A 44,788-nucleotide genomic window follows, 5' to 3' on the forward strand; every position below is an offset into this window, starting at 1 on the left:
CGGAGCGGCGACACGCTCTCGGACTATGAGACGGCGCTCCACTCCAGCTGGGTCGCGGACGAGCTCAAGATGGTCCGCAACGTCGAGCCGATGGTGTCCAAGTTCGGGGCCGCGGCGGGCACTGTGCTCGCGGCGGTCGACATGTGGATGCGCTATCTGAAGATCGGCCTGCCGTTCACGATGCGCCACCACCCGGACAATGAGAGCCTGTACCGCAAGGATCTCGTCCCGCCGATCGACTATCCCAAGCCCGACGGGGTGATCAGCTTCGACCGCCTCTCCTCGGTGTTCATCTCGAACACCAACCATGAGGAGGACCAGCCGATCCACCTCACCCTCAAGGACCCGGCAATCCCGACCGAGGTGAACCTTCCGCAATTCGCGGGCCCCGAGCAGCGTTACTGCCCCGCCGGCGTCTACGAATTCGTCGAGGAGAACGGCCGCGAGCGGCTTCAGATCAACGCGCAGAATTGCGTCCACTGCAAGACGTGCGACATCAAAGACCCAACCCAGAACATCAACTGGGTCGTCCCCGAAGGCGGCGGAGGCCCCAATTACCCGAACATGTAGGTTTCTCGCGCTCGCTCTGGCCGGCGCCGCGCTCCCGTCCATGGCCCAAGCCAGCGTCGGCGACACCGGCGCGCTTGCCGCCTATGTCCGCGCCCGCGTCGCCGAAACCGGCGGCAGCCCGAGCGATGTCGCGCAGCGTTACGCAGCGGCCCTGACGCTGGCGGAGGGGAACGAGGTGGTCGCCGGCCGTGCCCTCGACCAGGCGATTGCCGCCGGCGACGAGGCGCTCGCGCTCCGTGCCGAGGCCGCTCTCGAGAAGACCGGGACGGTGCCCGTCGAAGGCCGGCTGCTGCGCTACCAGGACGCGCTCAAGGCTAGGCGCTGGGACAGTGCCAACGGCGCTGCCGATGCGCTGGCGAAGGATGACGTCTTCTCGTTCCTGCCGCCTCTGCTCCATGCCTGGACCGCGCAGGCTTCGGGCAAGGGCGATCCGTTCGCCTCCCTGACGGACCCGAAGCTCGCTCCCGCCGCGGCCTACGTCGCCGAGCAGCGCCCCTTGCTCCTCGCCGCCGCTGGGCGCCGCGCCGAAGCGGTCGAGGCGGTGAAGCAGGTCCCGGCCGTCGCCGATGGGCGAGCGGAGCGGCTGCGCATCGCAGTCGCCGCCTTGCTCGCGCGCCAGGGTGGCAAGGTCGAGGCGCTGCAGGTGCTGGAGGGCGGCTCGCCGGTGCTCAACGCGGCGCGGGCCGAGGTCGAGGCGGGGCGGAAGCTCGCCGCCGCCGATACGCCCGCCGCCGCCGGGGTCGCCACCCTGTTCCTCGCCATCTCCCGCGACCTCAACGCGCAGGAGGTGCGCGGCCCCGCGCTCGCCTTCGCCCGCCTCGCCACCTTCGTCGCGCCGCAGCCGAGCGATGCCTGGATGGCCAGTGCCGAACTCCTCGCGGCGCGCGGCGAGACCGAGGGGGCGATGGCCGCGCTCGACCATGTCGGCAGGGACGATCCCTTCGCTCGCGAGGCCGCCTCCCGCCGCCTCGCCCTCCTGCTCAAGGCAGGCCGCAAGGACGAGGCGCTCGCCGCGGCGCGCGCCGCCGCCGAACGATTGCCGAGGGATGTCGAGGCGTGGACCAGCCTCGCCGATCTCCAGACCCAGGCCGGTGCCTATCGCGAGGCCGCCGCAGCACTCGACAAGGCGGTGGCGCTGGCGGCGAGCGGCGACACCAATCGGCCGGAATGGGCGCTGCAGGTGATGCGCGGCAACGCCCTGGTACAGGCCGGAGACTGGCCGGCGGCGCGGGCGGCGCTGCAGCGTGCCAACACCTTGGCTCCCAACCAGCCGGTGGTGATGAACTTCCTCGGTTACTCGCAGCTCGAGCGGCGCGAGAATATGGGCGAGGCGACGCGGCTGATCGAGCAGGCGAGCGCGCTTCAGCCGGACGATTCCGCGATCACCGACAGCCTCGGCTGGGCCTATTATGTGCGGGGCGAGGTGCCGAAGGCGATTCCCCTCCTCGAAAAAGCGGCGCAGGGCCAGCCGGCCGACGCGGCGATCAACGAGCATCTCGGCGACGCTTATTACGCCGCGGGGCGCCGCTTCGACGCCCGCTACGCTTGGCGCGCCGCGCTCATCTACGCCGACGCCAAGGCTGCCCAGCGGCTCCGGGCGAAGATCGACACCGGCCTGTCGCCGGCGCTAACCGCCCCCTGATGGAGGAGATTGCAAGCGCCAAAATCAACCTCGCGCTGCACGTGCGGGGGCGGGAGGCGGACGGCTATCATCGCATCGAAACCCTCTTCGCCTTTTGCGAGGGCGGCGACCGGCTCCGCGGGGAGCCGGCGGAGACGCTGAGCCTGCGGGTCGAGGGGCCGTTCGCGGCAGGTCTGGCGGGGGAAGGGGACAATCTCGTCCTCCGCGCCGCGCGCCTCCTTGCCGAGCGCACCGGCGTGACGACCGGCGCCGCGCTGACGCTCGGAAAGAACCTGCCCGTCGCCGCGGGAATCGGCGGCGGTTCGTCCGATGCCGCCGCGGGGCTGCGCCTGCTCAACCGGCTATGGCGCCTCGGCCTCGCCGAAGCCGACCTGCTTCCCATCGCCGCCGAACTGGGCGCAGACGTCCCCGCCTGCCTCCTCTCCCGCACGACGCGGGGCGAGGGGAGGGGGGATGTCCTTACCGAAACCGACGTCCCCGGCCTCCGCGGCGCGCCGGTCCTGCTCGTGAACCCCGGCGTTGCAGTGTCGACCGCTGAAATCTTCCGCCGATGGAGCGGCACGGACGGCGGCCCGCTTCCGTCCGATCCCCGGCACGGACGCAACGACCTCGAAGCGCCGGCGCGAGAGGTGGCGCCGGTGATCGGCGCGGTGCTCGAAGCGCTTGCCGATGCCAGGCTGGCGCGGATGTCCGGATCGGGCGCCACCTGCTTCGCACTCTATGCCGACGCCGCCGAGCGCGACGGCGCCGCCGCCCGCATCGCCGCCGCGCACCCCGGCTGGTGGACCATGCTGTCCCGTTTTCGCTGACCCACCTGTCCCGTCCCGGCACGCCGCCGCGGCCGTTAACCACTGTAACCGGCTCGCCACCGTCATGGCACGCTCCTTGCTGCCGGATCGGCGACGGGTCGAAGCCTGCCGCGTCAAGCGCCGGCCGACATCCGCCTCATGGTCCCTTCATGCGCGAGAGCGGGGGAGGCGCCGTGGCGTAAAAGTTGGGGCCGGCCGTCGCTCGTGGACGGCCGGCCCTTTTTTCGCCATCACGCCCACCATGTTCGAACTGACCTTCGAGGGCGAAGTCGCGCGCCTGCGGCTGGCACGGCCGGAGTCGCGCAACGCCATCCCCCTCGCGGGTTGGCAGGACTTGGCGCGGCGGGTCGCCGAAGCCGGGGAGGGAGGCGCCCGGCTCCTCCTCATCTCCGGCGACGAGAAGGCGTTTTCCGCCGGCGCCGACATCACCGAGTTTCCCGCCCTGCCCGACGATCCCGCCGCCCGCACCGCCTTCCGCCGCGCGATGCGCGCGGGGATCGAGGCCGTCGCCGAGGCGCCGATGCCGACCGCGGCGCTGATCGAGGGGCCTTGCTACGGCGCCGCCGTCGCCCTCGTCATGGCCTGTGACCTGCGCGTCGCCGGCCCCCGCGCCGCCTTCGCCATCACGCCGGCCAAATTCGGCATTTCCTACCCGCAGGAGGACGTGCACCGCCTCGTCGCCTTTGTAGGGCAGGGGCAGGCCGCGCGCCTGCTCCTCACCGCCCGCACCATCGATGCGGCGGAGGCGGCACGGATCGGCCTCGTCGACATCCTCGCCGAGGACGTCGCCGCCGAAGCCGAGGCGGTGGCGGAGGCGATCGTCGCCGGCAGCGCCACCAGCCAGGCCGCGCTGCGCCGCGCCATCCGCCTCGCCGCAGCCGGTGTGCGCAGCGATGCGGAGCAGGACCGCCGGTTCGAGGCCCTGTTCGGTTCGGAGGAGCTGGCGGCGCGCCTGCCGCGGCGCTGACGCTTGCGCCTCGAAGGGGGATGGACCAGAAGTCGCGGGCATGAAGGCCCTCTTGCTCCTCCCGCTCCTCCTCCTCGCCGCCTGCGGGAGCGAAAAGCACACCAATAGCGGCGCCGGGAACCAAGCGTCCGATCAGCTCATCCCCGCCCCCGCAGCGTCTGCCGATGCGTCCGCCGACGCGCGCGACGACCGCATCGACTGCGCCATCGCCGGCGGCCCCTTCGCGCACGCCTGCACCGTCGAGCGCACCGCCGGCAAGGACGGCCTCACCCTCACCGTCCGCGCCCCGTCGGGCAGCTTCCGCCGCCTCGAAGTGACCGGCGACGGCCGCGGCGTCGCGGCTGCCGACGGCGCCGAGCCCGCGAAGGTCACCGTCATCGGCCCCGGTCGCATCGAAGTCGCGATCGGCGGCGATCGCTACCGGCTCCCCGCCACCGTCCGGCAATGAAGCCGATCCTGACGGCCGCCGCGATGCGCGTCGCCGAGGCGCGCGCCGTTGCCGCCGGCACCTCGGTCGAGACGCTGATGGACCGCGCCGGCACCGCCGCGGCCGAGGCGATCCGCCTTCATTCCGGACTCGGCGCCGTCCTCGTCCTCTGCGGCCCCGGCAACAATGGCGGCGACGGCTACGTCATCGCCCGGCGGCTGCGCGAAGCCGGTCTCTCCGTCCGCGTCGCCGCTTTGGGAGCGCCGAAGGAAGGCGCAGCGGCGCTGGCGCGGCAGGCGTGGGGCGATGCCACCGAAGAGCTCGCTTCCGCCGCCCCTGCGTCCGTGCTGGTGGACGCCTTGTTCGGCACCGGCCTCACCCGCGGCCTCGACGCCGTCGTCGCCGCGGACTTGAACCGCCTCGCCGCCGGTGCGCGGGTCAGGGTGGCGGTGGACCTGCCGAGCGGCGTCGCCACGGACGACGGAGCCTTGCTCTCGCCGGTGCCCGACTTCGACCTCACCATCACCTTCGCGACGCTCAAGCCCGCCCATCGCCTCCAGCCCGCCGCGCGACACATGGGCCGAGTCGTGGTCGCCGACATCGGCATCGAGGCGGAGAGCGACCTCACCGCCATCGGGCGGCCGCACCTCCCGGCGCCCGGCCCGGACGATTACAAATACAGCCGCGGCTATGCGGCGATATTGGCCGGCGAGATGCCGGGCGCCAGCGCTCTCGCCGCCTCGGCGGCGGCGCGCGGCGGGGCGGGCTACGTCCGCCTCATCGCCCACGCGCCCGTGCACGGCATCCCGCACGCCGTGGTCCAGGCCGAGGGAGAGGCGCGCGCGCTCCTCGCCGAGGAGCGCATCGATGCGCTGGCGGTCGGCCCCGGCCTTGGCCGCACGCCCCGCGCCGAAGCGCTGCTCGACCGGGGGCTGGCGGCCGGGCACCGTCTGGTGCTCGACGCCGACGCGCTCGTCCTGCTGGCCCGGCGTGGGCCCGACGCGCTTGCGACGCTGGAGCATCTGCCGATCCTCACTCCGCATGCAGGCGAGTTCGGCCGCCTCCATCCGGATGGCGCGGGCAGCAAGCTGGACCGCGCCCGTGACGCCGCGGCGGACTGGGGCGCGGTCATCGTCTTCAAGGGCGCCGACACTGTGGTCGCCGCTCCGGACGGCCGCGCCGCCATCGCCGCGCTCGCTCCCGCGTGGCTCGCCAGCGCCGGCACCGGCGACGTCCTCACCGGCGTCACCGCCGCCATGCGGGCTCGCGGCCTCGGCGCCTTCGAAGCCGCCTGCGCCGCCGTCTGGCTCCACGCTCGCGCCGCGGAGATCGTCGGCCCGGCCCTCATCGCCGACGATCTCCTCGCCGCGCTGCCGATCGCGCTCGCCGAATGCCTGTAGAGCCGATCCTCCGCCTCGCAGCCCGCGGCGACGGCGTCACCGCAAGCGGCCGCTACTTCCCGCTCACCGCGACCGGCGACAGCGTCGACGAGGCCGGCACGGTCACGCCCGGCGCGCACCGCCAAGTTCCGCCCTGCCGGCACTTCCCCGAATGCGGCGGCTGCCAGCTCCAGCAGGTCGACGACATTGCCTATGCGGACTATCTCGCCGGCCGCATCGCCCACGCCCTCGATGCGCAGGGCCTGAACGCACAGATTCGTCCGGCGCACATCTCGCCCCCCAACAGCCGCCGCCGCGCCGCGCTGAAGGCGGAGCGGCGGGGCAAGACGGTCCTCCTCGGCTTCAACGCCGAAGCGAGCCACCGCATCATCGACATGCGCGAATGCCATATCCTGAGGCCGGAGCTGTTCGCGCTCGTCGCACCGGTTCGCGCCCTGCTCGGCACCCTCCTCGGCCCGCGCGCCAACGGCGCGGTGTCGATGACGCTCGCCGACCAGGGCGTCGACCTGCTGCTCGACCGGATCGACGCCGACAGCCTCGAAGCCGCCGAGGCGCTCTCCGCCTTCGCCGCCGAGCACAGGCTCGCCCGCTTGGGCCTCGATGACGGCTACGGCCCCCAGACCCGCTGGGAGCCGGAGCCGGTGACGATCACGCTCGGCGGGGTTCCCGTACCCCTCCCTGCGGGTGCCTTCCTGCAGGCGACTCGGGAGGGAGAGGCGGCGCTGGTCGCCGCGGTCCGCGAGGCGGTGGGGGAGGCGCGGATCGTCGCCGACCTGTTCGCCGGCCTCGGCACCTTCGCGCTCGCGCTGGAAGGCCGGGTGCTCGCCGCCGAAGCCGCCCGCGACGCGGCGCTGGCGCTCAAGGCCGGCGTCAATGCCGCGCAGCGCCAAGTCTTCGTCGACCATCGCGACCTGTTCCGCCGCCCGCTCACCACGTCCGAGCTCAGCCGCTTCGAAGCCGTGGTGCTCGATCCGCCCCGCGCTGGCGCCAGGGAGCAGATCGCCCAGCTCGCCGCCGCCTCGACGCCGCGCATCGCCTATGTCTCGTGCAACCCCGCCACCTTCGCCCGCGACGCGAAGACGCTGGCGGACGGCGGCTACCGCCTGGACTGGGTGCAACCGGTCGGCCAGTTCCGCTGGTCGACCCACGTCGAGCTGGCGGGTGCCTTCAGCCGTGCAGGTGAAAGCCGATAAGCGCCATACCGGCGTGAAGCGTCAGCGCCGCCAGCACCACCGATCCGCCGATGAACAGCAGGAACCGCCAGCGAACCACGTTGCTCGTCGCCTGGACGAGGCTGTGGGCGACGCGGAAGGCGACATAGGCCCAGCCAAGCCACAGGTTGAAGCCGGCGCCGGCGTTGAGCAGCGCGAGGCTCAGCGCCACCGCGTAGAACAGGGTCGGCTGCTCCATCAGGTGATTGTAATTGTGCGCCTTCCACTGGACGTCGGGCTCCACGACCCCGTCCAGGTCGCCGCCCTTGCTGCCGACCCGCCCCTTGAGGCCGATCCCCTTGCGCCGCATCGCCGGGAAGCGGACGGCGTACATCCACACCATCATCACCAGCGACCAGGCGACGAGCGCCACCACCGGCGCGAGGATCGGGCTGTGCATTTCTTGTCCCCCTGTTTCACCGCGAGAGTGACGGTTCCGACCGGCCGAGTCAAAAGCCGGTCGCAGCGCGCGCATTTCTTGGCTAGCGTCGGCGCGGCCAGACCAGCTTGCCGGAGAAGAAGATGCGTGTTGCGTTCGCCGCCGTCGCAATCACCGCCGCCGCCGCCATCGCCGCCGTGACGGCTGCGCCCTCGATGGCGCAGAATGTGCCGATGCGCGCCTCCGGCCGCGTGCTCTCCGGGCTGTGCGACGCGAGCCGCGATGCGTGCGTCGCTTATGTGGTCGGCGCCGTCGACGCCTATGTCGCGACGCAATGGGTGAATGGTGGGCGGGTGCCCTTCTGCCTCCCCGCCGGCGCCACCAACGAGCAACTCACGCAGGCGTCGCTCCGTTCGATCCGCCAGCATCCGGAGCGGATCGACGCCAATGGGGCGACGCTCGTCGTGCTCGCGCTGAGGGACGCCTATCCCTGCCAGGCGGCCGCTCCGCCACAGCCGCAACCCCAGCCGCAACCCCAGCCGCAGCCGCAGCCGCGGGTCCGGCGCTGATCTTCCCTCAGCGAAACGCGGGCGGGGGCGTCGCATGACGGCGCCGACGCGCAGGCAGATCGCCGCCGTCGTCGCGGGCAATGCGCTCGAATTCTACGATTTCGTCACCTACAGCTTCTTCGCCGTCCAGATCGGCCGCACCCTCTTCCCCGGCGACCCTGAGCAATCGCTGATGCTCTCGCTCGGCACCTTCGGCATCGGCTTCCTCAGCCGGCCCTTGGGCGGGCTCCTCATCGGCCGCTATGCCGACCGCAAGGGCCGCAAGCCGGCGATGATCCTCTCGTTCGCGCTGATGGGCGTCGGCCTCGTCGGCATGGCGCTTACGCCGTCTTTCGCCGCCGCGGGAATGGCAGCGCCGGCGCTCGCCGTGCTCTTTCGCCTGATCCAGGGCTTCGCGCTGGGCGGGGAGGTCGGGCCGAACACCGCTTGGCTGCTCGAAGCCGCGCCGCCGGGCCGCCGCGGCCTGTTCGTCTCGCTCCACATGGCGACCGCCGACCTCGGCGTGCTCGCCGCCGGTCTCGTCGGCTTATTGCTGTCGTCGCTGCTGGCGCCGGCCCAGTTCGACGCCTGGGGCTGGCGCATCGCCTTCCTGCTCGGCGCCGCCATCGTCCCGTTCGGCCTCGCGCTGCGCCGCACACTCGACGAGACGCTGCCGCCCGCGAAGGAGGCGGTCGCGTCGGCCGATTTAGGCCCAGTCCTCGCCACGGCCGCCGCCGGCATGATCATCCTCGGCGCCGCGACCATCGCCAACTACACGCTCCAGTACATCAACACCTACGCGCAGACGACGCTGCACATGGCGGTGAACGTCGCCTTCGGCGCCACCCTTGTGCTGGGCGCCGTCAGCGTCGCGTGCGATCTCGCCGCCGGCTGGCTCGCGGACCGCTTCGGCCGCAAGCGCACCTTGCTCCTGCCGTGGCTGGCGCTGATCCTGCTCGCGGTCCCCGCCTATCTCTTCGTCAGCGCCGTCCGCACCCCCGCGGCCCTGTTCGCGACGACGGCTTTCCTCAGCCTCGTCCACATCGTGGGCTCGACGCCGGCCATGCTGCTGGTGCTGGAGGCGATCCCCGCCCGCGTCCGTGCGGGGGCCATGGGCCTCATCTACGCCTGCGCCATCTCGATCTTCGGCGGCACCGCCCAGCCGCTTATTCGGAAGATGATCGAATGGACGGGAAGCCCACTGGCGCCCGGCTGGTACATGACCATCGCCGTCGCTTGCGGGCTGGCAGCGACGTTCCTGATCCGGGAGTCCCCACGCGGCGCGCGGGGTGAACGCTAGCCGGCGTCCGCCTCGTCGCACTCGCTGCGGTGGCGCTTCAGCATCGTCTCGGACTGGGAGAGGAGTTCGCGGGTCTTTTCGATACTGGCGCGAAGCTCCTGCTGGCTGAGTTCGACTTCGCGGGTCTGACGCTCGCGGCGCCGGTGTCGATCTTCCGGTGTGGGCATGGGTCTTCTTAACACATGTCAGGATGCGGCGTTCCTAGCGGCGGCCATTCCCATTCGGCAAGCCCCAGCGGGCCTACTTGTGCAGCGAGCGGGTTAGCGCGGCGCGGCGAGCCGCTCTAGAAGGGGCGGATGGAGCCGAGCCTGACAGAGCTGATCGCTGCCGAACTGGCCGAGCCGGTCGATCCGAGGGTCGCCGCCATGGCCGCGGCGATCGCCGCTCTCTATCCAGGCGCAGCGCGGGCCGTCCTGTTCTACGGCTCCTGCCTGCGCGAGCGCCAGCTCGAGGGGCTGATGCTCGATTTCTACCTGATCGTCTCCAGCTACGAGGATGCCTATCGGAAGCGCTGGCTGCGGAGTGCCAACCGGCTGCTCCCTCCCAACGTCTTCCCGTTCGAGCATGAAGCCCTCACCGCGAAATATGCGGTGCTGAGCGAAGCGGATTTCGCCCGGGAGTGCAGCCCTGCGGCCACGAGCGTTTCGGTCTGGGCACGTTTCGCCCAGCCGTCGCGGCTCGTGTGGCAGGGTGACGACGCGGCGCGCGAGGCGGCCACCCGCGCCGTCGGCGAGGCGGCGCCGACCTTGCTCGAGGCGACCCGGCCCTTGATGCCGGCAGACCTGCGCGATGCCCCGCTGGACATCTTCAAGGCCGGTTTCGCGCTGACCTACGGCGCCGAGCTGCGGGCGGAGCGGCGGCAGCGGGCGAACAGCCTCGTCGACGATGCGCCCGAACGCTACCGGCGGATCGGAGAGGCGATCCTGCGCGAGCGGCCGGGGATCGGCGCCACGAATGCGCACGCGGCACGGCGGGCCTGGCGGGGGCGGCAGCGCAAGGGCAAGGCGCTGACGGTGCTCCGGCTCGTCAAGGCGAGCTTCACCTTCGCCGGCGGCATCGATTACCTCGCCTGGAAGATCAACCGCCACGCCGGCACCGCCATCGAAATCAAGCCATGGCAGCGCCGCTGGCCGCTCGTTGCCGGGCTTATTCTGCTGCCTCGACTGCTGAGGAAGAAAGCGATCCGCTAGCGCGGTGGGCGAGTGCCGCCGCGACGGCGTTGGCGAGGGCCGAGACGGTGAAGGGCTTCCTCAGGATGTCATGGCCGGCAAGCTCGTCGGCATCGCCCGTCTCGCCGACGTAGCCGGTGACGAAGAGGATGCCGATCCAGGGGTAGAGGACGGAGACCTGTCGGACGAGCTCGGGCCCGGTCATTTCGGGCATCATCACGTCGGTGATGACCAGTTCGATCGACGAATCGCGGGCGAGGATTTCGAGCGCTTCCCGGCCGCTGGCGCAGGGGAGGGGTCGGTGGCCGAGCTCCTCAAGCGCCGCGACGGTGGAGCGGCTGACGCGCGGATCGTCCTCCACCACGAGCACGGTGGCCGGGTCCGCCTCCGCGCCGGCGGCTTCGGCGCGGCTTGGTTCGGCCGCCGCCGCCGCCGCTTCGCTGCGGGGAAGGTAGATGGAGACGGTGGTGCCGCTGCCGACTTCGCTGGCGATGGCGACGTCGCCGCCCGATTGCCGGGCGAAGCCGAAGATCTGGCTGAGGCCGAGGCCGGTGCCCTTGCCCACCGGCTTGGTCGTGAAGAACGGCTCGAACACCCGCTCCATCACGTCGGAAGTCATGCCATGGCCGGTGTCGGTGACCGCGATGCGGACATAATCCCCCGCCGGCAGCTCCCCCACCGCATGCTCGCCGAGCGTCGCATTCTCGACCGCGATGACGATCTCGCCGTCGCCGTCGATCGCGTCGCGGGCGTTGACGGCGAGGTTGAGCAGGGCGTTTTCGAGCCCGTTCGTGTCCACCTTCACCGGCCAGGCATCCTCGGCGAAGCGGGTGTGGACGGCGATCCGCTCGCCGATCGCCCGGTCGACCAGGTCGAGCATCGACTGGAGCAGCACTGCCGGCTCCACTGCGACCGGCAGGAGCGGCTCGGCGCGGGCGAAGGCGAGCAGGCGGCGGGTGAGGGCGGCGGCGCGGCTGGCGCCCTCCAGCGCGCTGTCGAGGTGGAACTCGACTTCGCGGATCGGACCCCTCAGCTTGCGCCGGGCGAGGTCGAGCCCGCCGACGACCACCGCCAGCATGTTGTTGAAATCGTGGGCGATGCCGCCGGTCAGCTGGCCGACCGCCTCCATCTTCTGGACCTGGCGGAGCTGGGCTTCGGCCGCTTCCCGCTCGGCCGCCTCGGCCTTCAGCCGCTCATTGGCTTCGGTCAGCTCCTGCGTCCGTGCCCGGACCGCCGCATCGAGGCGATGGGCGCGGCCCGCCTCGCTGTCCGCCTCGCGCAGCGCCTCGATCCGCTCGCGCATCGCCCGCAACGCCAGGAAGCCGAGCACGACCGCGCCGAGGCCGATCAGGACGGCCAGCCAGCCGAACCAGATGGTGAGCTGGTCGGCGCGGTCGGAGGTGCGGCGCGTCGCCTCCATGCGGTCGCGAAGGTCGCTCCGCTCGCTCGCGGCGATGTCGTTGAGCTTGTCGCGCACCTGCTGGCCGGTCGGGTCGATCCCCGCCTGATAGTAAAGCGGGATGCCGCCGCTCCCCTTGCCCTGCGCGGCGGCGGCGGCGGCGGGGGAGAGCTGCTTGGCGCGCTGGGCGTAGAGCCCGCGCAGCGCATCGACCCGGGCGCGCTGCTCCGGGGTGTCGGCCACGAGCCGGCGCAGCTGCTCGATCTGCTGCCCGGCGAGCACCCATTCGTTGTAATAGATGGTGCCGGTGTCGGCCTTCTCGTCCATCACATAGCGGCTGAGCGCCGATTCCGCCCGGGCGATGGTGCCGTCGACGGTGCGGGTGAGCAGCATCACGTCGTAGCTGTGCCGCTCCGAGGCGAGGGCACGGTCGCGCGCGGTGTTGGAGGCACTGACCATCGTCAGCAAAGCGGCGAGCAGGACGGCGGCGAGCAGCGCCCCGGCGCTCGCCAGCGCTCCCCACCACGAACCGGAGGGGGCATTGCCGCTCAGGGCGCCCGTTTCCTCACCCGCCATGCGGGAGAATCTAGAGCAAGCTCAAGCAGCTGGGAAGAAGGTTCCTCACCCCGCGGCTCGCTTCGCCGCTCAGGGGAGGTAGCCCGTCGCCTTGCCGGCCGCCTCGAACATGCCGAGGATCTGCCCGACCTGCTCGCCGGTGTGCTCGGCGCAGAGCGAGCAGCGCAGCAGGTACATGCCCGCCGGAGTCGCGGGCGGCCGCGCCATGTTGACGTACACCCCCGCCTCCAGCAGCGCCTGCCACATGCGGACAGTCGTATCCTGGTCGGGCAGGAGCACGGCGATGATCGCCGACTGCGCCTCGGGCGTGGCGATGTCGAAGCCGAGGTCGCGCAGCCCCTGGTGCAGCCGCTTGCTGTTCTCCCACAGGTGCGCGCGCTTGTTGCCGGCATATTTGAGCTTGCGGATCGACGTCGCCGCCGTCGCCACCACCGAGGGCGGGAGCGACGCGGTGAAGACGTAGGGCCGGCAGACGAGGCGCAGCACCTCGAACTTGGGATGGTTGGAGACGATGAAGCCGCCGACCGTGCCGACCGACTTCGAGAAGGTGCCGACGACGAAATCGACCTGGTCCTCGACCCCGGCTTCCTCGAACACGCCGCGCCCGTTGGGGCCGAAGAAGCCCATGCCGTGGGCCTCGTCGACCACCACCATGGCGCCGGCTTCCTTGGCGACGCGCACCATGTCGGCGAGCGGCGCGATGTCGCCGAGCATCGAATAGACGCCTTCGAGCACCACCAGCCGTCCGCCCTCCGGCGGGAGGCGCCTCAGGCGCTTCTCGAGATCTTCGACGCTGTTATGCCGGAAGCGGACGATCTGGGCGTTACCCAGCGCGCAGCCATCGTAGATGGAGGCATGGCTGTCGGCGTCGAGGATGATGTAATCCTCCTTGCCGGCGATGGTCGACATGAGGCCGAGATTGGCCTGGTAGCCCGTCGAGAAGACCATCGCGTGGCGGGTCCCGTAGAAATCCTTCAGGGCCTCCTCGCATTCCTTGTGGCCCTGGTACGTGCCGTTCAAAACGCGGCTGCCGGTCGTGCCGGATCCATAGGCGTCGAGCGCGTCCTTGCCGGCCTGGATGACGTCCGGATCGAAGGTCATGCCCATATAATTGTAGGTGCCGAGCAGGATCGTCTCGTGCCCGTTGATGATCGCCTGCGTGGGCGAGAGCACCTGCTCCATCACCAGCCCGAACGGATCGCGCACGCCCGTATCGAGCAGCGCCTCGCGCTCGGCGATCAGCGCATCGAACTTGGAGAAGAGGTCGCCGCCCTGGGACGGCCCGACGCCGGTCTCGTCGGCGGGATCGTTGGGCGCGCGCGCGGCTTCAGTCATCGCAAGCGTCCCCCTCAGCCGTCGTTCTTCAGCCGCTCGACCGCGTCGACCAGCTGGCCGACCGTCTCGATCTCGGCCTGCATGTTCATGGTGATGAGGATGTCGAACTCGTCCTCGACCGACGCGACGAAGTCCATCACGATCAGGCTGTCCCATTCGAGGTCGCCGGCGAAGGTCGTCGCTTCGCTGAGCGGCGCGCCCTTCTTGTTGAAGGGCTCGATCAGCTCGGCGACCTTGTCGAAGGTCTGGTCTCGGTCGGTCATGCCCGCTCCCTTATGGCGCTGGCCCCCCCGTGCCAAGGGATTAGGGCCCAAACATGGCGGCCGCTTGGCAGGGCCCGGGCCGCGTGCGATGCTCCCGGCGCGGAGCGAGCGGGGGGTGTGCAAATGGCCGGCGCGCAGGATTATCCCGTCAACGCGGTGCACGTCATCCGCACCGCCCAGCAAATCAACGTCCAGCTTTCCGCCATGGCCGACCAGAAGGCGAGCATCCTGATGGGAGCGGCCTTCGTCATCTTCACCATCGCCATCAACCAGGCGCGGAGCGCGACGCCGCCGCTGCCGCTGCTGATCCTCGGTGCCACCGCCTTCACCGCCGCCGTGTTCGCCGTGCTGGCGATCATGCCGGCCTTGGGCGGGAAGCGACCGCGCGCGCCCGCTAACCTGCTCTTCTTCGGTTGCTATGCGCATCTGTCGGAGGAGGAGTTCACCGAGGCGATGCTGGCGACGATCCGCACCGACGAGGCGGGCTTCCGGGCGATGCTCCGCGACATGCACCAGAATGGAATCGTGCTTGCCCGCAAGAAATACCGGATGCTCGCTTACGCTTACCGCGCCTTCCTGCTCGGCATGAGTGCCAGCCTCGCCGCCTTCATAATCGAGCGGTTGGCTATTTGAGCCAGCCCTCGGCGCGGTACCAGTCGGCGGTGTCCTTGAGCCCCGTCGGCGTCTTCACCTGCGGCTCCCACAGCTTCACCGGCGGCCTTTTCTCCGCGGCGACGACCCAGTCCGGGTGGCAGAAATAGCTGACCCGGTCCGGCGTCAGCTTGGCCTTGCCGCGCCGGAACACCCGGTCGAGGCTGGCCGCGATCCGCATGACGGGCCGCGGCACCGCCACCGTCGCCGCCCGCTTGCCGTAGAGGCGGCCCAGGGTGCGGGCGAAATGGCGGTGCTCCCACCCCCCGATGCGGCCGTCGTCCGGCTCGTACATCTCGCCCCACGTGTCCGGCTCGTCGAGCAGGGCGAGGACCAGCCGGCACAGATCCTCGACATGGATGACCGAGAAATGCCCCCGCGGCGGCAGCGCGACGACGCCGCGCCGCGCCATCCGGAACAGCTCCAGCGTCTCCTTGTCGCCGGGGCCGTAAACGGCCGGCGGTCGCAGGATTGTCCAGTTGAGGCCGGAGGCGGCGACGAGGCGCTCGGACTTCATCTTGGACCAGCCGTAAGCGGAGAGGTCCGGCTCCCGCGCGGCGAGCGAGGAGAAGTGGATGAAGCGCCGCACCCCGGCCTTGCGCGCGGCGTCGATCGCGTTGGCGGTGCCGCCCGCATTGACCGTCTCGAACTCGGCGCGATTGGGGGCGTTGATCGCGCCGGCGATGTGGATGACGGCGTCGGCGCCCGTACATAATTTCACCAGGCTTTCCGGTCGGTCGAGCGCCCCGTCGACCCAGGCGATCTCGTCCTCCGGCGGTTTCCACCCGCGGGTCAGCGCCCGCACGTCATAGCCCTGATCGAGCGCGAGCCGCAGCAGGTGCGACCCGACGAATCCGGTGCCGCCGGTGACGGCAAGGGTGCGGATCTTCTCCGCCCGCCGCGTCACCACGTCCCGCCCTTCACAACGAGACGCCCTACAACGGCGACCATTCCTGGTCCTCCTGGGCCTTTTCCTTTGCCGGCCCGAGATGCTGGAGGATCGCGTCGAGCACCGCCTCGATGCCTTCGCCGGTGGCGCCGGAAAGGGGGAGGGCGGGTGCGCCGGCTTCCGCCTCGAGCTCGTCCGAAAGCGCCTTGATCAGCTCTGCATCGAGCGTGTCGGCCTTGTTGAGGGCGACGATTTGCGGCTTGTCGGCCAAGCCCTCGCCATAGGCGTCGAGCTCGTCGTGGACGATGCGATAGGCTTCCCCGACATCCTCATTGTTCGCGTCGACGAGGTGGAGCAGCACCCGCGTCCGCTCGATATGGCCGAGGAAGCGGTCGCCGATCCCGGCGCCCTCGGCGGCGCCTTCGATCAGGCCGGGAATGTCGGCCATCACGAACTCGCGGCCCTTGTGCCGGACCACGCCCAGCTTCGGGTGCAGCGTCGTAAACGGGTAAGCGCCGACCTTGGCGTTGGCGTTCGTCACGGCGTTGAGCAGGGTCGATTTGCCCGCGTTCGGCAACCCCACGAGCCCGACGTCGGCGAGCAGCTTCAGGCGCAGCCATACCCACATCTCCTCGCCCGGCCAGCCGGTGCCGTGCTGGCGCGGCGCGCGGTTGGTCGAGCTCTTGTAGCTGGCATTGCCTCGGCCGCCGTCGCCGCCCTTCAAGAAAACGATGCGTTCGCCGGGCTTGGTCAAATCGGCGAGGACATGCTCCTTGTCGTCCGAGATCACCTGGGTCCCGACCGGAACCTTGATGACGAGGTCGTCGCCGCCGGCGCCGGTGCGGTTGGAGCCGGAGCCGCCCTTGCCGCGCGGCGCCCGAAAATGCTGCGTGTAGCGAAAGTCGATGAGGGTGTTCAGCCCCTCCACCGCCTCGAAGATGATGTCGCCGCCCTTGCCGCCCTCGCCGCCGTCCGGGCCGCCATATTCGATATACTTCTCGCGCCGGAAGCTGACCGCCCCGGGCCCGCCGGCGCCGGAGCGGATGAAGATCTTGGCCTGGTCGAGAAAATGCATCCCGGCCCTCTAGAACAACGGTCCCACGAAATGAACCGTCTAGGGCCGCCTTAGACCAGGCGAATGTCCGGATGCGTGGCGAGCAGGTGGCGCAGCGCCAGCTCGCGGGCTTTCTCCCGCGGCAGGCCGAGCGCCCCCGCCATCGCCGCCCCGAGCAGCGAATCGCCGAGCGCCGCGAGGACCAGCCACAAGGTCGTGTCGGCGACGGGGCGGTCCTCGTGCCCTTCGACGAGCTGGTCGACCAGCCGGTGGATCGCCTGCAGCACCGGATCGAGCGCGTCGCGATTGCCGGAGACGATCATCCAGGCGGCGAGCTGCCCCGCGCCCTCCTTGTCGAAGGCATCGAAGGCGCCCTCGACGATCTCGCGCGGATCGGCCTCTCCCTGCCGGGCCAGCGCCACGGCGCGGGCGATCGCCGCCGTCACCCGCTCGCCGATCGCCCGCGCCAGCTCCGCCTGCAGCCCGGCTGCCGATCCGAAATGATGGAGCAGGTTGGCGTGCGTCCGCCCCATCCGCGCCGCGACCGCCTTCAGCGTCACCGCCTGCGGCCCCGATTCGAGCAAAAGCGCCCGCGCCGCCTCGATCGCGGCAGCACGGCTGTCTTGCGGACTAAGGCGCGCTCTAGCTGTTGACATTAGTGTCAGTAGTGGCCATTCTGAATATAGGAGTTTAGGATTATGGCGAGCAAAGCGACACCCCAGGATCTGACGATCACGCCGCGCGACCGCCGATTCGGGCGCGGCGCTGAGACGGCCCGCTGGTGGCTCGGCGGCAATCCATACGCGAGCGCGCTCTACAATGCACTCTCCGTCACATTCCCCAAGGGCGAGGCCTATTTCGTCGAGAGCGTGCGCGCTTTCCGCGTCGGTGCCCCGCCGCGCCTCGCCGCCGAAATCAAGGCCTTCACCACCCAGGAGGTGATGCACAGCCGCGAGCACGTCCAGTTCAACCGCCGCGCCGTCGACGCCGGCTACCACATCGCCCCGCTCGAGACGAAGGTCGAGGAGCGTCTCGCAATCTCCCGCGCGCGGCCGCCGATCGTCAACCACGCCGCGACCATGGCGCTCGAGCATTTCACCGCCATTCTCGCCCACGAACTGCTCCGCGACCCGCGCCACCTCGCCGGCGCCGACGCCGAATCGGCGGCGCTCTGGCGTTGGCACTCGATCGAGGAAGTCGAGCATAAGGGGGTAGCCTACGATACCTGGCTGCACGCGACGAAGGGGTGGCCCCGCTTCAAGCGCTGGAGCGTCAAGGCGCGCGTGATGCTGTTCGTCACCCGCAACTTCTTCGTCGACCGCACCGCCGGCGCGCTCGAATTGCTCCGCCAGGACGGCATCACCGGCCCCCGCGCCTGGTGGGGCCTGTTCCGCCAGGCCTTCGTCGCGCCCGGCATGGTGCGCAAGATCCTCGGCGCCTGGGCGAGCTTCTTCCTCCCGGGCTTCCACCCCTGGAACCACGACGACCGCGCCCTCATCGCCAAGGCCGAAGCGGCGCTGGCCGCCTGACCCTTGCCTCCCCATCCGCAGGATGGGGAGGGGGACCAAGCTATGCTTGGTGGAGGGGTATTCCCAGACGCCGCCTCTTTTGAAATACCCCTCCACCACCTTCGGTGGTCCCCCTCCCCGAGCTTCGCTTGGGGAGGCAAGTTACGCCGCGATCGCCGGGAGACTGTCCACCTCCGCGAGGTCGAGCTCCATCAGCCGGCACGGCACGGACTCGCCGCGGCCGGCGCTGTAGCGGCGGGTCATCCCGGTCGCCCGAAAGCCCAGTTTCTCCAGAACGCGGCCCGACGCCGGATTGTCGGTGAAATGGCCGGAGACGAGGCGCGGGAGGCGCAGGCTGTGGCGCGCGGCGGCCACGATCGCCCCGGCCGCTTCGGTCGCGATGCCGCGGCCCCAGAAGGGGCGGGCGAGCCAATAGCCGAGTTCCGGACGGCCGTCCTCGGCGGGATGAAGCCCGACGCAGCCGGCAACACGGGTCGGGTCGCCCCGCAGGAAGATGAGGCAGGAAGGCCAAGCCGGCTGCTGCGGCGTCGCCAGCCACTCCTCGGCATGGTCGAGCCGATAGGGCCACGGCACCTGCGCAAGGTTGCGCACGATCGCCTCGTCCGCGACCGCGGCGAACACCGCGGGCGCATCCTCGCGCCAGCCGGGCCGGAGCAGCAATCTGGGCGTGATCGCGAACATGACTCGTCTCCCTTCGTCGCCGCCGCCTGCCCCTCCTGGGTGTCAGGCGGATGACGGGATTTGCGAGGGAGACAAAAAAAGAGAGAGGGGCCCGGCCCCTCTCCCTCATACGGTTCCCTGACGAGAACCTGGGGGCCGCCCTTGCGGACGACCCTTCATCGATCGTCCGTTATTCCGCTGCTTCTGCCGCCTGCGTCAGGTCGACGCAGACATATTTGCGGCCGAGGCGCCCGTCCTTGAACGTGACGCGGCCGTCGGTGAGCGCAAAGAGGGTGTGGTCCTTGCCCATGCCGACGCCGGCGCCCGGATACCATTTGGTACCGCGCTGGCGCACGATGATGTTGCCGGCGAGGACGGCTTCGCCGCCGAACTTCTTGACGCCGAGACGGCGGCCCGCGCTGTCGCGGCCGTTGCGGGAGGAACCGCCTGCTTTCTTATGTGCCATGACTCTTCTCTAGCTCTTCTTGCGTTCAGGCTTCGGTATCAGAAGCGGCCTTCTTGGTCGACTTCTTCTTCGCAACCGGGCTGTCGGTCATCGGGCTTTCGGCACCGTCGACCTTGAGCGGAGCCTGGGGCTGCGCCTCGGCGGCGGCGGGCGCGTCGGCCTTCTTGGCGCGCGGCTTCTTGGCCGGAGCCTCTGCTGCCGGAGCCGGAGCGGCGGCGGCAGGCGCCTCGCTCTCGGCAGGCGCCGGAGCCGCCTTGGCCTTCTTCGCGGGCTTCTCGGCCTGCTGGTCGCCGATGCCCAGGATCCTGAGGATCGTGTGCTGCTGGCGGTGGCCCTTCTTGCGGCGGTAATTGTGCCGGCGCCGTTTCTTGAAGACGATCACCTTGTCGGCCTTGGCCTGGGCGATGATCTCCGCGGCGACGGTCAGCCCGTCGGTCGAGCGAAGGTCGGAGCCTTCGCCGGCGAGCAGGATGTCGCCCAGTTGGATGGTGTCGCCCGCCTCACCGGCAAGCTTTTCGACGACGATCTTGTCTCCGGCGGCGACGCGATACTGCTTGCCGCCCGTGCGCACGACTGCGAACATGGGTCTTTCCAATAACCAGAATGATATCCGCGCAAACACAGCCGCGGCCGAACCCCGCGCGGGAACCGGGCTGCTACTGAAGCGGGCCCAGTCTGTCAATGCGCCAGTGCCGCTGCTCCAACTTAGTGGCGGTGCTCCCGCTTCAGCCGGTAGCGCCCGTCCGCGAAGGCGTCGAACATGCCCTTGATCGCCGGATGGTCGACCGGCTCGGCGCTGTCGTCCGTCACCAGATTCTGCTGGCTGACATAGGCGACGTAGCTCGCCTCGGCATTTTCGGCGAGGAGGTGGTAGAAAGGCTGGTCGCGGTCCGGGCGGATTTCCTCGGGGATCGCTTCGTACCATTCTTCGGAATTGGCGAAGACCGGATCGACGTCGAACACGACGCCGCGGAAATCGAACAGGCGGTGGCGGACCACGTCGCCGATCGAGAAGCGGGCATGGGTGATCGGCGGCGCCATCAGGGCGGCGGCGGCCATGTCTTCGATCGGCGTGTCGGATCTCGGTAGCATCCTCCCTATTTAGGGCCTGCCGGCCGCGAGGCAAGGAAAGGCCTGCCACCCGCGAGGCAGGAAAGGGGCGCCGGGCGTCTCCCGGCAAAGCGCGGGACATGCCTTGGCAAGCCCGGAACCATCGGCTAGAGGCCCCCGCCTGTCGACCCGCCTCCCGCGCGGGGGCGTGCTTCGCGAATGCGGAGAGGTGCCAGAGTGGTCGATTGGGACGGTCTCGAAAACCGTTGTGCCCTCACGGGTACCGTGGGTTCGAATCCCACCCTCTCCGCCATTCCCTGCGCAGACGCCGCGAACAGCCCCCGTTCCTGTACAGAAGATCTGCCGCTCGTCGGGCGAGTGTGCGGCGGAAGTGCTGCGCGGGCGATCAGTAGAAGAGGTAAAATTCGTACACGCCGATGACCCGGCGTGCGAACTCGTCACGCCTTGCCCGGCTCAGCGACTTCCACTGGCGGGTGATGCCCGGGCTGGCGAATTCGGCGGCCTGCGCCTCGATGAGCGCGCCCTCCTCGTCGACCTCGCCGGTATGCAAAGCGGCGGCGATCAGCCCCAGATTCGCCAGCGCCGCTCCGTCCATCGCGCATTCGTCGAACGTCGGCTGCTGGCGTGCGAGGGTGGGATCGGCCATTTCCAGGTCCGTCTGCTTCCGCCGACGTGCGGGCAATACCGTAGTCACCCTGTGTCATGAGGCGGGAATCCCGACGCCACCTTCTCCGCCGTCCGGGGTCGTCTTTCAGGTGCCGGAGACGTCCAGCTGCGCCGCCGCGCTCCTGAGCCGCGCCTGGGTCGCGGCGTCGCCCTGGAACGCCGCCAAGCCGGACTGCAGCGCCTTGGCAGCACCGCCCGCGTCGCCCAGCACCTTGCGTGAGCGCATCAGCCGGATCCAGCCGTCGGCGTCGCGGGGATTGGCCTCGAGCCGCTTCGCCAGGCGCTCGACCATGTTCTTGACCATCTTGTCCTGCTCGCCCGGTGGGATCGAGGAGGCGGCGGCGAGCTGCTCCGCCGTCGGACCCGGAATGCCAGCGGTGGCGGTCGGCGCGGCGGTCGGAGCAGCCGCGGGCAGTGGGAGCCGGTTGCGCTCCGCAGTCTCCCGCATCGTGCGCTCGAGGTCGGCGCGCCACGGCGCTCCGGCCGGCGTGTCGGCGAGAAGCGCCGCCCAGTCTCCGATCGCGCCCTTATGGTCGCCCCCCAGATCCCTCTGAACGGCGACGAAGTACCGCGCCCGCGGATCGGAGGCGTCCAGCGCGAGTGCCTTGCGCAGTGCCGCGGCGGCTTCGGGGACGACGGTCTTGCTCCCGGCCTGCAGCGCCTCGCCGAGCGACGACCAATTCTCCGCATTGTCCGGCTCGATGTCGGCGGCCTTGCGATAGGCCGCGGCCGAGGCGGCGGAATCGCCTTTCTCCGCATAGGCCCAGCCGACCGTCCGCCAGTCCTTTGCGAGCGGATCGGCAGCCCGCGCCCCGCCGCCGCCGCTCCGCAACCCCGAATAGCCCACCGACCCCGCCGCCGCGAGCGCCGCGGCGATCAGCAGCAGCGTCGCGAGCGAGGGTCTGCGGGGGCGTGTGTCCGGCGCGGCCATGGACTTGCGATCATCGCCGCAAAATGGTCAACGTCAAGCAGGGGAGCGGACGATGCCGGAGCGGTTCCGCATTGCGATCATCGGATCGGGCCCGGCCGGCCTCAGCGCCGCGGCGCGCGCGGCGGCGCTCGGCCTCAGCCACCTCCTCCTCGAAAAGGCCGACCACCTCTCCGACACCATCTATAAATACCAAAAGGGCAAGCACGTGATGGCGACGCCAGCCCAGCTGGTGCTGCGCTCCGACATGCCGTTCGAGGCCGGCAAGCGCGAGAAGGTGCTCGCCGCCTGGGACTCCGGCGCCGAAGCGGTCAACGTCCGTCTCAACGCGGACGTGCGCGCGATCGAGGGCGGGGAGGGGGCCTTCACCCTGAAGCTGGCGGACGGCGCGGCGATCGAGGCGGAGACTGTCGTCCTCGCCATCGGCACGCAGGGCAATCCCAACCGCATGCGCTGTGAAGGCGCCGACCTGCCCCACATCCAATACCAGCTCGACGACCCCGGCGAATATGTCGACGAGCACATCACCGTCGTCGGATCGGGGGATGCCGGCATCGAGAACGCCCTCGGCCTCGCCGCCGATCAGGCCCAGGGCAATGTCGTCACCATCCTGAACCGCGGCGCCGATTTCGCCCGCGCCAAGAGCGCCAACGTCAAGCTGCTGATAGAGGCTGAGGCCGCCGGCCGCATCGCCGTCATGAGCGAAACCGCGCCCGTCAAGGTGGAGCCCGGCAGCCTCACCCTCGACACACGCGACGGACGGCAGACGATCCGCTGCGACCGCATCATCGCGCGGACCGGCTCGGCGGCACCCCGCGCCTTCGTCGAGGCCTGCGGCATCGTCTTCACCAGCCCCGACCGCGAAGCCTTCCCGCAGCTCAGCCCGAGCTTCGAGACGAGCGTCCCCGGCCTCTACGTCATCGGCGCGCTCGCCGGCTATCCGCTGATCAAGCATTGCATGAACCAGGGCTATGACGTCGCCGAATATATCGCCGGCAACCGCAGCCTGAAGCCGGCCGACGAGCCGATCCTCGCCGCCAAGTTCGACGGCCTGCCCGGCCGCCGCCCGGTCGAGGAATGGCTCGAATTGCTCCGCGCCGGGGTGGCCATCTTCCACGATCTGTCGCCGCTGCAGATGCGCGAGTTCATGCTCGACAGCGCGGCGACCTTCCAACCTGCGGGGACCACAATCTTCGAGCGCAACGGCTCCGGCGATTCGCTCTTCGCCATCGCCTCCGGCTCCGTGCTGGTAGAGGTCGGCCCGGAGGCGAGTGTGCCCATCCACACCGGCTCGATCTTCGGCGAGGTCGGCCTCATCTCCGGCCGCCGCCGCGGCGCCACCATCCGCATCGCCGAGGATTCGATCCTCGTCGAAATCCCGCGCACCGCGGCGCTCAAGCTGATGGCGACGGTCCCCGCGGCGAAGCGGGCGATCGAGCGCATCTCGATCGAGCGGCAATTGCTGCAGGTGTTCGGCTCCGGCCTCGCCCCGGAGGATGTCGCCGAGCTGCTCGAGACGGCGGAGGTCAAGACCGTCCGCGCCGGCGAGCCGGTCATCACGGAGGGCGAGGAGGGGCAGGACATCTTCGTCATCCGCCGCGGCTCGATGGTGGTCGAAAAGACGATCGGCGGCCGCCCCGTCTTCCTCTCCTACCTCCCCGCCGGCTCCTATGTCGGCGAGATGGCGCTGATCGACGGCGGCCCGCGCACCGCCACCGTCCGCGCCGCCATCAAGTCCGAGGTGATCCGGTTGGACGGCGCCGCCTTCGCCCGTCTCCTCGCCCGCAAGCCCGATCTGCTCGGCAAGGCGAAGCGTGACATGGCGGCGCGACGCGAGGTCAACGCCTTCGTCGAAGCGAAGAAGGACGGGTTCGGCGACGCGCTCGGCCTCTATTCCTCGGTGGCGAGCTTCCTCGTCGACAACGGCATCGGCGAGGCGACCGACGTCCTCCTCATCGACGAGAAGCTCTGCGTCGGCTGCGACAATTGCGAGCGCGCCTGCGCCGACAGCCACGAAGGCCTCTCCCGCCTCGACCGCGAGGCCGGCAAGACCTACGCCCACCTCCACGTGCCGACCTCGTGCCGCCATTGCGAGCACCCGCATTGCATGGCCGACTGCCCGCCCAACGCCATCCACCGCGGCCAGGACGGCGAGGTGTTCATCGACGACAGCTGCATCGGCTGCGGCAATTGCCAGCGCAATTGCCCCTACGGCGTCATCCGCATGGAAAAGGTGCCGCCGAAAAAGCCGCCCTTGCTCGCCTGGCTCCTCGCCGGCCTCGGCCCCGGCCCCGGCGAGCCCCCCAGGAAGTGGACCGAAAAGCGCGTCTCCCCCGACACGCCCAAGCGCGCCGTCAAATGCGACATGTGCGCCGGCATTTCGGGCGGCCCCGCCTGCGTCCGCGCCTGCCCCACCGGCGCCGCCATCCGCGTCGCGCCGGAGCAGATGCTGACCGTCGCCCGGCTGGAGCGGAAGGGGTGAGGCGATTGTCTCGGCAGCCCAAATCCCCTCTCCCTGGAGGGAGAGGGCAGGGTGAGGGGGTTCGGCTTCTGAAGGTCTCCGCGGACGCCGAGCCCCCTCACCCTAACCCTCTCCCCGCCGGGGAGAGGGGATTGTAATGACCTCCCGCGGCATCCCCCGCACCACCCTCGGCGAAGGCGCGCGCCATGAGGGGTTCCTGCGCCACAAGAGCTTCCGCTGGGCGAAGATCGCCTTCCTCCTCTGCGCCCTCGCCATCGCCCTCTACGCGCTCGTCGATGTCCCGGGCCGCCACTATGGCGGCACCGCGCCGGGCTATCTGCTCGGCACAATCTCGCTGCTGCTCATCCTCTGGCTGACCATGCTCGGCGTCAGGAAGCGCGTGATGACCCGCGGCCGCTGGTCGCTGAAGGGCTGGACCAGCGCCCATGTCTGGCTCGGCCTCTCGCTCGCGGTGCTCGCCACCCTCCACACCGGCTTCCGCTTCGGCCCGGACGTGCACACCCTCTCGTACGCGCTGATGCTGCTCGTCATCCTCTCCGGCCTGTACGGTGTCGCCGTCTATGCCGCGCTGCCGAGCGCTCTCAGCGACAGCCGCGCCGAGATGACCAAGCCGCAGATGGTCGACGCTCTCGCCAAGCTCGACGCCCAGCTCGAAGCCGCCGCCCAGCCGCTCGCCCAGCGCGACGCGGCGCTGGTCGCCCGCGCCATTCGCGAAGACCCGTTTCGGGCTGGCCTCGCCCGCCGCCTGTCGGGGGCCTCGTCCCGGTCACCCACGCTGCGCGCCCTCGCAAGCCTGCGCGGTATCCCCGAGACAGGCGCGCTGGTCCCCGTCCTCGAACGCAAGGCCGCGGCCCTCGCCCAGATCCGCCGCCACCTGCGCATCCGCGCGCTGCTCGAGGTCTGGCTTTACGTCCATGTGCCGCTGACCTTCGCCCTCATCGCCGCGCTCGCCGCCCATATCCTCAGCGTCTTCTTCTACTGGTAGGGGCGGGTGGCCTTTCTCCTCCGCACCGTCACCACGAGCGCCGAGGGGCGCGAGATCGTCCGCACCCGCAGGATCGAGCGGGACCGCCTGACCATCGGCCGCGGCCCCGGGAGCGACATTCCCCTCACTGATCTCGCTGTCGCCCTCGAGCACGCGGCGGTGGAGCGGCGCGGCGACCGCCTCCAGGTCGCCGTGGCGACCGGCCTCACCGTTGCCCTCGACGGCCGCCAAGTGTCCTCCGGCACGATCGCCGTCGCCAGCGGCGGCGACATCCGCATCGGCAGGCACCTCCTGCGCTTCCTGCCCGCGCCAGCCGAGGCGGACGACATCGAAGTCGGCGTCGAGCGGATCACCGAAGGCGCGGCCAAGCTCGACCGCAGCGCCGAGCGGCTCTTCTCCCTCGCCTCGGTCATGCCCGGCAAGCGCCCCATGGCCTGGCTGCTCGCCCTGCTCGTGCTCGGCCTCTGCATCGGCTGGCCGCTCAAGACCTTCCACGACCGCCAGCAGCGCGCGGCGCGCTTCGCCCATTTCCAGGCCGACGAGATCTGGTCGGCCGGCCATCTCAGCGCCGCCCACGCCGCCCTCCAGCACAATTGCAACGCCTGCCACGACAAGCCGTTCGAGTCGGTCCGCGACGCCGCCTGCGCGTCCTGCCACCGCGACATTCACGGCCATGCCGATCCGTTCCGCCTCGCCCGCGCCCAGCCCGATCTCACCGCCTGGGGCCGCTTCCAGCTACGCGTGAAGCAGGCGTTCGACCTGCCGCCCGGCCGCTGCATCGATTGCCACACCGAGCATCAGGGCCCGCAGAAGATGGCGCCGGCGCCGCAACGTTTCTGCAGCGACTGCCACACCGCTTTGTCGTCGAAGCTCCCCGACACGAAGCTCGGCAACGCCGCGGATTTCGGCCGCATCCACCCCGACTTCCGCCCCGCCGTCATCACCGGCTGGAGCGGCGAGCACCCGATCCTCGGCCGCGTCTCTGCCGCCACCGGCCGCGAGGAGAACGGCCTCAAATTCCCACACGCCCTCCATTTGTCGCGCTCCGGAGGCGCGGCCCAGATGGCGCGGCGGCTCGGCCTCGGCAGCGGCCTCGACTGCGCCAATTGCCACCGCCCCGAACCGGAAGGCGCGCGCTACCAGCCGGTGGTGATGGAGCGCGATTGCGCGATGTGCCACAGCCTCGCCTTCGCCCGCACCGGCGGCACCATCCGCACCCTGCGCCACGGCGACCCCGCCCAGGTCATCGCCGACCTTCGCGACTATTACAGCGCCCGCAGTGCCCCGCCGCCGCCCAGCTTGGCGCCCTCCGCCCGCCGCGTGCCCGGCGCGGCGCCGGCCGCCGCGACCCGCATCCGCTTCGAGCAGGGCGCCTCCGCCCCGGGCCCCGACGCCGCCGTCCGCGCGGTCTTCTCGCGCGGCGGCGCCTGCTACGATTGCCATGAGGTCGAGGCACCGCCCGCCGGCTCGCTCGCCTACCGTATCCACCCGGTCGCCTTTCCCGAGCGCTACGTGCGCCACGGCTGGTTCGATCACCGCCCGCACGCCGCGCAGAGCTGCGGCAGCTGCCACCAGGCGGCCAGTTCCCGGAGCGCGTCGGACGTGCTGATCCCCGGCATCGCCACCTGCCGCGGCTGCCACGGCGGCGAGCGCACAGCGAAAGCGGTCGCCTCGCCCTGCGCGATGTGCCACTCCTATCACGCGCGGCCGGGGGCACCGGCGATGGTCATCCGCCAGCGGCTTCGCGGCGAGCGCCGCGCGGTCGCCGTGGAGGCAGTACCGATGGCAGCGGGGGAGGGGCGCTGATGCTGATCGCGCAGATCACCGACATCCACCTCGGCTTCGAGCCAGGCAACCCGGACGAGCTGAACCGCCGCCGCCTCGACGCCGTGCTCGCCACCCTCGGGGCCATGAACCCGCAGCCCGACCTCATGCTGATGACCGGTGATCTCGCCGACGCCGGCGACGATGCCGGGGCCTATCGCCGGCTGACGGAGGCGACGTCGCGCCTCCCGTTTCCCTGCTACCCCCTAGTCGGCAACCATGACGGCCGCGCCGCCTTCGCAGCCCATTTCCCCGCCTTCTGCCGAGACGGCTTCGCCCAGTATGAGATCGACGCCGGCCCGCTCCGCATCCTCGCCCTCGATACGCTCGACGAGAGCCGCCACGGCGGCGCCTGGTGCGACGCACGCGCCGCCTGGCTCGCCGCCCGCCTCGCCGAGCAGCCCGAGCGCCCGACCCTCATCGCCTTCCACCATCCGCCGGTCGACGCCGGTCTCAGCTTGATGGGCGAGAATTCGGACGCGGCCTGGGTGCGGCGGCTCGAAAGCGTGATGACGCCGCACGCCAACATCGTCGCGATGGTCGCCGGCCACCTCCACCGCCCGCTCGTCACCCGCTTCGCCGGAACCCTGCTCGCCGTCTGCGCCGCCACCGCGCCCGAACTCGCCCTCGATCTCGGCACGATCGACCCCGAAGCGCCCGACCAGCGCCCGCTGATCGTCGAGGAGCCCCCCGCCTTCGCCCTCCACTTTTGGACCGGCCGCACCCTCGTCACCCACTTCGGCCGGGTCGCCGACGACCCAATCCTCGCCCGCTTCGACCACCGCATGCAGCCCCTCGTAAGGCTCCTGGCCGAGGAGCGGCGAAGCTAGGCTCATCTTCAGCCCTCCCCGTGCGAGAAGCGCATCGGGAGGGGGACCGCGTGAAACGCGGTGGAGGGGCCTCTCTGAGTCGGCAAGGCCCCTCCACCGGACTTCGTCCGGTCCCCCTCCCCATGAGGCTGCGCCTCACGGGGAGGACTAAGGGCCGCGCCTCAGCGGACCCAGTCCGCCATGCTCCCCGCATCGCTGACCCGGAACGGATTGCCCCCCGCATTGAGGAAAAACCGCTCCATCTCCCCCCGCGTGAACGGTCGCGATCCGAGCCGCCCGAAGACGGCGATCTGCCCGCCGGTCTCGTCGACTGCCCGGTCGCGGTCCAGCCCCTTGGCCATCCCCAGCGCCGGGTGCGGCGTCCTCGCCCAGGCGATCAGCTCGGGTATCGGTGCCGGCGAGAAGCCGTAGAAATTGGGCTGGCTCTCCGGGCTGGTCAGCTGCACCACCTTCACCCCCGCTTTGCCGTCCGCGACGTAAGCGAACAGCGAGGCATTGGTCGACGCGACGACGACGTCCTCGACGTCCGTCATCCGCCCCCCGAACGTCTCCTTGCGATACAATATCGGCCGCTCCGGATTGGCGACGTTGACGATGACCAGCCCGTCGCCCTTGCCCGCCACATAGGCATAGGTCCGCGCCACATAGACCTTCCGCGCATCGCCGAGCCGCACCGTCGCCGACGGCACCGCCACCGGCCGGTCGAGGCGAGTCACGTCGAACAGCTTCAGCCCCTCGGCGTCCGTCACCCACAGATAGCGAAACTGCACCGCCGACGCCCGCGCATCGCGCAAGGGCAAAGTCGCCGCCAGCCGCGGCTTCAGCGGATCGTCGAGGTCCACCACCACCAGCCCCGCCGCCGCGCTCACATAAGCGACATGCCCCGCCAGCGTCACATGCCGCGCCCCGTTCAGCACCCCGCCCGGGTTCCAGGTCAGCGCGCGCTTCAGGAAATTGTTCTGGGGATTGCCGTCGGCGAACGTGTCGACGTCGACGAGGATCAACCCCTCCTCGGCGTCGGTCACCACCGCATAATGGTAGATCGGGTGGAACGGCTGCTCCTGGTTCGCCGCGCGCATCTCCGGCGTGTTGCGGGTCGGCGCGATCGGCTGGTTGGTCGGCAGCGCCATGCAGGTCGCGTTGCGGCTCGGCACATGCGCATTGTGGCCGAGCGGCGAGAAGGGGGCCGTGAGGATCTTCTCCGACACGCCCTTGTTGCCGATCGAGGCAATGTCGTAGACGCGGAAGCCCCCGCGTCCCTCCGCGACATACAGATATTCGCCACGATTCTGCAGGCAACGCACCTCGCCGCCTGCCGCTTTGGCGATGTTGGCGAACACCTCCGAGCCGCCCTTGCCGGTGCGCGTCCAGTCCACCAGCTCGCGCTTGTTCCTCTCGACGTGCAGCCGGAAATAGTCCGGATAGGCGAAGCGCTGCAGGTACGACCCGATCACCGCCTGCGGCTCGTCCCACTCCGTCACCCGCGTCGCCTGGAGGCCGCCCTCCAGCCCCGCCCAGGCATTCAGCCCGACGAAGTTCACGAAGTTCGTTCCCTGCAGCAGAAGCTGCGCCATCACCGCATTGTTGTCGTTCGCCGCCGACAGATGACAGTCGCTGCACGTCTTCGTCTCCGTCGTCCGCACCGTATGCGGGAAATGCGGCGCGAAGGCCTGCGAGGAGAAGCCGCTCGCCGAAATCGGCGGCTGCTGCACGTAGATCCGCTCGCGGTTGATATTGGTCGACGACAGGATCAGCGCCGAGCTCGATCGCACCGGCGCGACGATGCTCCCCTTCGTCGTCATGTGCCGCCCGAGCTGGAACATGTCGTCGCGCGCGACCTGCGGATTGTAGGTCGCGAAGTTGCGCGTCTCGCCGCCCTCGTAGCGATGCGACGCCGCCTTCCAGTTCGCCTCGATGGGCAAATGGCAGCCGCCGCAGGACGGCGTCCAACTGAGGTGGCACGAATAGCAGGCCATCGCGTCCGGCTTGTGCGCCAGCTTGGCGTCCGGCACGCCGCTCCCGAACAGATACTGCCCGGTCTCTGCCCCATCCGCCGACATCAATTTCGCCCGCGCCGCCTTCATGTTGAAGCGCGGGTGCGTCGGATCGACGCTGTCCCTGACAAGCGACACCCGCCAGTACAATTGCGGATCGACGATCGAGCGCTGCACCAGCACCTTGCGGCCGCCGTCGTCCTCCATCCACTCGAACCGTCTTTGCCCATCCGGGTTGCGCAGCAAGGCGAGATTCGTCCCCTTGGGCGGCGCCGCCGGCCCCGAGGTCAGCAAATTCGGATAGTCCCGCGCACTGCCGTGGCAATCCTTGCACGAAATCTCGATGGCGTTGGCGACCTCGCCGTAGATGAACCCGTTGCCGTGGCTGTCCTGCGCAAAATGGCAGTCGGCGCACTGCATCCCTTTCTCGGCATGGATGTCCATCAGGTGCACGGCTTTGCCGGGATTGACCCCAGGGGGCACGAACTGCCCCTCGCCCTTCCGGCGGAACTTCTCCGGATCGCCAGGCGGCACGATCTTCCCCTCGGCGTCGAGCAGATTGCCCTCGCGGTCGCGCTTGTAGGCCGCCCTGAAATTCCACCCGTGCCCATGATAATCGGCGAACTGCGTATGCTTCGCCTGCGGGTTCACATCGTCGTTCACCCGCCGCAGGAAGTCCGCATCGCCCCACAGCCCCCGCGGCGCCGCGCCTTCCGGATTGCGGTCGTTCACCGCCCGCGTCTCGGCGTCGCTCGGATAATGCTGCTGCCGGTAGAGCGCCTCCTTGCCCTTGGGCGCCGGCAGGCGGTTCTCCGGCCCCGGCCACATCAAATCGGCATCGCTCTCATAATCCCACATCGTGTAGCCGAGGTAGGAATTCAGGAAGACGTTGGGCTGGTGCATGTGGCAGCTCATGCATTGCGACGTCGGGATCGCCCGCGTGAACGCATGGCCGAGCGGGTGCCCGCTCTCCTTTTTCCCCGCGATGGTCGGGTCCGCCGTCGCCGTCTGGCCGTCGCGGCCGTAGGGCGCGTAGCTGAGGCTGTGCCGCGGCTCGCGGTCGTTGGCGTAGACGACATGGCAGCCCGCGCAGCCCGAATGGCGATAGTCGCCCGGCTGGTCGTTGGTGCCGAGGAACCACGCGAACGGGTCGTTCAGCCGCGTCTTGTGGATGTTGAGGATGGGGATCGCCACCCGCAGCCCGGTGCCCGGCCCCCGGTTCGACTGCCGGATGTCCGGCCGCCCGCTCTCCTCCAGCCGCTGGATCGCGCCCGAAGGGGAGGGGAGGCCGATCTCGGGAAAGCCGGATCCGATCGTCCGCCCCCCCTGCTCGAACACGCGGAAGACATCGCCCGGCGGCACCACCTGCCAGGTCGGCAGCGGATAGAGCTCGGCCAGTGCCCCCTTCGCCGTCTGCGCGCCCGTCAGCCTGCCGTCCGACGCGGTGAAGGGAGACACGATCTTCGCCGGCTGCCCGTCCTTCGTATAGCCCTCGCCGAACCGGTAGGTTTTGAACGGCAGCACGCCGTTATTGTACGCCGCTCCGCCCCAGAACATCGCCCCCGTCGACATGAGCGACCGCTCCGCCGCCTGCACCGTCTCGAGGTGGCACCCGCCGCAGCTCTCGCGCACCACCCGATAGTCGGACGGATTCACGAAGCGAATATATTCCGGGCTCTCGACGTTGAGCAGCGAGTAGCTGCGCTTCGGATTGGCCGAGGAAGGCCACCCCCACGCTTTCGGGAAGCGCGGCAGCACATGCGCCGCATCCCGCGCGGTGACGTAGCGCGGATCAGAGGGTGCCAGCGAAGCGTCGCCCCGCACCCCCGCATTGCCGCCATGGCAATCCGCGCACCCCAGCACCACCGCCTGGCTCGCATGCATCGTCCGATATTCGCCGTCCGAATGGCAAGACTGGCACCCGGCGCTCTTCCGATCGGCGGCGGGCCAATCCTGCGACTGCGCCGCGGGCCCGGCGCGGACGAGGCTGTAGTCCCGCGCCACCGGCTTCTGCCCCTCGGCGGCGATCAGCGGCCCCCCCAGCACCACGAGCACGAGCACGAGCAGGAGGAGCGCGGCCAACCACCGCCCCCCTCCCAGCCGCGATCCCGTATGGCCCCGCATCCAGCCTCCCCGTTCCTGATCTTATTGCAGAGGTGGGGCGGGGGCTAAAGGGCCTCAGTTGCGCGTCATTAGGACCAGTGGCCATCGCGCGACTGCCCGTGTGCCTGGCGTAATTCTCCAGCGTTAGCGTTGCGAGCCACTTCACCATGGCCGGGTCGTGCTGGTCGAAGAAGCTGCTGGCCTTCTGGTCGAGCCTGGCAATGGCGCCGAGGTCCTCCGCGTCGAGCTCTCCGGTCGCGCGGCCGATTCGATGTCGCCGAGCCCCGGCCAGGAGATGGTTCAGGGCGCGCCCGGATCCGGCACTGAAGCGGTGTCGAGATCGACCGTCAGGTGGCCGCCCGGCGCCGGCGGCACCGCGATCTGGCAACTCTGGCCCAGCTGCCAGGCGAGGGCACCGGCATAGCCAGATGCCGCCGGATGGTTGTCCGGATAGGTCGGGCCGGGGACCGGGTGCGGCGCGGTGGTCGAGACCTTGAACACCCAGATGCGCGCGGCGGGGACCGCGGCATGCACGTCGGCGGCGAAGCTGTGCGAGCAATAGACGCCCGGCGCGAAGCGGTGCCGCGAAACCTCGGCGCACCAGGCGACGACATAGGCTTTCTGCGCGGCCGGGAACGGCTTGCCGTTTTCGAGGTCGAGGAAGATGCAGGTCCCCGGCCCGAAACCGGCACGGTTTGCAAGGCTGGCGGCGTCGGCTCCGTCTGCCGTTCCTTGGGGACCGCTCGAATTGTGGCTCCCCGGCCCTATCGTCTGCTGCCCGACATAGATTGGCGCGATGCCCCAGCCCGCGGCCGCGAGGCGGGCCCGCTTGCCCATCCAGCCGATATCGCGGTGGCTGGGCGCCGCCGCCAGGTAAAAGCCGCACCACCGGAAATTGGTGTGCGCCCGAAGCCAGTCGACCACTGCGTCGCCTGGATATCCGGAGGCATCGAAGCCCGCAAATCCCGTCATCTCGGCCCCCTTCCTGTCTGGCCCCGCTATAGGCCCAGCCGCTCGGGCTGCGCGTGATCCGCATCACGGCGGCCTCCGATGGCTGACCCGTCCGCGCGAGGCAGTCAGGCAGCGATCCCAGCAAACCCCCGCACATCCCGCACCAGCGCGGCACGAGTCTCGTATTGAGATAGCCGCGAGGCCTTTGCCGAGGTCGATGTGTGCATAGAAGGGCACTGAGCCTCCGCCCGCTCCGCGCCTCTGCCTCTCTCCGCGTCTCCGCGTGAACCAAGCTGTGACGCCTCCGCCTCGCGCCGCTCGACGTGCTGTCCCACAACCTGAACCTCGATTCAGTTTCCAGTGAGAGACACCGCTGAAGCGGGGGTCGACCGGCGCACCACCCACCGTGAAGCCGCCGTCATTTCCGCGGCTCCTGCGGGCACCAGGGCCCGTTTGACCCAGCACCGACCCGGCAACGACCCCGTAAGCACCCGGCATCGACACGGTAAGCACCCAGCATCGACAGGGTGGGCACCCGGCAATGACTGGACAGCGGCACCATCGCCGCCGCACCGTCCCGCACCACCCGCCACCCCCTCACGCCTTCATCGCAATTCCCGCCTGTTTATGCTATGTTCCAACCGTGGCAGCGGCTCAGCCTCTCTCCCGCCTTCGGGCATCGGCGCGCGACTCGGGCGCTTCCCGCCCCTGCGCCGCCCCCGCGACTTATAGAGAGAATCGATCAAGAGGGGCCGGATTGATCGAAAGGATTTTTTTAAAGCAGGAAAGTTCGAAACTTCCGCAACTTCCGGCGCAGTCGGGCTCAGGCCGACCGGCGGCGCGGCCGTTCCTCCTCCGTCACCCGCCCATTTTCGACCCGCAGGATCCGTTCGCACCCATCGAGGGTAGAGCGGCGATGGGCAATCATGATCAACGTGATGTCCGGGCCGAGCGCCATGATCGAGTCGATCACCGCCGCTTCGGTGGCGTCGTCGAGGGCGCTGGTTGCCTCGTCGAGGATCAGGACGGCCGCCTCCTTGTACAAAGCGCGGGCGATGCCGATGCGCTGGCGCTGGCCGCCCGACAGGCGGACGCCGCGCTCGCCGACGCGGGTCGAATAGCCGTCCGGAAGCTCCGCGGCGAAGCCGGCGATGTGCGCGGCCTCGGCGCACGCGCGGACGCGACCGATGTCGATCGCGCCTCGCCGGACTCCGAAGGCGATGTTGGCGGCGATACTGTCGTCGGCGAGGAAGATGGATTGCGGGACGTGCGCGATCTGGCTCTGCCACAGCGGCCGCGTCGCCGCGTCGAGGGCGCGGCCGTCGACGCGTATCTCACCCGACGAAGGCTCGAGCAGGCCCATCAGCAGGTCGAGCAGCGTGCTCTTGCCGCTCCCCGTGGGGCCGACGATGCCGATGCGTGCGCCGGCCTTCATGTCGAGGTCGACGCCGCGCAGCACCTGGCCGCCGCCGGCATAAGCGAAGGAGACGCCGCGGAACGCGAGGCCGTCGCGGAAGGGGAGCTTGCCGGCGCCCTCGCTCGGCTCGGTAAGGGCGGGGGCGGAGAGGAGCGCGGCAATGTCGGCCAGCGCCTGGCGGTTGCCGAGCGTGCCGCTCCAGCCGAGATAGGCCTGCTGGAGCAAGGGGAGGAGCCGCTGCGAGCCCAGGGCGAGGGCTCCGAGGACGGGAATGGCCGCGACGATCCCGCCGGGCCGGCTGCTCATCCACAAGGCCACCAGAGCGATCGCGACGATGCCGGCCGCCTCGATGGCGAAGCGGGGTCCCTGGCTGATCAGCGAATTGTTGGCGAGGGCGCGGCGCATTCGCGCGTCGGTCGCGGCGAACTCCTCCTCGAAGACGGCATGCGAGCGGTCGAGGATGATGTCGCGCAGGCCGCCGAGGGCTTCCTGGACGATCTTCACCCGCTCCAGCGCGCTGGCCGAGAGGATGCGCGAATTGGCGGAGAGGCGGTCGCGGGTGAGGCGGCTGATCGCGAAATAGACGAGCGCGAGCGAGAGCCCCGCGCCGAGCGCGGCGACGGGCGAGAGGATGAACAGGAAGACGGCGATGAACAGCGCCATGATCGTCGCGATCGCCGCCTGCATCAGCGGCTGGAGCACCTGGCCGGCAACGTCGCGCGCCTTTTCCATGGCGGCGAGCGCCTCGCTCGAGTTGCGCCGGACATAGTCGGCATAAGGCTGGCGGAGCATGCGCGCGAACATCGCCCGCGCCAGATCGTGGGCGAAGCCGGTCACCAGCCGCTGCGTCATCCACAGCAGCCCGAGGCGGACGGCGGCGGCGGTGAGGGCGGCGGCGACCAGGATCAACGCCGCACTCGCCGCGCTGTCGACCCGCGGCAGTGGCAGCCGGCTGAGCGTGGCCGTCTTGCCATGTCCCTGGGTCAGCACGGCGAGGAAGGGGAAGACCGCGCCGATCGTCACCAACTCGGCGAGAGCGCCGCCGAGCATGGCCACCACCGTCAGCGCGAACTGCCGCCGGCGGCGGGGGCTCATCGTCGCATAGAGAGTGCGCAGGGTCTCCATCGCGCCAGGCTATGGCACAAGCAGCGCGGCGGGCGCCACTCTGCGGAGCCGGCGGCCGCTGGACCGGCGCGGGTGGAGGTTCTACGCAGGCCCGCCGGTGCAGCCCGGGGAGGGGGGTGTGACGGCGGGCCGGGCCTGGATCGGGCGGCGCGGTCGCCCAATTAACCACGGCTTGCTTTTCCTTCCGCAAAGTCGGAATGGAGGTGTAATGGCTTTTCGACTAAATTTGTCAATGAAATCATTTATTTCCGATTAGTTTTGAACAGGGGGTTTTCAAAACCGATGGGTTTCGGATCGCGGCTCGCCGAGGAGCGAAAGAGACTTGGTCTCAAGCAGGCGGAGTTCGCCGCCCTGGTCGGCACCGACGTGCCCAAGCAGAGCCTGTACGAGAACGACCGGCGCGAGCTGCGCGCCGACTATCTCGCCCGCCTGGCCGATGCCAAGGTCGACGTCGTCTACGTCCTCACCGGCCAGCGCATGGAGGGCACCTGGCTGAGCGAGAGCGCCAGCGAGCTGCTCAACGCCTATCTCTGCCTCCCCGAAGATCTCCAGCGGAGCCTCGTCGCGCTCTGCTCCGGGCTGCGCGAGCACGTCCTGCAGGGCACCCAGCGGACTCTCCACACCCCGACGCAAGGATATCGCGCCGGCAACGGCAGCTGAGGATCGCGCGCGCGGCCGCAGGCGTTAGGGCGCGGTGATTCCTGGCCCCATCCGCATCGGTACAGCCGGCTGGACAATTCCCCGCCCCGTCGCGACGGACTTCCCCGAGGAGGGGACCAGCCTCGAACGCTACGCCGCCCGCTTCGGCTGCGCGGAGATCAACTCCTCCTTCCACCGCTCGCACCGCGCCGACACCTGGGCGCGCTGGGCATCCTCGGTTCCGGACGGTTTCCGCTTCGCCGCGAAGCTGTCGAAGGAGATCACCCACAAGGCGAAGCTCGCCGGCTGCGACGACGCGATGGGAGCCGCCGTCGCGGAGATGCGCCAGCTCGGCGACACGCTCGCATTGGTGCTGGTCCAGCTGCCGCCGAGCCTCGCTTTCGAGGAGAAGCTCGCGTCGGCCTTCTTCGCCGCCTTGAGGGCAGTCTGGAGGGGGGACGTCGCCTGCGAGCCGCGTCACCCAAGCTGGCTCTCCGCGGAGGCTGAGGCGCTTCTGCTGGAGGCCCGGGTGGCGCGCGTCGCCGCCGATCCGGCGCGGGCGCCTGGCTTCGAGGTGCCAGGGGGATGGGGCGGCCTCGCTTACTACCGCCTGCACGGGTCGCCGGTCATGTACCGATCGGCCTATGGCGAGGAGCGGCTGGTTGCCTATGCCGCCGCCCTGGACGCGCACCGCCGCCAAGGCCGCGACGTCTGGTGCATCTTCGACAACACCGCCTCGCCGGCCGCAATGGCCGACGCCCTCACCCTCCAGCGGCTGCTCGCGGGTTAGGCGGTCTCTTTGGCGGGGAGGACGCCGCGGCGGATCTGGTCGAGCTCTATCGACTCGAACAAAGCCTTGAAATTGCCCTCGCCGAAACCCTGGTTGCCTTTGCGCTGGATGATCTCGAAGAAGATCGGCCCGATCATGTTCTCGGTGAAGATCTGCAGCAGGAGCCCCTCGCCGGTCTCGGGCGAGCCGTCGATGAGGATGCGCCGCTTCCTCATCTCCTCGATCGAATGGGCGTGGCCCGGGATGCGCTGGTCGATCATGTCGTAATAGGTTTCGGGGCTGTCCTGGAAGCGGATGCCGTTCGCCCGCAGCGCATCGACCGTTGCGAAGATGTCGTCGGTTGCCAGCGCAAGATGCTGGATTCCTTCGCCTTTGTATTCGCGCAGGAATTCCTCGATCTGGCTGTGCTCGTCCTGGCTCTCGTTCAAGGGGATGCGGATCTTGTCGTCGGGCGCGGTCATCGCCTGCGACACCAGGGCGGTCTGCTGGCCCTCGATGTCGAAATAGCGGATTTCGCGGAAATTGAAGATGCGCTCGTAGAAGCCGGCCCAATGGGTCATCCGCCCCCGGTTCACATTGTGGGTGAGGTGGTCGAGCGTGTGGAGGCCGACGTCCCTGCTTCCCCGCTCCGCCCCCGGCACCGGCTCGAAATCGACGTCGTAAATCTGCTGCGCTCCGTAGCGGTCGACGAGATAGAGGTAGGAGCCGCCGATCCCCTCGATCGCTGGAATATCGAGCTCGCCGGGGCCGCGCGGGGTCTCTACTGGCGTGGCGCCGCGCTCGACGGCCATGGCGAAGGCCTGCTTGGCGTCCTTGACCCGGAACGCCATACCGTTTGCCGAGGGGCCGTGCGCCTGGCGGAAGTCGGCGGCCTGGCCGGCCGGGTCCATGTTGAGGATGAAGTTGATGTCGCCCTGGCCGTAATGGCGCACGTTCTTCGACTTGTGGTTGCCGAGGTGGGTGAAGCCCATCGCCGTGAACAGGCCGGCCAGCGCGTCCGGGTCGGGGCCGGTGAACTCAACGAACTCGAAGCCGTCGAGGCCGAGCGGATTGTCGTGGGGCATGGCGGCAACTCCAGGGCAGGGAAAGGGTCGGCGGCCCTCTACCAAGCGGCGGGGAGGGCGGCAAATGGCTTGCGCCGGGGCGGTGGGTCCCTTTATCTCCCGCTTTTCCATTCTTCCCTTGAAAGCTTCGTCGATGGTCGCGACCCATTCCACCCGCATGCTCATCCTCGGCTCGGGACCGGCGGGGCTCTCGGCGGCGATCTACGGGGCGCGGGCCGGCATGGCTCCGATCGTCGTCCAGGGCATCCAGCCCGGCGGCCAGCTCACCACCACCACCGACGTCGAGAATTATCCCGGCTTCCGCGACGTCATCCAGGGCCCCTGGCTGATGGAGGAGATGCAGGCCCAGGCCGAGCATGTCGGCGCGCAGATGATGTGGGACCATATCGTCGAGGCCGACCTGTCGCGCCGCCCGTTCCGCCTCGTCGGCGACGGCGGCACCATCTACACCGGCGACGTCCTCGTCATCGCCACCGGCGCCCAGGCGCGGTGGCTCAACATGCCGAGCGAGGAGCATCTGAAGGGCAAGGGCGTCTCGGCCTGCGCGACCTGCGACGGCTTCTTCTACCGCGGCAAGAAGGTGGCGGTGATCGGCGGCGGCAACACCGCGGTCGAGGAAGCGCTCTACATGACCAACCATAGCCATGACGTCACCCTGATCCACCGCCGCGAGTCGCTGCGTGCCGAGAGGATCCTCCAGGACCGCTTGTTCGCCCACCCCAACATCAAGGTCCTGTGGAACAAGGTCGTCGACCGCTTCGTCGCGGGCGGTGCGCCGGAGGGGCTCACCGGCCTCGACTTGCGCGACACCAAGACCGGCGACATGTCGCACATCGAGGTCGAGGGCGGCTTCGTCGCCATCGGCCATTCGCCGGCGACCGAGCTGTTCCAGGGCAAGCTGAAGTTGGATTCGGACGGCTATATCGAGGTCGAGACCGGCACCACCCGCACCAACGTTCCCGGAATCTTCGCCTGCGGCGACGTCATGGACAAAATCTACCGCCAGGCGGTGACCGCCGCGGGCACTGGCTGCATGGCCGCGCTCGACGCGGAGAAGTTCTTGGCCGAAGCCGAATTCGAAGCCTCCGCAGCCGCTTAAAGGGCCGCCAGCACGGCGTGCTCCAGAGCGGCGGAGTCGCCGGGGCGGGCGAAGGTGTGGGAATCGGTCGGGATGGTGGTGCGGCGGTCGGCGAGGCCGCGCCAGTGTCGCTTGCCGAGCTCGTGGACCGCGGCGACGGCGGTGGCGTCACCCTCGGCCAGGAGCCATGCGGCGGGGAGGCGGGCTTCGCGCAGTGCTGCCGCCAGCGCCTTGGATGTGGCGTCCTCGGTCTTGCTGCCGGCCCTCATTAGGCCTCGCAGAGCTGCCGCGTAAGACATTGATCCTGAAAGCAGCTTTCGCCACCCTGAGAGGGTGGTGAGCCGCTCCCGGTAATGGCGCCTGAGCGCTGCCGGGGCCGGTGCGTTCTCGCTCGCCTCGACCAGCCAGGGATTGACGAGGAGGAGTTCGTCCAGCCCGGCCGTACCGCCGTTGAGGCAAAGCGCGCCGGCGCCGTCGCACAGGCCAAGGGCCACGATCCGCGTCATGCTCGGCGCCTCGCGGCGGAAGGCCGCGGCTGCGGCGGCGATGTCGGGGCCGCTGTCCCGCCAGCCCGGATCCTCTCCGCTGCTGTCGCCGACGCCGCGGCGGTCGAAGCGCAGGCACGGGTGCCCGGCTGCGGCGACGGCGCGCGCCAGCCGCTCGAACATGCGGTGCGAGCCCACCCGCGTCTGGCTGCCGCCGACGACGATGAGGAGCCCGGTCGCGCCCGGCCCCGCGTCCAGGCTGGCGCCCAGCTCGGCGCCTTCGCAGGCGAAGGTGAGGAGGCGGCGCATCAGCAGGCCCAGGCGGCAACGTCGGCGGCAATGGCCGCGGCGAGGGGCGGGGAGCCCTGCGGCTCCGATCGCCGCCACAAAGGCGAGGCGTCGAACTGCACGTCGGCGGGCGCCGGATCGCTGGCGAGACGGGCGGTGCGAACCCGCTCGCCGACGGAAACCGCAGCGCGGAGCGCCTCGATCAGCCCTTCAGACGGCGCATAGCCGCCGCCGCTGGCGCCGACGAGGCCGGTCCGCTCCAGGTCGCGGACCAGGGCCGCGCCCGTCACCGGCGCCAGCCGCCAGGCAGGCAGGCCGAGATCGTCAAGCAAGCACCCGCCGCGCAGGCTCACCACCGCGCGCGCCCGCACCGCAGCGGCCGCCGCAATGGCGGCATCGCGCCAGTGCCGCCATTCCACCGCCTCCAGCGCCGTCTCGCTCTCGCCGGTGCCGGGCAGATCCGGGAGGGCGCAGCGCCAGTCGTCGGCGGCCAGCGCACGCATCGTCTGAAGGAGGAGGGCGCGGGTGCGGTTCATCTCCTCGAACAAAGGCGGGAGGAAGAGAAGGGTAGGCGCGGCGGGGTCCCCGACCGAGGTCAGCCATTCGTCGCGGCCGTATACCAGCAAGCGGTCGTAACGGAGACCGCCGCCCGTCACCGAAGCGCCTTCATCCTGGCGAAGGCGAGCAAGGAGCCAAAGCTTTCAAGCAGATCGGCGTCGATCTCATGATCTTCGATGAGGATACCGAGCCTTTCCTCGAGCTCGGTCAGGAGGCCCGCCACCGCCATCGAATCGAATTCCGGAAGCGCGCCGAACAAGGCGGTATCGGCCTCGAACCCGGCGACGCGCGCGGGCGCCAGGCCGAGCACGTCGGACAGCACGGCGCGCAGCGTGGCCTCCACGGCCCGATCATCCGGTAAGCTCGTCGCCATTTCACCCCTCTTGCGCCCGCGGACCTATCGGCTTCGTAAACGCCCGACAAGCGCCGACGCCGCCGCGCGCGCGGCCGCGATCAGCCCGGCCGCGCTTCGTGGGTTGAAGGCCTCGACCCGCCACAAGGTCTCGCGCCGGTCCATCCAGTCGGCCTTGTAGGGCTCGTCGCCGGTCCCGTAGTCGATCCGCGCGACCCGGTCCTCGTCGATCGCGGCGCGGAACATCGCCTCGCTGAGGATGGTGCCGGGCGAGAGGGACCTCGCATCCTCGCGATAGGCGAGCTTGTGGATCCAGGCGGTGCCGTTCTCCACCGTCCACAACTGCGCCGCGACGGGCACATCGTCCTTGCGGGCGATACCGAGCCGCAGCGCCCCCGCCGCTCCTTCCGCTTCGGCGAGGGCGCGCAGGAAGGCGAAGGAGCCTTCCTCCGGCTTCCAGCTTGCCCGGTAGACTTCCTCATAGGCGCCCCATGCGCCGGGATCGAAGCCGCGGTGAATTTCGACAGTCAGCCCGGCTGTGCGGCTCTTGCGTGCGAAGGTGCTCCTGATCTTGGAGGGCCGGGCGGCCCACCATTGGTCGAAAGAGCGTCCGCCAGTGTCTGCCTGCCACGACGCAGTGGCCGGAGAGACGCGCACGATCCAGCCCGCCCGCCGGAGGGCGTCGGCGATGCTCTTGGGATCGTCCGTCGGAGAAATGTCAATGCGGTTCAGGTTCTTACGCAGGGTTATTGCGACAATATCCAAGCCCACGGGATCGCCGATCGGACCCACGCGGAGGCTGTACCAAGCGCCGTAGGCCCGTCCCCTGCCGCCCTCCACGGCGAGGATCAGCCATGTGTTGGCGGTCCGTAGGGCGAGGAGCCGGCCCGGCGGCGGGCAGTGCGCCTCGACCCGCCGGAACCAGGCGAGGCGGTCGAACAGGCGCGGCTGCGCGGGCCGGTCGAGCGCGCCGGCGGCGGCGGCTTCGACGGCGTCCAGCGACTCGAACCTTTCCACTCCGCCCGTCAACGCGCTAATCCCTCCCCGCCGCCAAGCTGTGGCGCAGCCAGGAGCCATGGTGCAAGCCCCCGATCCGACGCCCCGCCCGCTGGACCACTTGACGCTCGGCGGCCGCGGCGACACGCCGGCGCTGCTGACCCGCGAGGGGCTGCTCGATTATGCCGGTCTGGAGCGCGCCGTCGGCAGCCTCGCCGCCGCGCTGCGGGCCAGGGCGGCGGAGCCGGGCGCCCGCGTCGCCAGCTGGCTCCCCAAGACGCGCATGACCAGCCTCTTGCCCCTCGCCTGCGCCCGGGCGGGGCTGATCCACGTGCCCGTCAACCCGCTCCTCAAGCGCGCCCAGGTCGCCCACATCCTCGCCGACAGCGACGCCTCGCTGCTCGTCACCGGCAAGGCGCGGCTGGCGACGCTCGAGGCGGGCGACTGCGCGTGTGACGTCATCCTCGAAGAGGAGGGGGCCTCGATGCTCGAAGGCGACGACCGCCTCGGCCCGTCCGACGCCGATCCCGATAGCCTCGCCGCGCTTCTGTACACCTCCGGCTCCACCGGCCGCCCCAAGGGCGTGATGCTGAGCCACGCCAATCTCTGGCTCGGCGCCGTCAGTGTCGCGCATTACCTCCGCCTCGTCGCCACCGACCGCGTCCTCGGCGTGCTCCCCTTCGCCTTCGACTATGGCCAGAACCAGCTGCTCTCGACCTGGGCCGCGGGCGCGTGCGTGGTGCCGATCGAATTCCTTGCCGCCCGCGACGTCATCCGGGCGGTCGAGACGCACGGCATCACCACTCTCGCCGGCGTCCCGCCGCTCTGGGTCCAGCTTATCGAGGCGCCATGGCCGCCCAAGGCCGCCTACAGCCTGCGCCGCCTGACCAATTCCGGCGGCCGGCTGCCGGTGTCGATCGTGCGGCGGATGCGGGGGGTGTTTCCGGCGGCGGAGATCTTCCTGATGTACGGTCTCACCGAGGCGTTCCGCTCGACCTATTTGGAACCTGGCCTGCTCGACAGCCATCCTGAATCGATCGGCAGCGCCATTCCCTTCGCTGACGTCATGGCGTCGCACCCCGACGGCACCCTCTGCGCCCCCGGCGAGGAGGGGGAATTGGTCCACGCCGGGCCGCTGGTCGCCAAAGGCTATTGGAACGATCCGGACCGCACCGCCGAGCGGTTCCGAGCGGCCCCCGCAGGGTCCCGCTACCCAGGCACCGCCGTCTGGTCCGGCGACCGGGTGCGGCGGGATGCGGACGGGCTGTTCACCTTCGTCGGCCGGGCCGACGCGATGATCAAGACCAGCGGCAACCGCGTCAGCCCGACCGAAATCGAGGAGGCGGCGGTGGCGAGCGGGTTCGTGGTCGAAGCGGTGGCGCTCGGCTATCCGGACGAGCGGCTTGGGGAGGCGATCGCTCTGGTCGTGCGAGGGCGGGGGCAGGAGGCGGATGCGCCGCTGCGCGCTTTCCTGAAACGGGAGTTACCGAATTTTATGCAGCCTTCCGCTATCCTGTGGCGGGACGAGTTGCCGCGGGGACCGAACGGCAAGCTCGATCGCGAAAGGTTGCGACAAGAGCTGATGGCATGACCAAGCCGATGGGGGGCATACCGGCGGAATTCCGCGCGGGCGAGGACGGGACGCTGCATGTCGCCGGCCGGAGTGCCGCGTCGCTCGTCGCGGATGCGGGCGGGACCCCGCTGTTCGTCTACGACCTGGCGATGGTGGCGGCGCGGATCGCCCGCTTTCGTGGCGCCTTCCCCGGCGTAAGCCTACATTATGCGGTGAAAGCAAACTCCTATGCACCACTGCTCGCAGCGATTGCAAAGCAGGTGGACGGCCTCGACGTCGCTTCCGCAGGTGAGATGCGGCAGGCCATCGGGCGGGCCGAGCATATTTCCTTCGCCGGCCCCGGCAAGACGGACGCCGAGCTGGAAGCGGCGATCGGCGCCGGCGTGACCCTCAACCTCGAATCCGAAGGCGAGGCCGAGCGCGCGCTGACGGCGGCGGGGCGGCTTGGCGTCAGGCCGAAGCTCGCTGTGCGGGTGAACCCGGACTTCGAGATCCGCGGGTCCGGCATGCGCATGGGCGGCGGCGCGCGGCCGTTCGGCGTGGATGCCGAGCGGGTGCCGGCGCTGGTCCGCCGCATCATCGACGCTGGGGCCGAATGGCACGGCTTCCACATCTTCGCAGGCTCGCAGGCGCTGTCGGCCGAGGCACTGATCGAGGCGCAACGGGCGACGGTGGTGCTGGCCGGCGAGCTGGCGGAGGCAATTGGCGTCACGCCGCCGCTGGTCAATCTCGGCGGCGGCTTCGGCATCCCCTATTTCCACGGCGAGCAGCCGCTCGACCTCGAAGCTGTCGGTGCCGAGCTCGCCGAGACCCTGGCGCAAAGGCCGCCTATCCTGCGCCACAGTGCCTTCGCAATCGAGCTCGGCCGCTGGCTGGTGGGGGAGGCGGGGGTCTATCTCACCCGAATCGTCGACCGAAAGGTCAGCCACGGCAAGACCTTTCTCGTCACCGACGGCGGCATGCACCACCAGCTCGCCGCCTCGGGCAATTTCGGCCAGCTCGTCCGCCGCAACTATCCGGTGGCGATCGCCACCCGCTTCGGCTCCGAGCCGGAGGAGGAAGCGACGATCGTCGGCTGCCTCTGCACGCCGCTCGACCGGCTCGGCGACGATGTCATGACGCCAAAAGCGCAAGTCGGCGATCTCGTCGCCGTCTTCCTGGCCGGCGCCTACGGCTTGTCGGCCAGTCCACAGGCCTTCCTGGGCCATGCCCCGGCGCTTGAAAGGGCGGTTTCCGGCGGTTCTTAACCTTCTCGCGAGGCCGGTCCCAAAGCGGGACGCGCTTCAGAAGGCCATTGTTCCTAACGCTAATTTTACCTCTTGGGACCATAGCAGATCCAAAATCT

General features: G+C 70.0%; 42 protein-coding genes, 1 tRNA gene and 1 pseudogene (1 of these 44 running past the window's edge). 22 read left to right on the forward strand and 22 right to left on the reverse strand.

What is annotated here, in order from left to right:
• From VGC56_RS09620 to VGC56_RS09650, 7 genes are all read left to right on the forward strand, one after another.
• On the forward strand, nucleotides 1–570 hold the end of the coding sequence (locus tag VGC56_RS09620) for an electron transfer flavoprotein-ubiquinone oxidoreductase (RefSeq protein WP_464124681.1). It extends 1,077 nt beyond the left edge of the window; 570 of the gene's 1,647 nt are visible here — the last part of the coding sequence; the start codon falls outside the window, past its left edge; its stop codon occupies nucleotides 568–570.
• Between the two features lie 40 nt (nucleotides 571–610).
• Nucleotides 611–2,212, forward strand: a complete 1,602-nt coding sequence (locus VGC56_RS09625) for a tetratricopeptide repeat protein (RefSeq protein ID WP_464124682.1) — start codon at nucleotides 611–613, stop codon at nucleotides 2,210–2,212.
• On the forward strand, nucleotides 2,212–3,021 hold the full coding sequence (locus tag VGC56_RS09630) for a 4-(cytidine 5'-diphospho)-2-C-methyl-D-erythritol kinase (RefSeq protein WP_464124683.1): 810 nt from the start codon (nucleotides 2,212–2,214) through the stop codon (nucleotides 3,019–3,021). The genes VGC56_RS09625 and VGC56_RS09630 overlap by 1 nt, the downstream gene beginning before the upstream one ends.
• A gap of 241 nt (nucleotides 3,022–3,262) precedes the next feature.
• Complete coding sequence (locus tag VGC56_RS09635) at nucleotides 3,263–3,988, forward strand: enoyl-CoA hydratase/isomerase family protein (RefSeq protein ID WP_464124684.1); 726 nt, start codon at nucleotides 3,263–3,265, stop codon at nucleotides 3,986–3,988.
• 40 nt (nucleotides 3,989–4,028) lie between these two features.
• Nucleotides 4,029–4,436 carry a hypothetical protein gene (locus VGC56_RS09640; protein ID WP_464124685.1) on the forward strand — a complete coding sequence of 136 codons (408 nt, stop codon included), beginning with the start codon at nucleotides 4,029–4,031 and terminating at the stop codon, nucleotides 4,434–4,436.
• The gene (locus VGC56_RS09645; protein ID WP_464124686.1) at nucleotides 4,433–5,815 is read left to right on the forward strand and encodes an NAD(P)H-hydrate dehydratase; all 1,383 of its coding nucleotides are present in this window, start codon (nucleotides 4,433–4,435) and stop codon (nucleotides 5,813–5,815) included. Before VGC56_RS09640 ends, VGC56_RS09645 begins: the two co-directional genes overlap by 4 nt.
• Nucleotides 5,806–7,008 carry a class I SAM-dependent RNA methyltransferase gene (locus VGC56_RS09650; protein WP_464124687.1) on the forward strand — a complete coding sequence of 401 codons (1,203 nt, stop codon included), beginning with the start codon at nucleotides 5,806–5,808 and terminating at the stop codon, nucleotides 7,006–7,008. Before VGC56_RS09645 ends, VGC56_RS09650 begins: the two co-directional genes overlap by 10 nt.
• Here VGC56_RS09650 and VGC56_RS09655 read toward each other — a convergent pair.
• Nucleotides 6,983–7,426: an MAPEG family protein gene (locus VGC56_RS09655; RefSeq protein ID WP_464124688.1), complete on the reverse strand. Its 444-nt coding sequence runs from the start codon at nucleotides 7,424–7,426 to the stop codon at nucleotides 6,983–6,985. The two genes, VGC56_RS09650 and VGC56_RS09655, sit on opposite strands and share 26 nt — an antisense overlap.
• A 122-nt stretch (nucleotides 7,427–7,548) precedes the next feature.
• On the opposite strand from VGC56_RS09655, the gene VGC56_RS09660 reads away from it, so the two are divergent.
• Entirely contained in the window at nucleotides 7,549–7,974 is a 426-nt protein-coding gene (locus VGC56_RS09660; protein WP_464124689.1) for a Rap1a/Tai family immunity protein, read from the forward strand.
• A gap of 34 nt (nucleotides 7,975–8,008) precedes the next feature.
• A complete protein-coding gene (locus VGC56_RS09665; protein WP_464124690.1) occupies nucleotides 8,009–9,253 on the forward strand; it encodes an MFS transporter in 1,245 nt (414 codons plus the stop codon).
• On the opposite strand, the gene VGC56_RS09670 is transcribed toward VGC56_RS09665, so the two are convergent.
• Nucleotides 9,250–9,420 (reverse strand): hypothetical protein, encoded by a 171-nt coding sequence (locus tag VGC56_RS09670; RefSeq protein ID WP_464124691.1) that lies wholly within the window; start codon nucleotides 9,418–9,420, stop codon nucleotides 9,250–9,252. The two genes, VGC56_RS09665 and VGC56_RS09670, sit on opposite strands and share 4 nt — an antisense overlap.
• A 129-nt stretch (nucleotides 9,421–9,549) precedes the next feature.
• Between VGC56_RS09670 and VGC56_RS09675 the strand changes: the two genes are divergently transcribed.
• The gene (locus tag VGC56_RS09675) at nucleotides 9,550–10,443 is read left to right on the forward strand and encodes a hypothetical protein (RefSeq protein ID WP_464124692.1); all 894 of its coding nucleotides are present in this window, start codon (nucleotides 9,550–9,552) and stop codon (nucleotides 10,441–10,443) included.
• On the opposite strand, the gene VGC56_RS09680 is transcribed toward VGC56_RS09675, so the two are convergent.
• From VGC56_RS09680 to VGC56_RS09690, 3 genes are all read right to left on the reverse strand, one after another.
• Complete coding sequence (locus VGC56_RS09680) at nucleotides 10,400–12,397, reverse strand: ATP-binding protein (protein ID WP_464124693.1); 1,998 nt, start codon at nucleotides 12,395–12,397, stop codon at nucleotides 10,400–10,402. The genes VGC56_RS09675 and VGC56_RS09680 overlap by 44 nt on opposite strands.
• A 69-nt stretch (nucleotides 12,398–12,466) precedes the next feature.
• Nucleotides 12,467–13,732: a serine palmitoyltransferase gene (gene spt / locus VGC56_RS09685; RefSeq protein ID WP_464124694.1), complete on the reverse strand. Its 1,266-nt coding sequence runs from the start codon at nucleotides 13,730–13,732 to the stop codon at nucleotides 12,467–12,469.
• Between the two features lie 14 nt (nucleotides 13,733–13,746).
• A complete protein-coding gene (locus tag VGC56_RS09690; RefSeq protein ID WP_464124695.1) occupies nucleotides 13,747–13,995 on the reverse strand; it encodes an acyl carrier protein in 249 nt (82 codons plus the stop codon).
• Nucleotides 13,996–14,118: 123 nt separating this feature from the next.
• On the opposite strand from VGC56_RS09690, the gene VGC56_RS09695 reads away from it, so the two are divergent.
• Nucleotides 14,119–14,628: a Pycsar system effector family protein gene (locus VGC56_RS09695; RefSeq protein WP_464124696.1), complete on the forward strand. Its 510-nt coding sequence runs from the start codon at nucleotides 14,119–14,121 to the stop codon at nucleotides 14,626–14,628.
• Here VGC56_RS09695 and VGC56_RS09700 read toward each other — a convergent pair.
• Genes VGC56_RS09700 through VGC56_RS09710 form a run of 3 tightly spaced genes read right to left on the reverse strand, consistent with a single transcriptional unit; the run spans nucleotide 14,621 to nucleotide 17,245 of the window.
• A complete protein-coding gene (locus VGC56_RS09700) occupies nucleotides 14,621–15,553 on the reverse strand; it encodes an NAD-dependent epimerase/dehydratase family protein (protein ID WP_464124697.1) in 933 nt (310 codons plus the stop codon). The genes VGC56_RS09695 and VGC56_RS09700 overlap by 8 nt on opposite strands.
• A 28-nt stretch (nucleotides 15,554–15,581) precedes the next feature.
• Complete coding sequence (gene obgE / locus VGC56_RS09705; protein ID WP_464124698.1) at nucleotides 15,582–16,610, reverse strand: GTPase ObgE; 1,029 nt, start codon at nucleotides 16,608–16,610, stop codon at nucleotides 15,582–15,584.
• 50 nt (nucleotides 16,611–16,660) lie between these two features.
• Complete coding sequence (locus VGC56_RS09710) at nucleotides 16,661–17,245, reverse strand: TetR family transcriptional regulator (protein ID WP_464124699.1); 585 nt, start codon at nucleotides 17,243–17,245, stop codon at nucleotides 16,661–16,663.
• A 42-nt stretch (nucleotides 17,246–17,287) separates the two neighbouring features.
• Here VGC56_RS09710 and VGC56_RS09715 point away from each other — a divergent pair, with 42 nt between their 5' ends.
• Nucleotides 17,288–18,118 (forward strand): metal-dependent hydrolase, encoded by an 831-nt coding sequence (locus tag VGC56_RS09715; protein WP_464124700.1) that lies wholly within the window; start codon nucleotides 17,288–17,290, stop codon nucleotides 18,116–18,118.
• 141 nt (nucleotides 18,119–18,259) lie between these two features.
• Here VGC56_RS09715 and VGC56_RS09720 read toward each other — a convergent pair whose 3' ends face one another.
• The 4 genes and pseudogenes from VGC56_RS09720 to hspQ form a co-directional block, all read right to left on the reverse strand.
• Entirely contained in the window at nucleotides 18,260–18,799 is a 540-nt protein-coding gene (locus VGC56_RS09720; protein ID WP_464124701.1) for a GNAT family N-acetyltransferase, read from the reverse strand.
• Nucleotides 18,800–18,968: 169 nt separating this feature from the next.
• Complete coding sequence (gene rpmA / locus VGC56_RS09725; RefSeq protein ID WP_464124702.1) at nucleotides 18,969–19,244, reverse strand: 50S ribosomal protein L27; 276 nt, start codon at nucleotides 19,242–19,244, stop codon at nucleotides 18,969–18,971.
• 211 nt (nucleotides 19,245–19,455) lie between these two features.
• Nucleotides 19,456–19,827, reverse strand: a pseudogene (gene rplU, locus VGC56_RS09730) (50S ribosomal protein L21); the annotation flags it as partial.
• A gap of 122 nt (nucleotides 19,828–19,949) precedes the next feature.
• Nucleotides 19,950–20,336 (reverse strand): heat shock protein HspQ, encoded by a 387-nt coding sequence (hspQ, locus tag VGC56_RS09735; RefSeq protein ID WP_464124703.1) that lies wholly within the window; start codon nucleotides 20,334–20,336, stop codon nucleotides 19,950–19,952.
• 181 nt (nucleotides 20,337–20,517) lie between these two features.
• On the opposite strand from hspQ, the gene VGC56_RS09740 reads away from it, so the two are divergent.
• Nucleotides 20,518–20,607 (forward strand) — tRNA-Ser (locus VGC56_RS09740).
• Between the two features lie 93 nt (nucleotides 20,608–20,700).
• Here VGC56_RS09740 and VGC56_RS09745 read toward each other — a convergent pair.
• On the reverse strand, nucleotides 20,701–20,961 hold the full coding sequence (locus VGC56_RS09745) for a hypothetical protein (RefSeq protein ID WP_464124704.1): 261 nt from the start codon (nucleotides 20,959–20,961) through the stop codon (nucleotides 20,701–20,703).
• Between the two features lie 105 nt (nucleotides 20,962–21,066).
• Nucleotides 21,067–21,912 carry a tetratricopeptide repeat protein gene (locus VGC56_RS09750; protein WP_464124705.1) on the reverse strand — a complete coding sequence of 282 codons (846 nt, stop codon included), beginning with the start codon at nucleotides 21,910–21,912 and terminating at the stop codon, nucleotides 21,067–21,069.
• 52 nt (nucleotides 21,913–21,964) lie between these two features.
• Here VGC56_RS09750 and VGC56_RS09755 point away from each other — a divergent pair, with 52 nt between their 5' ends.
• The 4 genes from VGC56_RS09755 to VGC56_RS09770 all read left to right on the forward strand — a co-directional run bounded on the left by VGC56_RS09755 (nucleotide 21,965) and on the right by VGC56_RS09770 (nucleotide 28,030).
• Nucleotides 21,965–24,391 carry a cyclic nucleotide-binding domain-containing protein gene (locus tag VGC56_RS09755; RefSeq protein WP_464124706.1) on the forward strand — a complete coding sequence of 809 codons (2,427 nt, stop codon included), beginning with the start codon at nucleotides 21,965–21,967 and terminating at the stop codon, nucleotides 24,389–24,391.
• Nucleotides 24,392–24,527: 136 nt separating this feature from the next.
• Nucleotides 24,528–25,376, forward strand: a complete 849-nt coding sequence (locus tag VGC56_RS09760; RefSeq protein WP_464124707.1) for a hypothetical protein — start codon at nucleotides 24,528–24,530, stop codon at nucleotides 25,374–25,376.
• 6 nt (nucleotides 25,377–25,382) lie between these two features.
• Nucleotides 25,383–27,182 (forward strand): cytochrome c3 family protein, encoded by a 1,800-nt coding sequence (locus tag VGC56_RS09765; RefSeq protein ID WP_464124708.1) that lies wholly within the window; start codon nucleotides 25,383–25,385, stop codon nucleotides 27,180–27,182.
• A complete protein-coding gene (locus VGC56_RS09770) occupies nucleotides 27,182–28,030 on the forward strand; it encodes a metallophosphoesterase (protein WP_464124709.1) in 849 nt (282 codons plus the stop codon). Before VGC56_RS09765 ends, VGC56_RS09770 begins: the two co-directional genes overlap by 1 nt.
• A gap of 161 nt (nucleotides 28,031–28,191) precedes the next feature.
• Here the strand turns inward: VGC56_RS09770 and VGC56_RS09775 are convergent, their stop codons facing one another.
• The 3 genes from VGC56_RS09775 to VGC56_RS09785 all read right to left on the reverse strand — a co-directional run bounded on the left by VGC56_RS09775 (nucleotide 28,192) and on the right by VGC56_RS09785 (nucleotide 35,620).
• Complete coding sequence (locus VGC56_RS09775) at nucleotides 28,192–32,148, reverse strand: LVIVD repeat-containing protein (RefSeq protein ID WP_464124710.1); 3,957 nt, start codon at nucleotides 32,146–32,148, stop codon at nucleotides 28,192–28,194.
• A 279-nt stretch (nucleotides 32,149–32,427) separates the two neighbouring features.
• Nucleotides 32,428–33,099 carry a glycoside hydrolase domain-containing protein gene (locus VGC56_RS09780; RefSeq protein ID WP_464124711.1) on the reverse strand — a complete coding sequence of 224 codons (672 nt, stop codon included), beginning with the start codon at nucleotides 33,097–33,099 and terminating at the stop codon, nucleotides 32,428–32,430.
• Nucleotides 33,100–33,901: 802 nt separating this feature from the next.
• Complete coding sequence (locus tag VGC56_RS09785; RefSeq protein ID WP_464124712.1) at nucleotides 33,902–35,620, reverse strand: ABC transporter ATP-binding protein; 1,719 nt, start codon at nucleotides 35,618–35,620, stop codon at nucleotides 33,902–33,904.
• 282 nt (nucleotides 35,621–35,902) lie between these two features.
• Between VGC56_RS09785 and VGC56_RS09790 the strand changes: the two genes are divergently transcribed.
• Together VGC56_RS09790 and VGC56_RS09795 are read left to right on the forward strand one after the other, a co-directional pair.
• The gene (locus tag VGC56_RS09790; protein ID WP_464124713.1) at nucleotides 35,903–36,280 is read left to right on the forward strand and encodes a helix-turn-helix domain-containing protein; all 378 of its coding nucleotides are present in this window, start codon (nucleotides 35,903–35,905) and stop codon (nucleotides 36,278–36,280) included.
• A 34-nt stretch (nucleotides 36,281–36,314) separates the two neighbouring features.
• Complete coding sequence (locus VGC56_RS09795) at nucleotides 36,315–37,049, forward strand: DUF72 domain-containing protein (protein ID WP_464124714.1); 735 nt, start codon at nucleotides 36,315–36,317, stop codon at nucleotides 37,047–37,049.
• Here the strand turns inward: VGC56_RS09795 and hppD are convergent.
• Entirely contained in the window at nucleotides 37,046–38,113 is a 1,068-nt protein-coding gene (hppD, locus tag VGC56_RS09800; RefSeq protein ID WP_464124715.1) for a 4-hydroxyphenylpyruvate dioxygenase, read from the reverse strand. The two genes, VGC56_RS09795 and hppD, sit on opposite strands and share 4 nt — an antisense overlap.
• A gap of 133 nt (nucleotides 38,114–38,246) precedes the next feature.
• Between hppD and trxB the strand changes: the two genes are divergently transcribed.
• The gene (trxB, locus tag VGC56_RS09805; RefSeq protein WP_464124716.1) at nucleotides 38,247–39,212 is read left to right on the forward strand and encodes a thioredoxin-disulfide reductase; all 966 of its coding nucleotides are present in this window, start codon (nucleotides 38,247–38,249) and stop codon (nucleotides 39,210–39,212) included.
• Here trxB and VGC56_RS09810 read toward each other — a convergent pair.
• From VGC56_RS09810 to VGC56_RS09825, 4 genes are read right to left on the reverse strand one after another with little or no spacing between them, the layout of a single operon-like run.
• The gene (locus tag VGC56_RS09810) at nucleotides 39,209–39,985 is read right to left on the reverse strand and encodes a hydrolase 1, exosortase A system-associated (RefSeq protein ID WP_464124717.1); all 777 of its coding nucleotides are present in this window, start codon (nucleotides 39,983–39,985) and stop codon (nucleotides 39,209–39,211) included. The genes trxB and VGC56_RS09810 overlap by 4 nt on opposite strands.
• Nucleotides 39,985–40,620 (reverse strand): hypothetical protein, encoded by a 636-nt coding sequence (locus VGC56_RS09815; protein WP_464124718.1) that lies wholly within the window; start codon nucleotides 40,618–40,620, stop codon nucleotides 39,985–39,987. The genes VGC56_RS09810 and VGC56_RS09815 overlap by 1 nt, the downstream gene beginning before the upstream one ends.
• Entirely contained in the window at nucleotides 40,617–40,895 is a 279-nt protein-coding gene (locus VGC56_RS09820) for an acyl carrier protein (RefSeq protein WP_464124719.1), read from the reverse strand. Before VGC56_RS09820 ends, VGC56_RS09815 begins: the two co-directional genes overlap by 4 nt.
• Nucleotides 40,896–40,919: 24 nt before the next feature.
• Nucleotides 40,920–41,891: a GNAT family N-acetyltransferase gene (locus VGC56_RS09825; RefSeq protein WP_464124720.1), complete on the reverse strand. Its 972-nt coding sequence runs from the start codon at nucleotides 41,889–41,891 to the stop codon at nucleotides 40,920–40,922.
• Between the two features lie 58 nt (nucleotides 41,892–41,949).
• Between VGC56_RS09825 and VGC56_RS09830 the strand changes: the two genes are divergently transcribed.
• Nucleotides 41,950–43,461 carry an acyl-CoA ligase (AMP-forming), exosortase A system-associated gene (locus VGC56_RS09830; protein WP_464124721.1) on the forward strand — a complete coding sequence of 504 codons (1,512 nt, stop codon included), beginning with the start codon at nucleotides 41,950–41,952 and terminating at the stop codon, nucleotides 43,459–43,461.
• Nucleotides 43,458–44,690 (forward strand): pyridoxal-dependent decarboxylase, exosortase A system-associated, encoded by a 1,233-nt coding sequence (locus VGC56_RS09835; RefSeq protein ID WP_464124722.1) that lies wholly within the window; start codon nucleotides 43,458–43,460, stop codon nucleotides 44,688–44,690. The genes VGC56_RS09830 and VGC56_RS09835 overlap by 4 nt, the downstream gene beginning before the upstream one ends.
• The last annotated feature ends 98 nt before the right edge of the window (nucleotides 44,691–44,788 follow it).

It is taken from the genome of Allosphingosinicella sp. (assembly GCF_036403745.1).
Taxonomy (GTDB): Bacteria; Pseudomonadota; Alphaproteobacteria; order Sphingomonadales; family Sphingomonadaceae; genus Allosphingosinicella.

Excerpts from the sequence above, each read along its gene's own strand:
- VGC56_RS09780 (WP_464124711.1), bottom strand. The coding sequence starts at position 33,099 with ATGACGGGATTTGCGGGCTTCGATGCCTCCGGATATCCAGGCGACGCA.
- hppD (WP_464124715.1), bottom strand. The coding sequence starts at position 38,113 with ATGCCCCACGACAATCCGCTCGGCCTCGACGGCTTCGAGTTCGTTGAG.
- VGC56_RS09640 (WP_464124685.1), top strand. The coding sequence starts at position 4,029 with ATGAAGGCCCTCTTGCTCCTCCCGCTCCTCCTCCTCGCCGCCTGCGGG.
- VGC56_RS09820 (WP_464124719.1), bottom strand. The coding sequence starts at position 40,895 with ATGGCGACGAGCTTACCGGATGATCGGGCCGTGGAGGCCACGCTGCGC.
- VGC56_RS09835 (WP_464124722.1), top strand. The coding sequence starts at position 43,458 with ATGACCAAGCCGATGGGGGGCATACCGGCGGAATTCCGCGCGGGCGAG.
- VGC56_RS09630 (WP_464124683.1), top strand. The coding sequence starts at position 2,212 with ATGGAGGAGATTGCAAGCGCCAAAATCAACCTCGCGCTGCACGTGCGG.
- VGC56_RS09670 (WP_464124691.1), bottom strand. The coding sequence starts at position 9,420 with ATGCCCACACCGGAAGATCGACACCGGCGCCGCGAGCGTCAGACCCGC.
- VGC56_RS09690 (WP_464124695.1), bottom strand. The coding sequence starts at position 13,995 with ATGACCGACCGAGACCAGACCTTCGACAAGGTCGCCGAGCTGATCGAG.
- VGC56_RS09810 (WP_464124717.1), bottom strand. The coding sequence starts at position 39,985 with ATGCGCCGCCTCCTCACCTTCGCCTGCGAAGGCGCCGAGCTGGGCGCC.
- VGC56_RS09750 (WP_464124705.1), bottom strand. The coding sequence starts at position 21,912 with ATGGCCGCGCCGGACACACGCCCCCGCAGACCCTCGCTCGCGACGCTG.
- spt (WP_464124694.1), bottom strand. The coding sequence starts at position 13,732 with ATGACTGAAGCCGCGCGCGCGCCCAACGATCCCGCCGACGAGACCGGC.
- VGC56_RS09715 (WP_464124700.1), top strand. The coding sequence starts at position 17,288 with ATGGCGAGCAAAGCGACACCCCAGGATCTGACGATCACGCCGCGCGAC.
- VGC56_RS09675 (WP_464124692.1), top strand. The coding sequence starts at position 9,550 with ATGGAGCCGAGCCTGACAGAGCTGATCGCTGCCGAACTGGCCGAGCCG.
- VGC56_RS09650 (WP_464124687.1), top strand. The coding sequence starts at position 5,806 with ATGCCTGTAGAGCCGATCCTCCGCCTCGCAGCCCGCGGCGACGGCGTC.
- rpmA (WP_464124702.1), bottom strand. The coding sequence starts at position 19,244 with ATGGCACATAAGAAAGCAGGCGGTTCCTCCCGCAACGGCCGCGACAGC.
- VGC56_RS09695 (WP_464124696.1), top strand. The coding sequence starts at position 14,119 with ATGGCCGGCGCGCAGGATTATCCCGTCAACGCGGTGCACGTCATCCGC.
- VGC56_RS09635 (WP_464124684.1), top strand. The coding sequence starts at position 3,263 with ATGTTCGAACTGACCTTCGAGGGCGAAGTCGCGCGCCTGCGGCTGGCA.
- VGC56_RS09775 (WP_464124710.1), bottom strand. The coding sequence starts at position 32,148 with ATGCGGGGCCATACGGGATCGCGGCTGGGAGGGGGGCGGTGGTTGGCC.
- VGC56_RS09710 (WP_464124699.1), bottom strand. The coding sequence starts at position 17,245 with ATGTCAACAGCTAGAGCGCGCCTTAGTCCGCAAGACAGCCGTGCTGCC.
- VGC56_RS09770 (WP_464124709.1), top strand. The coding sequence starts at position 27,182 with ATGCTGATCGCGCAGATCACCGACATCCACCTCGGCTTCGAGCCAGGC.
- VGC56_RS09680 (WP_464124693.1), bottom strand. The coding sequence starts at position 12,397 with ATGGCGGGTGAGGAAACGGGCGCCCTGAGCGGCAATGCCCCCTCCGGT.
- VGC56_RS09785 (WP_464124712.1), bottom strand. The coding sequence starts at position 35,620 with ATGGAGACCCTGCGCACTCTCTATGCGACGATGAGCCCCCGCCGCCGG.
- trxB (WP_464124716.1), top strand. The coding sequence starts at position 38,247 with ATGGTCGCGACCCATTCCACCCGCATGCTCATCCTCGGCTCGGGACCG.
- VGC56_RS09830 (WP_464124721.1), top strand. The coding sequence starts at position 41,950 with ATGGTGCAAGCCCCCGATCCGACGCCCCGCCCGCTGGACCACTTGACG.
- obgE (WP_464124698.1), bottom strand. The coding sequence starts at position 16,610 with ATGCATTTTCTCGACCAGGCCAAGATCTTCATCCGCTCCGGCGCCGGC.
- hspQ (WP_464124703.1), bottom strand. The coding sequence starts at position 20,336 with ATGCTACCGAGATCCGACACGCCGATCGAAGACATGGCCGCCGCCGCC.
- VGC56_RS09745 (WP_464124704.1), bottom strand. The coding sequence starts at position 20,961 with ATGGCCGATCCCACCCTCGCACGCCAGCAGCCGACGTTCGACGAATGC.
- VGC56_RS09755 (WP_464124706.1), top strand. The coding sequence starts at position 21,965 with ATGCCGGAGCGGTTCCGCATTGCGATCATCGGATCGGGCCCGGCCGGC.
- VGC56_RS09655 (WP_464124688.1), bottom strand. The coding sequence starts at position 7,426 with ATGCACAGCCCGATCCTCGCGCCGGTGGTGGCGCTCGTCGCCTGGTCG.
- VGC56_RS09720 (WP_464124701.1), bottom strand. The coding sequence starts at position 18,799 with ATGTTCGCGATCACGCCCAGATTGCTGCTCCGGCCCGGCTGGCGCGAG.
- VGC56_RS09645 (WP_464124686.1), top strand. The coding sequence starts at position 4,433 with ATGAAGCCGATCCTGACGGCCGCCGCGATGCGCGTCGCCGAGGCGCGC.
- VGC56_RS09760 (WP_464124707.1), top strand. The coding sequence starts at position 24,528 with ATGACCTCCCGCGGCATCCCCCGCACCACCCTCGGCGAAGGCGCGCGC.
- VGC56_RS09660 (WP_464124689.1), top strand. The coding sequence starts at position 7,549 with ATGCGTGTTGCGTTCGCCGCCGTCGCAATCACCGCCGCCGCCGCCATC.
- VGC56_RS09665 (WP_464124690.1), top strand. The coding sequence starts at position 8,009 with ATGACGGCGCCGACGCGCAGGCAGATCGCCGCCGTCGTCGCGGGCAAT.
- VGC56_RS09625 (WP_464124682.1), top strand. The coding sequence starts at position 611 with ATGGCCCAAGCCAGCGTCGGCGACACCGGCGCGCTTGCCGCCTATGTC.
- VGC56_RS09790 (WP_464124713.1), top strand. The coding sequence starts at position 35,903 with ATGGGTTTCGGATCGCGGCTCGCCGAGGAGCGAAAGAGACTTGGTCTC.